This window comes from Arenimonas sp. (assembly GCF_036275555.1).
Classification (GTDB): domain Bacteria; phylum Pseudomonadota; class Gammaproteobacteria; order Xanthomonadales; family Xanthomonadaceae; genus Arenimonas.
In genome coordinates, this window is record NZ_DASUDO010000006.1 from 165,037 (window position 1) to 220,285 (window position 55,249).

At 70.2% G+C, this 55,249-nt stretch carries 53 protein-coding genes (1 of these 53 cut by a window edge); 27 read left to right on the plus strand and 26 right to left on the minus strand.

Going from position 1 to position 55,249, the window contains the following annotated elements:
- Window positions 1-763, minus strand: the 5' portion of a protein-coding gene (rsgA, locus tag VFV21_RS01735) for a ribosome small subunit-dependent GTPase A (protein ID WP_329667811.1). 314 nt of this gene lie to the left of the window's left edge; only the first 763 of its 1,077 coding nucleotides appear in the window; its start codon is at window positions 761-763; the stop codon falls past the left edge of the window.
- A 64-nt stretch (window positions 764-827) separates the two neighbouring features.
- Here rsgA and VFV21_RS01740 point away from each other — a divergent pair, with 64 nt between their 5' ends.
- The 5 genes from VFV21_RS01740 (at window position 828) to VFV21_RS01760 (ending at window position 4,926) form a co-directional block, all read left to right on the plus strand.
- On the plus strand, window positions 828-1,208 hold the full coding sequence (locus VFV21_RS01740; protein ID WP_052575011.1) for a DUF4345 family protein: 381 nt from the start codon (window positions 828-830) through the stop codon (window positions 1,206-1,208).
- 72 nt (window positions 1,209-1,280) lie between these two features.
- Window positions 1,281-2,525, plus strand: a complete 1,245-nt coding sequence (locus tag VFV21_RS01745; RefSeq protein WP_034210127.1) for an aminotransferase class I/II-fold pyridoxal phosphate-dependent enzyme — start codon at window positions 1,281-1,283, stop codon at window positions 2,523-2,525.
- Between the two features lie 6 nt (window positions 2,526-2,531).
- Window positions 2,532-3,146, plus strand: coding sequence for an SGNH/GDSL hydrolase family protein (locus VFV21_RS01750; protein ID WP_329667812.1), 615 nt, complete (start codon window positions 2,532-2,534; stop codon window positions 3,144-3,146).
- A 391-nt stretch (window positions 3,147-3,537) separates the two neighbouring features.
- Complete coding sequence (grxD, locus tag VFV21_RS01755; protein ID WP_329667813.1) at window positions 3,538-4,467, plus strand: Grx4 family monothiol glutaredoxin; 930 nt, start codon at window positions 3,538-3,540, stop codon at window positions 4,465-4,467.
- 129 nt (window positions 4,468-4,596) lie between these two features.
- The gene (locus tag VFV21_RS01760) at window positions 4,597-4,926 is read left to right on the plus strand and encodes a hypothetical protein (protein WP_156968857.1); all 330 of its coding nucleotides are present in this window, start codon (window positions 4,597-4,599) and stop codon (window positions 4,924-4,926) included.
- Between the two features lie 83 nt (window positions 4,927-5,009).
- On the opposite strand, the gene VFV21_RS01765 is transcribed toward VFV21_RS01760, so the two are convergent.
- Entirely contained in the window at window positions 5,010-5,786 is a 777-nt protein-coding gene (locus VFV21_RS01765) for an AMP nucleosidase (protein WP_034210133.1), read from the minus strand.
- 141 nt (window positions 5,787-5,927) lie between these two features.
- Between VFV21_RS01765 and VFV21_RS01770 the strand changes: the two genes are divergently transcribed.
- The 4 genes from VFV21_RS01770 to VFV21_RS01785 all read left to right on the plus strand — a co-directional run bounded on the left by VFV21_RS01770 (window position 5,928) and on the right by VFV21_RS01785 (window position 9,724).
- A complete protein-coding gene (locus tag VFV21_RS01770) occupies window positions 5,928-7,310 on the plus strand; it encodes an amidohydrolase (protein ID WP_329667845.1) in 1,383 nt (460 codons plus the stop codon).
- Complete coding sequence (locus VFV21_RS01775; RefSeq protein WP_329667814.1) at window positions 7,307-8,575, plus strand: amidohydrolase family protein; 1,269 nt, start codon at window positions 7,307-7,309, stop codon at window positions 8,573-8,575. The genes VFV21_RS01770 and VFV21_RS01775 overlap by 4 nt, the downstream gene beginning before the upstream one ends.
- 109 nt (window positions 8,576-8,684) lie before the next feature.
- Window positions 8,685-9,089, plus strand: a complete 405-nt coding sequence (locus VFV21_RS01780) for a DUF1761 domain-containing protein (protein WP_034210136.1) — start codon at window positions 8,685-8,687, stop codon at window positions 9,087-9,089.
- A gap of 11 nt (window positions 9,090-9,100) precedes the next feature.
- Window positions 9,101-9,724: a 2-hydroxychromene-2-carboxylate isomerase gene (locus tag VFV21_RS01785; RefSeq protein ID WP_414638448.1), complete on the plus strand. Its 624-nt coding sequence runs from the start codon at window positions 9,101-9,103 to the stop codon at window positions 9,722-9,724.
- Between the two features lie 53 nt (window positions 9,725-9,777).
- Here the strand turns inward: VFV21_RS01785 and VFV21_RS01790 are convergent, their stop codons facing one another.
- Window positions 9,778-10,701, minus strand: a complete 924-nt coding sequence (locus tag VFV21_RS01790; protein WP_052575013.1) for a GGDEF domain-containing protein — start codon at window positions 10,699-10,701, stop codon at window positions 9,778-9,780.
- A gap of 162 nt (window positions 10,702-10,863) precedes the next feature.
- Between VFV21_RS01790 and VFV21_RS01795 the strand changes: the two genes are divergently transcribed.
- The 3 genes from VFV21_RS01795 to VFV21_RS01805 all read left to right on the plus strand — a co-directional run bounded on the left by VFV21_RS01795 (window position 10,864) and on the right by VFV21_RS01805 (window position 15,445).
- Window positions 10,864-14,106 (plus strand): amidohydrolase family protein, encoded by a 3,243-nt coding sequence (locus VFV21_RS01795; RefSeq protein ID WP_329667816.1) that lies wholly within the window; start codon window positions 10,864-10,866, stop codon window positions 14,104-14,106.
- A gap of 144 nt (window positions 14,107-14,250) precedes the next feature.
- Entirely contained in the window at window positions 14,251-15,003 is a 753-nt protein-coding gene (locus VFV21_RS01800; RefSeq protein WP_329667817.1) for a hypothetical protein, read from the plus strand.
- 112 nt (window positions 15,004-15,115) lie between these two features.
- Window positions 15,116-15,445 (plus strand): hypothetical protein, encoded by a 330-nt coding sequence (locus VFV21_RS01805; RefSeq protein ID WP_414638450.1) that lies wholly within the window; start codon window positions 15,116-15,118, stop codon window positions 15,443-15,445.
- A gap of 3 nt (window positions 15,446-15,448) precedes the next feature.
- On the opposite strand, the gene ppc is transcribed toward VFV21_RS01805, so the two are convergent.
- From ppc to VFV21_RS01820, 3 genes are all read right to left on the minus strand, one after another.
- Window positions 15,449-18,226, minus strand: a complete 2,778-nt coding sequence (ppc, locus tag VFV21_RS01810; protein ID WP_329667818.1) for a phosphoenolpyruvate carboxylase — start codon at window positions 18,224-18,226, stop codon at window positions 15,449-15,451.
- 215 nt (window positions 18,227-18,441) lie between these two features.
- Entirely contained in the window at window positions 18,442-19,164 is a 723-nt protein-coding gene (locus VFV21_RS01815; protein ID WP_329667819.1) for a UPF0149 family protein, read from the minus strand.
- Between the two features lies 1 nt (window position 19,165).
- Window positions 19,166-20,530, minus strand: a complete 1,365-nt coding sequence (locus tag VFV21_RS01820) for a glutamate--cysteine ligase (RefSeq protein ID WP_329667820.1) — start codon at window positions 20,528-20,530, stop codon at window positions 19,166-19,168.
- Between the two features lie 81 nt (window positions 20,531-20,611).
- On the opposite strand from VFV21_RS01820, the gene VFV21_RS01825 reads away from it, so the two are divergent.
- Together VFV21_RS01825 and VFV21_RS01830 are read left to right on the plus strand one after the other, a co-directional pair.
- Complete coding sequence (locus tag VFV21_RS01825; RefSeq protein ID WP_329667821.1) at window positions 20,612-22,174, plus strand: peptide ABC transporter substrate-binding protein; 1,563 nt, start codon at window positions 20,612-20,614, stop codon at window positions 22,172-22,174.
- Entirely contained in the window at window positions 22,171-23,094 is a 924-nt protein-coding gene (locus tag VFV21_RS01830) for an ABC transporter permease subunit (protein WP_329667822.1), read from the plus strand. Before VFV21_RS01825 ends, VFV21_RS01830 begins: the two co-directional genes overlap by 4 nt.
- Here VFV21_RS01830 and VFV21_RS01835 read toward each other — a convergent pair.
- Complete coding sequence (locus VFV21_RS01835; RefSeq protein ID WP_329667823.1) at window positions 23,091-23,642, minus strand: hypothetical protein; 552 nt, start codon at window positions 23,640-23,642, stop codon at window positions 23,091-23,093. The genes VFV21_RS01830 and VFV21_RS01835 overlap by 4 nt on opposite strands.
- A gap of 41 nt (window positions 23,643-23,683) precedes the next feature.
- Window positions 23,684-24,271 carry a ribosome biogenesis GTP-binding protein YihA/YsxC gene (yihA, locus tag VFV21_RS01840; RefSeq protein WP_329667824.1) on the minus strand — a complete coding sequence of 196 codons (588 nt, stop codon included), beginning with the start codon at window positions 24,269-24,271 and terminating at the stop codon, window positions 23,684-23,686.
- A gap of 183 nt (window positions 24,272-24,454) precedes the next feature.
- Here yihA and VFV21_RS01845 point away from each other — a divergent pair, with 183 nt between their 5' ends.
- The 3 genes from VFV21_RS01845 (at window position 24,455) to VFV21_RS01855 (ending at window position 27,060) form a co-directional block, all read left to right on the plus strand.
- Window positions 24,455-25,240, plus strand: coding sequence for a c-type cytochrome (locus tag VFV21_RS01845; protein WP_034210143.1), 786 nt, complete (start codon window positions 24,455-24,457; stop codon window positions 25,238-25,240).
- Between the two features lie 88 nt (window positions 25,241-25,328).
- Window positions 25,329-26,186, plus strand: coding sequence for a thiol:disulfide interchange protein DsbA/DsbL (locus tag VFV21_RS01850; RefSeq protein ID WP_329667825.1), 858 nt, complete (start codon window positions 25,329-25,331; stop codon window positions 26,184-26,186).
- A gap of 139 nt (window positions 26,187-26,325) precedes the next feature.
- On the plus strand, window positions 26,326-27,060 hold the full coding sequence (locus VFV21_RS01855; protein WP_034210222.1) for an endonuclease/exonuclease/phosphatase family protein: 735 nt from the start codon (window positions 26,326-26,328) through the stop codon (window positions 27,058-27,060).
- Window positions 27,061-27,321: 261 nt separating this feature from the next.
- On the opposite strand, the gene VFV21_RS01860 is transcribed toward VFV21_RS01855, so the two are convergent.
- Together VFV21_RS01860 and VFV21_RS01865 are read right to left on the minus strand one after the other, a co-directional pair.
- Window positions 27,322-30,219: a TonB-dependent receptor domain-containing protein gene (locus VFV21_RS01860; RefSeq protein WP_034210146.1), complete on the minus strand. Its 2,898-nt coding sequence runs from the start codon at window positions 30,217-30,219 to the stop codon at window positions 27,322-27,324.
- Window positions 30,220-30,337: 118 nt separating this feature from the next.
- On the minus strand, window positions 30,338-31,147 hold the full coding sequence (locus VFV21_RS01865) for a sulfite exporter TauE/SafE family protein (RefSeq protein WP_329667826.1): 810 nt from the start codon (window positions 31,145-31,147) through the stop codon (window positions 30,338-30,340).
- Between the two features lie 43 nt (window positions 31,148-31,190).
- On the opposite strand from VFV21_RS01865, the gene VFV21_RS01870 reads away from it, so the two are divergent.
- Genes VFV21_RS01870 through VFV21_RS01880 form a run of 3 tightly spaced genes read left to right on the plus strand, consistent with a single transcriptional unit; the run spans window position 31,191 to window position 35,330 of the window.
- The gene (locus VFV21_RS01870) at window positions 31,191-33,164 is read left to right on the plus strand and encodes a lytic transglycosylase domain-containing protein (protein ID WP_329667827.1); all 1,974 of its coding nucleotides are present in this window, start codon (window positions 31,191-31,193) and stop codon (window positions 33,162-33,164) included.
- Window positions 33,161-34,102: a complex I NDUFA9 subunit family protein gene (locus tag VFV21_RS01875; protein ID WP_329667828.1), complete on the plus strand. Its 942-nt coding sequence runs from the start codon at window positions 33,161-33,163 to the stop codon at window positions 34,100-34,102. The genes VFV21_RS01870 and VFV21_RS01875 overlap by 4 nt, the downstream gene beginning before the upstream one ends.
- Before the next feature lies 1 nt (window position 34,103).
- The gene (locus VFV21_RS01880; RefSeq protein ID WP_329667829.1) at window positions 34,104-35,330 is read left to right on the plus strand and encodes a multifunctional CCA addition/repair protein; all 1,227 of its coding nucleotides are present in this window, start codon (window positions 34,104-34,106) and stop codon (window positions 35,328-35,330) included.
- A gap of 36 nt (window positions 35,331-35,366) precedes the next feature.
- Here the strand turns inward: VFV21_RS01880 and VFV21_RS01885 are convergent, their stop codons facing one another.
- Window positions 35,367-35,771 (minus strand): VanZ family protein, encoded by a 405-nt coding sequence (locus tag VFV21_RS01885; protein ID WP_329667830.1) that lies wholly within the window; start codon window positions 35,769-35,771, stop codon window positions 35,367-35,369.
- Window positions 35,768-36,952 carry a class I SAM-dependent methyltransferase gene (locus VFV21_RS01890; protein ID WP_034210153.1) on the minus strand — a complete coding sequence of 395 codons (1,185 nt, stop codon included), beginning with the start codon at window positions 36,950-36,952 and terminating at the stop codon, window positions 35,768-35,770. The genes VFV21_RS01885 and VFV21_RS01890 overlap by 4 nt, the downstream gene beginning before the upstream one ends.
- A gap of 55 nt (window positions 36,953-37,007) precedes the next feature.
- On the opposite strand from VFV21_RS01890, the gene VFV21_RS01895 reads away from it, so the two are divergent.
- Both VFV21_RS01895 and VFV21_RS01900 read left to right on the plus strand, forming a co-directional pair.
- Window positions 37,008-37,742 carry a pteridine reductase gene (locus tag VFV21_RS01895; RefSeq protein ID WP_329667831.1) on the plus strand — a complete coding sequence of 245 codons (735 nt, stop codon included), beginning with the start codon at window positions 37,008-37,010 and terminating at the stop codon, window positions 37,740-37,742.
- Window positions 37,739-38,503, plus strand: a complete 765-nt coding sequence (locus VFV21_RS01900) for a murein L,D-transpeptidase family protein (protein WP_329667832.1) — start codon at window positions 37,739-37,741, stop codon at window positions 38,501-38,503. The genes VFV21_RS01895 and VFV21_RS01900 overlap by 4 nt, the downstream gene beginning before the upstream one ends.
- 25 nt (window positions 38,504-38,528) lie before the next feature.
- Here the strand turns inward: VFV21_RS01900 and VFV21_RS01905 are convergent, their stop codons facing one another.
- The 4 genes from VFV21_RS01905 to tsaD all read right to left on the minus strand — a co-directional run bounded on the left by VFV21_RS01905 (window position 38,529) and on the right by tsaD (window position 41,398).
- Window positions 38,529-39,362 carry a DUF6159 family protein gene (locus tag VFV21_RS01905; RefSeq protein WP_034210156.1) on the minus strand — a complete coding sequence of 278 codons (834 nt, stop codon included), beginning with the start codon at window positions 39,360-39,362 and terminating at the stop codon, window positions 38,529-38,531.
- Window positions 39,363-39,464: 102 nt separating this feature from the next.
- Window positions 39,465-39,956: a 2-amino-4-hydroxy-6-hydroxymethyldihydropteridine diphosphokinase gene (gene folK, locus VFV21_RS01910; protein ID WP_329667833.1), complete on the minus strand. Its 492-nt coding sequence runs from the start codon at window positions 39,954-39,956 to the stop codon at window positions 39,465-39,467.
- Complete coding sequence (folB, locus tag VFV21_RS01915; RefSeq protein ID WP_034210158.1) at window positions 39,956-40,309, minus strand: dihydroneopterin aldolase; 354 nt, start codon at window positions 40,307-40,309, stop codon at window positions 39,956-39,958. Before folB ends, folK begins: the two co-directional genes overlap by 1 nt.
- A 15-nt stretch (window positions 40,310-40,324) precedes the next feature.
- Complete coding sequence (tsaD, locus tag VFV21_RS01920; protein WP_329667834.1) at window positions 40,325-41,398, minus strand: tRNA (adenosine(37)-N6)-threonylcarbamoyltransferase complex transferase subunit TsaD; 1,074 nt, start codon at window positions 41,396-41,398, stop codon at window positions 40,325-40,327.
- Between the two features lie 136 nt (window positions 41,399-41,534).
- Between tsaD and rpsU the strand changes: the two genes are divergently transcribed.
- The 4 genes from rpsU (at window position 41,535) to VFV21_RS01940 (ending at window position 46,346) form a co-directional block, all read left to right on the plus strand.
- Complete coding sequence (gene rpsU, locus VFV21_RS01925) at window positions 41,535-41,750, plus strand: 30S ribosomal protein S21 (RefSeq protein WP_002808376.1); 216 nt, start codon at window positions 41,535-41,537, stop codon at window positions 41,748-41,750.
- 75 nt (window positions 41,751-41,825) lie between these two features.
- Window positions 41,826-42,272 carry a GatB/YqeY domain-containing protein gene (locus VFV21_RS01930; protein WP_329667835.1) on the plus strand — a complete coding sequence of 149 codons (447 nt, stop codon included), beginning with the start codon at window positions 41,826-41,828 and terminating at the stop codon, window positions 42,270-42,272.
- A gap of 105 nt (window positions 42,273-42,377) precedes the next feature.
- A complete protein-coding gene (gene dnaG, locus VFV21_RS01935; protein WP_329667836.1) occupies window positions 42,378-44,114 on the plus strand; it encodes a DNA primase in 1,737 nt (578 codons plus the stop codon).
- Window positions 44,115-44,402: 288 nt separating this feature from the next.
- A complete protein-coding gene (locus tag VFV21_RS01940) occupies window positions 44,403-46,346 on the plus strand; it encodes a S9 family peptidase (protein ID WP_329667837.1) in 1,944 nt (647 codons plus the stop codon).
- A gap of 327 nt (window positions 46,347-46,673) precedes the next feature.
- Here the strand turns inward: VFV21_RS01940 and cyoE are convergent, their stop codons facing one another.
- The 4 genes from cyoE to VFV21_RS01960 are packed head-to-tail and all read right to left on the minus strand — an operon-like array spanning window position 46,674 to window position 50,059.
- Window positions 46,674-47,639 (minus strand): heme o synthase, encoded by a 966-nt coding sequence (gene cyoE / locus VFV21_RS01945; protein ID WP_329667838.1) that lies wholly within the window; start codon window positions 47,637-47,639, stop codon window positions 46,674-46,676.
- Window positions 47,636-48,787 carry a COX15/CtaA family protein gene (locus VFV21_RS01950; protein ID WP_329667839.1) on the minus strand — a complete coding sequence of 384 codons (1,152 nt, stop codon included), beginning with the start codon at window positions 48,785-48,787 and terminating at the stop codon, window positions 47,636-47,638. Before VFV21_RS01950 ends, cyoE begins: the two co-directional genes overlap by 4 nt.
- A gap of 7 nt (window positions 48,788-48,794) precedes the next feature.
- On the minus strand, window positions 48,795-49,361 hold the full coding sequence (locus tag VFV21_RS01955; protein ID WP_329667840.1) for a hypothetical protein: 567 nt from the start codon (window positions 49,359-49,361) through the stop codon (window positions 48,795-48,797).
- Complete coding sequence (locus tag VFV21_RS01960; RefSeq protein ID WP_329667841.1) at window positions 49,358-50,059, minus strand: SURF1 family protein; 702 nt, start codon at window positions 50,057-50,059, stop codon at window positions 49,358-49,360. The genes VFV21_RS01955 and VFV21_RS01960 overlap by 4 nt, the downstream gene beginning before the upstream one ends.
- A 57-nt stretch (window positions 50,060-50,116) precedes the next feature.
- On the opposite strand from VFV21_RS01960, the gene VFV21_RS01965 reads away from it, so the two are divergent.
- On the plus strand, window positions 50,117-50,323 hold the full coding sequence (locus tag VFV21_RS01965; protein ID WP_034210169.1) for a twin transmembrane helix small protein: 207 nt from the start codon (window positions 50,117-50,119) through the stop codon (window positions 50,321-50,323).
- 122 nt (window positions 50,324-50,445) lie between these two features.
- On the opposite strand, the gene VFV21_RS01970 is transcribed toward VFV21_RS01965, so the two are convergent.
- From VFV21_RS01970 to VFV21_RS01995, 6 genes are read right to left on the minus strand one after another with little or no spacing between them, the layout of a single operon-like run.
- Window positions 50,446-51,321 (minus strand): cytochrome c oxidase subunit 3, encoded by an 876-nt coding sequence (locus VFV21_RS01970; RefSeq protein ID WP_034210170.1) that lies wholly within the window; start codon window positions 51,319-51,321, stop codon window positions 50,446-50,448.
- Between the two features lie 33 nt (window positions 51,322-51,354).
- Window positions 51,355-51,960 carry a cytochrome c oxidase assembly protein gene (locus VFV21_RS01975; protein ID WP_034210172.1) on the minus strand — a complete coding sequence of 202 codons (606 nt, stop codon included), beginning with the start codon at window positions 51,958-51,960 and terminating at the stop codon, window positions 51,355-51,357.
- The gene (locus VFV21_RS01980; RefSeq protein ID WP_281174054.1) at window positions 51,957-52,085 is read right to left on the minus strand and encodes a hypothetical protein; all 129 of its coding nucleotides are present in this window, start codon (window positions 52,083-52,085) and stop codon (window positions 51,957-51,959) included. Before VFV21_RS01980 ends, VFV21_RS01975 begins: the two co-directional genes overlap by 4 nt.
- A 27-nt stretch (window positions 52,086-52,112) precedes the next feature.
- Window positions 52,113-53,741 carry a cytochrome c oxidase subunit I gene (ctaD, locus tag VFV21_RS01985; RefSeq protein ID WP_329667842.1) on the minus strand — a complete coding sequence of 543 codons (1,629 nt, stop codon included), beginning with the start codon at window positions 53,739-53,741 and terminating at the stop codon, window positions 52,113-52,115.
- 26 nt (window positions 53,742-53,767) lie between these two features.
- Window positions 53,768-54,652: a cytochrome c oxidase subunit II gene (coxB, locus tag VFV21_RS01990; RefSeq protein ID WP_034210175.1), complete on the minus strand. Its 885-nt coding sequence runs from the start codon at window positions 54,650-54,652 to the stop codon at window positions 53,768-53,770.
- An 18-nt stretch (window positions 54,653-54,670) separates the two neighbouring features.
- A complete protein-coding gene (locus VFV21_RS01995; RefSeq protein ID WP_329667843.1) occupies window positions 54,671-55,177 on the minus strand; it encodes a DUF2244 domain-containing protein in 507 nt (168 codons plus the stop codon).
- Window positions 55,178-55,249 lie beyond the last annotated feature (72 nt).

A 55,249-nucleotide genomic window follows, 5' to 3' on the forward strand; every position in this document is an offset into this window, starting at 1 on the left:
AGCCGCCCTGCGGCAGCGGCGTCAGCACGCGGAAGGTGGTGGTGTGGCGGCCACGCGAGTCGTTGCCGCGCACCGCATTGGTCTTCATCTTCTCGCGGCCCAGCAGGGTGTTGGTCAGCGTGGACTTGCCGGCACCGGAGCTGCCCACCAGCACCACGGTCTGGCCGGGGCCGAGGTAAGGCGCCAGCACCGCGACGCTGGCCGGGTCCTTGGCGTTGACCGCGTGGATCGGCACGCCGGATTCCTCCACTTCCATCAGCAGGTCGATGCAGTCCTCGACGATCTCGCACTCGTCGGCCTTGGTCAGCACCAGCACCGGGTCGGCGCCGCTGGCGCGGATCACCACCAGGTAGCGCTCGATGCGGCGCGGGTTGAAGTCCTGGTCCAGGCCGACCACCACCAGCACGTGGTCGACGTTCGCGGCGATCAGCTGCTGGCGATGGTGTTCGCCGGCGGCGCCGCGCTTGAGCAGGGCGTGGCGCGGCAGCAGCGCCAGGATGTTCTTGCCGGCCTCGTCGAGCGTGACCCAGTCGCCAACCGCGGCGCGCTGCTCGGGCGGGCAGCGCGGGCGGGTCCAGGGCAGCGGCGGCTGCACCTTGATCACTTCGTCGGCGCGGGTGGCGACGTCATAGGCGCTGCGGTGCTGGCCGACCACGCGGGCCAGGCGGGCGCCGGGGGCGGCGGCGAGGGCCTCGCGGTAGGCGTCGCCGTCGGGCCAGCCGATGGGTCGCAGGAGGTCGAGGGCTTCGGGGGTGGGCTGCATTGCCGGGGATGATAGCGCTACCGTGCACACACCCCACTCACCGTCTGCGCGGCAAGGTTGCGCCATGGAACGTTTCGGTACCGTCGTCCTCGTCCTCGCCGCGCTCGGTTTCCTCGGGTTCGGCCTCGCCATCGTGGCCGCCCCGGAGGCGGTGTTGGCGCCGGTCGGGATCAGCGGCACCGCGGCCGGGCTGGTCGAGCTGCGCGCCTTCTACGGCGGGCTCGAACTCGGCCTGGCCGCGTTCCTGTTCGCCTGCGCGGCCAAGCCCGCCTGGCGCGCCCCCGGCCTCTGGTCCGTGGCCCTGGCCAACGGTGGCATCGCCGCGGCCCGCCTGCTGGGCATTGGCCTGAGCGGGGAGTTCACCGGGTTCTTCGCGGCGGCCCTGGCCTGGGAAATCGGCTTTACCCTGGCGGCGGTGCTGGCCCTGCGCGGGCGGCCGGGCTGAGCCAAATCGGCTGAAAGCCCGTCAAGATTCCGTTAACCTCGGCCCAGCACCCCGGTCCGAGTCCCCTGCGACATGCCCCACACGCTCCTGAAGACCCGCGAAAGCCTGCGCGAGGTCCGTTACGACATCCGCGGCGAACTGTCCCGCCGCGCCCGCGAACTCGAAGGCCAGGGCCGCCAGCTGATCCGCCTGAACATCGGCAATCCCGGCGCCTTCGGCTTCCGCGCCCCCGAGCACCTGCAGGCCGCGCTGGCCGCCCACGTCGGTGAGTCCGATCCCTACACGCACCAGCAGGGCCTGCCGCTGGCGCGCGAGGCCGTGGCCGACCTGCACCGCCGGCGCGGCACCCCGAACGCCAGCGCCGAGCGCGTGTTCATCGGCAACGGCGTCAGCGAGCTGATCGACATCTCGCTGCGCGCCCTGCTCAACCCCGGCGAAGAGGTGCTGCTGCCCTCGCCCGACTACCCGCTGTGGAGCGCCGCCACCATCCTCAACCAGGGCCGGCCGGTGTACTACCGCTGCGCCCCGGAAAACGGCTTCCTGCCCGACCCGGACGAGATCGAAAAGCTGGTGACGCCGCGCACCCGCGTGCTGGTGGTGATCAACCCGAACAACCCGACCGGCGCCAGCTACCCGCGCGCGCTGCTGCAAAAGCTCGTGGCCATCGCCGCGAAGCACAAGCTGCTGCTGATGGCCGACGAGATCTACGACGGCATCCTCTACGACGAAGCCACGTTCACCCCGCTGGCGCCGCTGGCCGGCGACGTGCCCTGCCTGAGCTTCGGCGGCCTGTCGAAGGTGTGGCGCGCCTGCGGCTGGCGCGTGGGCTGGGCCGTGCTGTCGGGCGACCCGGTGACGGTGGGCGACTACCACCACGCGATGGACCTGCTCGGCGCGCTGCGCCTGTGCGCCAACGTGCCCGCGCAGTTCGCGGTGCCGGCGGCGCTGTCGGGCCCGGAAACCATCCTCGAGCTCACCCGCCCCGGCGGCCGGCTGCATGAATCGCGGCGCGCGGTGGTGGAATGCTGCGCGGCCAGCGAGCACCTGTCGCTGGTGGCGCCGGCGGGCGCGCTGTACGCCTTCCCGGAAGTGATCGGCGACGCCGCGGTGGATTTCGACGACCAGGCCTTCGCGCTCGAGCTGCTGGAAACCGAGGACGTGCTGGTGGTGCCGGGCAGCGGCTTCAACGTGCCGGGCTCGCGCCATTTCCGCGTCACGCTGCTGCCCGAGGCGGGCCTGGTGCGCGAGGTGTTCGCGCGCATCGACCGCGCGCTGGGCAAGCACGCCGCGCGGGCCCGCGCCCGCCACGTGGCCTGACCCGCGATGGCGGCGGGCCTGTCCTACCTGGCGCTGGGCGACTCCTACACCATCGGCGAGTCGGTGCCCGAGGAAGGCCGCTGGCCCCGCCAGCTGGCCGCCGCGCTGCGGGCGCAGGGCGTCGCGCTGGACGACCCGCGCATCATCGCCACCACCGGCTGGACCACCGACGAGCTGTCGGCCGCGATGGATGCCGCCGAGCCGCTGGGCCGGCACGGCTTCGTATCGCTGCTGATAGGCGTGAACAACCAGTACCGCGGCTGGAACCTCGGCGAATACCGGGTCGAGTTCGCCGACCTGCTCGACCGCGCGATCGCGCTGGCGGGCGACCGCCCCGGCCGCGTGCTGGTGCTTTCGATCCCCGACTGGGGCGTGACCCCCTTCGGCCAGGCCAGCGGCCGCGACACCGCCGAGATCGCGCGCCAGCTCGACGCCTTCAACGCCGCCGCCGCCGACGAGTGCACGGCGCGCGAGGTCGCCTTCGTCGACATCACCCCCGTCAGCCGCGAGCGCGGCGCCGAACCCGGCATGGTGGCCGACGACGGCCTGCACCCCTCGGCCGCCATGTACGCCGAATGGACCCGCCTGGCCCTGCCCGTCGCCAGGGCGCTCCTGGCCTGACCTCCGCCCGGCACAGTTACCTGCTCGCTCGCCTGCCTGGATTCTTTCGCTTTGGTGGGGCGTCTGATTTTTAACGCGGATCAGCGCGGATGGACGCGGATAAAAGCGGATTTTTTCAGTTTGAATCGGCGAGTGGCTGGGCCGTGGCTTAGGATCACGGGCGCTTCCGGGACAGCCGCCGCGTCCTCGCCGGAAGCCAGCCGAGCCCGCTCGCTTGCGCCGAATCGAATCCTGCCCGCCTGAAGCTTCCCTGACATGTTCAATCCGCTTTTATCCGCGTCCATCCGCTCTGATCCGCGTTCAAAAACTGGAACCCCACACGCGCCAACGCCGCACCCCCGGGGTTCATGCGCCGGGAGTAAAATGGCGGCCTTCCCCACCGGAGCCGGCCATGTCCCTGTCCCCTGAAACGCGCGCGCGCATCGAATCGATCCTCGCGGCGAACCACGTCGTGCTCTTCATGAAGGGCGAGCCGCGGGCGCCGCAGTGCGGTTTCTCGGCCAAGGCCGTGGGCATCCTGGGCGGCCTGCTGCCGTCCTTTGGCCATGTGGACGTGCTGTCCGACCCGGAGATCCGCGAGGGCATCAAGGTCTACGGCCAGTGGCCGACCATCCCGCAGCTCTACGTCGGCGGCGAGCTGCTCGGCGGCAGCGACATCATCGAGCAGATGCTCAACAGCGGCGAGCTGCACGAGGCCCTGGGCCTGGCCGCGCCGGACCGCACCCCGCCCCGCATCGAGATCACTCCGGCCGCCGCCGAGGCGATCCAGCGGGCGATGGACGGGGCCGACGACGGCGCGGTGCTGCACCTCTCGGTGGACCCGCGCTTCAACGCCCGCTTCGAACTCAAGCCGGCCAGCGGCCAGGAGATCGTGGCCGAGGCGGCTGGCCTGCGTCTTCACCTAGACCTGGCCAGCGTGCCGCGCGCGCAGGGCCTGCGCATCGACTGGGTCGAGGACCCGCGCGGCGCCGGCCTGGCCATCCACAACCCGAACGCCCCGCCGCCGGTGAAGCCGATGTCGGTGCAGCAGCTGCACGACCACCTCATCGCCGGCACCCTGGATGTGATCGACGTGCGCCCGGCCCACGCCCGCGCCATCGCCCCCTTCCCGCACCCGCACGAGGTGCTGGACGAGGACAGCCGCGAACGGCTCGAGGCCCTGCCCAAGGACCTGCCGATCGCCTTCCTCTGCCACCACGGCCAGAGCAGCCGGCAGGCGGCCGAATACTTCCGCGGGCTGGGCTTCCACGACCTCTACAACGTCGAGGGCGGGATCGACGCCTGGTCGGTGGAGATCGACCCGTCGGTGCCCCGCTACTGAACCGGTTAGCAACGCTTACGTACGCCCCGTGGCGTCCATAGAGCAATTACGTTAATTTACCGCCATCTGCAGGCCAGCCCGGCCAAAGGTGCGCGCATCCGGGTCCGGCCCCGACCGAGGAGAGGATGGATGCGTAACTGGATCGTGGTGCCGATGGGCCTGGCCCTGGCCGCCTGCGGCGGCGGCGACGGTGCCGCCGGCGGGTCGCCCGGCGACCTGGCGGCCGAGGCCTGCAAGCTCGCCGCCGAATCGCGGCTCGACGGCAAACTCTACGAACTCGATGCCGCCGCGCTCGCGGCGAGCATGCGCGACGCGCCGAACGGCGAAAAATTCCTGACCGCGCCGATCACGATCGAACCCGGCCTGACTTCCGAAGTGAAGCAGATCGTCGAGTGCACCGTGCGCTTCAGCGACGCCAAGCCCCAGCCCGACGTCGTCGGCTTCGGCTTCAACTGGTAACCCGCCGGATCCTGTAGGAGGGACTTCAGTCCCGAAGCTTTTCGGCGAAAAGCTTCGGGACTGAAGTCCCTCCTACATTGTTTTTATTCGTCGAAGCGGAGGTGCTTGACGGATTTGCCGTGGCGGCGGATCAGGCGCAGGGCCTCGATGCCGATCTGGATGTGGCGCTCGACGAAGTGTTCGGTGACCACGCGGTCCGAGGCTTCGGTCTTCACGCCTTCCGGGATCATCGGCTGGTCCGACACCAGCAGCAGCGCGCCCGACGGGATCGAGTTGGCGAAGCCGGCCGAGAAGATCGTCGCGGTTTCCATGTCGATGGCCATGCAGCGCAGCTTGCGCAGGTATTCCTTGAACGCGGCGTCGTGTTCCCAGACGCGGCGGTTGGTGGTGAACACCGTGCCGGTCCAGTAGTCGTGCTCGAGGTCGCGGATCATGGTGGACACCGCGCGCTGCAGCGCGAAGGCCGGCAGCGCCGGCACTTCCGGCGGCAGGTAGTCGTTGCTGGTGCCCTCGCCGCGGATGGCGGCGATCGGAAGGATCAGGTCACCCAGCTGGTTCTTGCGCTTGAGCCCGCCGCACTTGCCCAGGAACAGCACGGCCTTGGGGTCGATGGCCGACAGCAGGTCCATCACCGTGGCGGCGTTGGCGCTGCCCATGCCGAAGTTGATCATCGTGATGCCGTCGGCGGTGGCGCTGGGCATCGGCCGGTCGGTGCCCACGATCGGGGCGCCGGTGAGGCGGGAGAAGGTGTTGAGGTAGCCGCCGAAGTTGGTGAGCAGCACGTGCTCGCCGAAGTCGGCCAGGGGCACGCCGGTGTAGCGGGGAAGCCAGTTGCTGACGATCTCGTTCTTGTCTTTCACGTGTCTTTTTCCTTGTTGTTGTTTTTCTACGCCTTGCCCGGCCATTCTGCCACGCGGTCCTTGAACCGTGACCGGTTGGGCTTGGCAAGCGCCCGGCCCTGCGGCTAGGGTGCGTCGATCACTGGGGAGACCACGATGTCCATGCGAACCAAGGCCAGCCTGCTGGCCACAGCCCTGCTCGCGCTGCCGTTGCTGGCGGGCGCGGCGCAGACGCCTTATCCGAGCACCTACCAGCCCGTCGCCTCGGGCCCGGTGCTGATCCGCAACGCCACCGTCCTGACCGGCGACGGCCAGCGCCTCGAGGGCGCCGACGTGCTGATGCGCGACGGCCGCATCGCCGCGGTCGGCCCCGGCCTGGACGCCGCCGGCGCCACCGTGGTGGACGCCAGCGGCAAGTGGGTCACGCCCGGCATCATCGACGTGCATTCGCATTTGGGCGTGTATCCCAGCCCGGGCGCCGCCGCGCATTCCGACGGCAACGAGATGACCACGCCCGTCACCTCGCAGGTCTGGGCCGAACACGCGGTGTGGCCGCAGGACCCGGGCTTCCCGACCGCGCTCGCCGGCGGCGTGACCTCGCTGATGGTGCTGCCCGGCTCGGGGAACCTGATCGGCGGCCGCGGCGTGGTGCTCAAGAACGTGCCCGCCACCACGATGCAGCAAATGAAGTTCCCCGGCGCCCCGCACAGCGTGAAGATGGCCTGCGGCGAGAATCCCAAGCGCTATTACGGCGGCCGCGGCCAGTCGCCGATGACGCGCATGGGCAACATGGCCGGCTACCGCGCCGCCTTCATCGAAGCGCAGAAGTACCGCGCCGCCTGGGACAAGTACGAGGCCGCGAACGGTGAGTCCGGCCGCGGCCGCGGCAAGGGCAACGGCGACGCCGAGAAGCCGGCCCAGGACCTGCGCCTGGAAACGCTGGCCGGCGTGATGCGCGGCGACATCACCGTGCAGATCCACTGCTACCGCGCCGATGAAATGGCGCTGATGATGGACCTGGCCAAGGAGTTCGACTTCAAGATCGCCGCCTTCCACCACGGCGTCGAGGCCTACAAGCTGGCCGACGAACTCGCCGAGGAAGGCATCTGCGGCGCGCTGTGGGCCGACTGGTGGGGCTTCAAGATGGAGGCCTACGACGGCATCCAGGAAAACATCGCCCTGGTGGACCGCCCGAAGAACAGCTGCGCGGTCGTGCACTCCGATTCCGCCGAAGGCATCCAGCGCCTGAACCAGGAAGCGGCGAAGGTGATGGTGCGCGGCGAGCGCGTCGGCCTGAAGCTGCCGCCCGAGCACGCCATCCGCTGGATCACCACCAATGCCGCCCGCGCCATTGGCGTCGCCGACCAGACCGGCCTGCTGGCCGAGGGCAAGATGGCCGACGTGGTGGTGTGGAACGGCAATCCCTTCAGCGTCTATGCCAAGGCCGAGCGCGTCTATGTCGACGGCGCCCTGCTCTACGATCGCGCCGACCCGTCGAGGCAGCCGGTCACCGACTTCATGCTGGGCCAGGAGGTGTCGCCGTGAAGCGCCTGCTCGTTTGCCTCGTCCTCGCCGCCGCGCTGCCCGCGGCCGCCCAGGACCTGCTGATCCGCGACGCCACCGTGCACACCGCCGGCGCCCGCGGCACGCTCAAGAACCACGACGTGCTGGTGCAGGGCGGCGTGGTCCGCCAGGTCGGCACCGGCCTGGCCGCACCGGCCGGCGTCACCGTGGTCGAAGCCAAGGGCCGGCCGCTGACGCCAGGCCTGTTCGGCGGCCTCACCGGCCTCGGCATCGAGGAAGTGTCGGGTGAATCGGCCACCGTCGACCACACCCTGGCCCTCGGCGTGCCGCCGAATGCGCACGAGCCCACCTGGCGCCCCGAGTTCGACGTGGATGTCGCGTTCAACCCGCACTCCGCCGCGATCGGCGTGAACCGCGTCGAGGGCATCACCTTCACCGTGCTCTCGCCCAGCAGCACCGTGGGCGGCAGCTTCGTCGCCGGCCAGGGCAGCGCGGTCGTGCTCGACGGCCGCTACGACGCCGCGCTGGGCAACAGCCGCAGCCTGTTCGTGAACCTGGGCGGCGGCGCCTCCCCGCTCTCGGGCGGCAGCCGCGCCGGCCAGTGGATGCTGCTCGAGCAGGCGGTGGCCGAGGCCCGCAGCGGCGCCGACGACGGCCTGCTCACCCGCGCCGGCCGCGCCGCGCTGCAGCGCTACCTCGCCGGTGGCCGGGTCGTGTTCCAGGTCGATCGCGCGGCGGACATCCGCCAGGCGCTGGCCTTCAGCAAGAAGCACGGCCTCAAGCCGGTGATCGCCGGCGGCGCCGAGGCCTGGAAGGTGGCGGCCGAGCTCAAGGCCGCGAACGTGCCGGTGCTGCTGGACGCGCTGGTGAACCTGCCCTCGAGCTTCGACGCGCTGGGCTCGAGCCTGGAGAACGCCGCCCGCCTGCATCGCGCCGGCGTCAGCGTCGGTTTCTCGCAGTCGGGCGACGCCACCCACAACGCGCGCAAGGTGCGCCAGCTGGCCGGCGTCGCCGTTGCCAACGGCCTGCCCTGGGAAGCCGGCCTGGCCGGCCTGACCGCGGTGCCCGCGCAGGTGTTCGGCGTGTCGGCGCAGCGCGGCCGGATCGAGCCGGGCCAGGTCGCCGACCTGGTGCTGTGGTCGGGCGATCCGCTGGAAGTGAACACGGTCGCCGAGCAGGTCTGGTTCGATGGCCGCGCCGCCGACATGCGTTCGCGCCAGACCGAGCTGCGCGACCGCTACCTGGCACCCAAGGGCAGCCTGCCCCGCGCCTACTCCGGCCGCTGAGCGACGCGCCCTGCCTGCGCCCTCCCCGGGAGACCGGGGAGGGCGTAGTCTTTTGGGGCCAGCGCAGCGGGGAGCCGCGCCGGCATCCATCCACACGGGGAGACGTGCGATGCCTGAGGTCAATGTCTGGGCGGTGCTGGTCGCCGCGCTTTCGGGGTTCGTGCTCGGCGGGCTGTGGTATTCGCCGGTGCTGTTCGGCAAGGCCTGGCAGCGCGAGACCGGCCTGAGCGACGACGTGCTGGCCAAGGGCAACATGGCGCTGATCTTCGGCACCACCTTCGTGCTGTGCCTGGTCGCCAGCGCGGTGTTCGCGATGTTCCTGGGGCCGCGGCCCAGCCTGGAACTGGGCGTGGGCGCCGGGTTCGCGGCGGGGCTGTGCTGGGTCACGGCCAGCTTCGGCATCAACTACCTGTTCGAGCGCAAGTCGCTCAAGCTCTTCCTGATCAACGGCGGCTACCACACGCTGCAGTTCACCCTGATCGGGCTGGTGCTGGCGCTGTGGCCGGCGGCCTGAGCGCGAAGTCGATGGCCACGCACTGGTACTTCGACTTCATCTCGCCGTTTGCCTACCTGGCATGGCCGCGGGTGCGGGCATTGGCCGCGCGGCACGCGATCGAACTGCGGCCGATCATGTTCGCCGGGTTGCTCGGCCATCATGGCCACAAGGGGCCGGCCGAGATCCCGTCCAAGCGCACCTTCACCTATCGCCACGTGCTGTGGCAGGCGAAGCAGCGGGGCGTGCCGCTGGCCTTCCCGCCCGCGCATCCGTTCAACCCGCTGCTGGCGCTGCGCCTGTGCGTGGCCGCAGGCGCGACACCGGAAGCCATCACGGCGATCTTCGACTGGATCTGGGCCCAGGGCCGCGCCGTCGACAGCCCCGAGGCGATCGCGCCGCTGGCCGCGGCGCTGGGCGTGACCGACCCGGCCGCGCTGTCGTCGCCGGCGGTGAAGGAGACGCTGCGCGCGAACTACGACGCCGCGCTGGCCGCGGGCGTGTTCGGCGTGCCCTCGCTGGTGGTCGACGGCGAGATCTTCTGGGGCGAGGACTCGATGGATTTCGCGGAAGCCTTCCTTGCCGACCGCACGCTGCTGTCGACGAAGGAAATGCAGGACGCGGCCACCTGGCCGGTCGGCGCGAGTCGAACCTAAGGGAAGATCGCGCGCCGCGCCGGCACGGCCGGCGCCGTGGACCGGCGTGCCGCTCAGTTCGGCCCGAAACTGCCCTCGGCCGCCACCACCATGTTGCGGCCGGAATCCTTGGCCACGTACATGGCGCGGTCGGCGCGGTCGACCAGGGCATCCAGCGGCTCGGCCTCGCCCAGGTATTCGGCGGCGCCGATGCTGACGGTGAGCTCGACCACTTCCTCGCCGACCACCTGGCAGTGCTGCTGCACCGCCATGCGGATGCGCTCGCCGACGGCGATGGCGTTCACGCGGCGCGCGCCGGGCAGCGCCACCGCGAACTCTTCGCCGCCCATGCGGCCCAGGATGTCGCCGCCGCGCAGCTCGGCCGCCACCGTCGCGGCCACGGCCTTGAGGCAATCGTCGCCGACGTTGTGGCCGAGGCTGTCGTTGATCAGCTTGAACAGGTCGATGTCGAAGAACAGCACCGACAGCGGCCGCTGCGGCTGCGCCTCGCGGGCGTCGGCGGCGAGCTGCTCGAGCCGGCCGCGCCAGGCGCCACGGTTGAGCACGCCGGTGAGCGGGTCGCGCTCGGAGCTCTGCTTGACGCGCTTGGCCTCCGCGCGGGCGTGGTCGCGCTCCTCCAGCAGGCGGCGCATGCGGCCCAGCAGCTCGCGCACCAGCAGCAGGCCCCAGGCCACGACGGCCAGCGCCAGCGCCAGGCCCACCAGCGGCCAGCGGCCGGCCAGCCAGCTGCCCAGCACCAGCACCACGAGGCTGGTGCCGGCGAACGGCAGCCAGGACGCGCGCGGCACCATGCGCTCGCTCAGGATCCGGCAGGCCAGGGCCAGCGCCGCCACCAGGGCCAGCGAGAACCCGAGGGCGAACCACAGCGCCGTGACCTGGCTCGCTGGCGGCGCCGCCCACGCGGGCGAAGCCGCCATCGCCGGGAACAGCGACAGGACCACGAGCCGGACGGAGCGGGGGCGGGGAGCGGCGAACATGCCCCTACTGTCCAGTACCCGGGGCCGCGAAACAAGCGACTGTTTCTCAATGGGTTTGCTTATCGCTTACGGGCTCACGGTTTCACCGGCCCATGACCTTCGGCCTACGGTGGCCGGGGGCGCTTCGCCTAGCATCGGCGGGTCCCTTTTCCGGAGTGTCCCATGCCGTCCCGTCCGCTCGCGCTTGCCGTACTGATCAGCCTTGGCCTTGGCACCGCCGCCCACGCCGCCGACTCCAAATGGGACGTCAACGCCGCCCACGCCAAGGGCAAGGTGGTCAGCTTCAGCACCGACGAGGGCACCTGGCTCGACCTCGACGTCAGCCCGGACGGACGCCGCATCGTGTTCTCGATGCTCGGCGACATCTACTCGCTGCCGGTCACCGGCGGCCAGGCGCAGCGCATCACCCGCGGCGCGGCCTGGGACATCCAGCCGCGCTTCTCGCCCGATGGCAGCGAGATCGCCTTCACCTCCGACCGCGGCGGCGGCAACAACCTCTGGCGCATGAAGGCCGACGGCAGCGGCGCCACCGCGGTGAGCAAGGAAGACTTCCGCCTGCTCAACAACCCGGCCTGGACGCCGGACGGCCAGTTCATCGTCGGCCGCAAGCACTTCACTTCGCAGCGCTCGCTGGGCGCGGGCGAGCTGTGGATGTACCACCGCGACGGCGGCGCCGGCCTCCAGCTCACCAAGCGCAAGAACGACCAGCAGGACCAGGGCGAACCGGCCTTCTCGCCGGACGGCCGCTACCTGTATTTCTCCGAGGACATGAGCCCGGGCGGCGCCTTCGACTACAACCGCAACGTGCACGGCATGATCTACGCGATCCGCCGCCTCGACCGCGAGACCGGCGAGATCGAGAACGTGGTCGCCAGCGCCGGCGGCGCGGTGCGGCCGCAGCCGTCGCCCGACGGCAAGTCGCTGGCGTTCGTGAAGCGGGTGCGCGACAAGTCCGTGCTGCACCTGCTCGACCTGGAATCCGGTGAGGTCCGGGCGGTGTGGGATGGCCTGTCGCACGACCAGCAGGAAGCCTGGGCGATCTTCGGGCCCTACCCCAACTTCGACTGGCTGCCGGATTCCAAGTCGGTGGTGGTGTGGGGCCAGGGCAAGTTCTGGCAGGTGGACGTGGCCAGCGGCCAGGCCAAGAACGTGCCGTTCACCGCCGAGGTGTCGCAGACCGTGCTGCCAGCGCTGCGCGCCGACCAGTCCGCGGCCTTCGAGGGCGACAGCTTCTCGCCGCGCATGATCCGCGACGTGGCCACCAGCCCGGACGGCCGCACGCTGGTCTTCCACGCGGTCGGCCAGCTGTGGACCAAGGCGCTGCCGGGCGGCGAACCGAAGCGCCTCACCCAGGACGCCGCCAACTTCGAGTACCAGCCAGCCTTCAGCCCGGACGGGCGCAAGCTGCTGTACACGACCTGGTCGGATGACGCGATGGGCGCGATCCGCGAGCTCGACCTGGCCACCGGCCAGTCGCGCGCGCTGACCACGCAGCCGGGCTTCTACTACGGCCCGCGCTATTCGCGCGACGGCGCCCGCATCGTTTACTCGCGCCAGGGCGGCAGCGGCCTCACCGGCAGCCTGTGGAGCGGCACCCGCGGCGTGTTCGTGATGCCGGCCGCCGGCGGCGACGCGGTGCAGGTGGCGAAGAACGGCGCCGACCCGCAGTTCTCGGCCGACGGCCAGCGCGTGTTCTTCCTCACCGGCGGCGGCCTCGAGAAGAAGTTGATGAGCGCCGGCCTCAACGGCGAGCAGCCGCGCGAGGTGTTCAACCTCAAGTACGTCGACCACGTGGCGATCAGCCCGGACGGCCGGTCGGTCGCGTTCACCGAGCTGTTCAACGGCTACGTGGCGCCGCTGCCGCTCACCGGCGGTTCGATCGAACTCAGCAAGGACACCAAGGCGATCCCGGTGACCGCGCTGGGCACCGACATGGGCAGCTACCTGCACTGGGGCGCCGATTCGAAGTCGCTGCACTGGATGGTGGGCGACCGCTACCACTCGCGCACGCTGGGCGCCGCCAAGGCCGACGCCGGCGTGGCGGTGGGCCTGCGCCTGCCGACCGACCGCCCGGCCGACACCTTCGCCCTGGTCGGTGGCCGCGTGGTGACGATGCGCGACGCCAACAACGCCGAGGAAGTGATCGAGGACGGCGTGGTGGTGGTGCGCGGCGAGCGCATCGTGGCGGTGGGCAAGCGCGGCGACGTGGCCATCCCGGCCGGCGCGCGCGAAGTGGACGTATCCGGCAAGACCGTGTTCCCGGGCATCGTGGACGCGCACGCGCACGCGGCGCACTTCGGCCAGGGCGTCGTGCCGCAGCAGAACTGGGCCTACCACGCCAACCTCGCCTTCGGCATCACCACGATGCACGACCCGTCGGCGACCACCGAGTTCGTGTTCTCGCAGTCCGAGCTGGTGAAGGCCGGGCGCATGGTTGGCCCGCGCGTGTTCTCCACCGGCACCATCCTTTACGGCGCCGACGGCGACTTCAAGGCGGTGGTGAACTCGATCGACGACGCCCGCGGCCACCTGCGCCGCATGCAGGCGAACGGCGCGTTCTCCGTGAAGTCCTACAACCAGCCGCGCCGCGACCAGCGCCAGCAGATCAACCAGGCCGCGCGCGAGCTGGGCATGCTGGTGGTGGAAGAAGGCGGTTCGACCTTCCACCACAACATGACCATGATCGTGGACGGCGTCACCGGCGTGGAGCACAACATCCCGATCGCGCCGCTGTACAAGGACGTGACCGAGCTGTGGCGCAACACGCAGGTCGGCAACACGCCGACGCTGGTGGTGAACTACGGCGGCCTGAACGCCGAGCGCTATTGGTACGCCCGCGACAACGTGTGGGAGAACGAGCGGCTGCTGCGCTTCTTCCCGAAGAACTCGCTCAACGGCCAGACCATCCGCCGCGACACCGCGCCGGAGTGGGACTACTACCACGTGGAAGTGGCCAAGGCCGCCAAGCAGCTGCGCGACAACGGCACCCTGATCCTGGTCGGCGGCCACGGCCAGCTGCAGGGCATGGCGCCGCACTGGGAGATCTGGTCGCTGGCGCAGGGCGGCTTCTCGCCGTGGGAAGCGCTGCGCGCGGCCACCATCGACGGCGCCACGTACCTGGGCCTGTCGAAGGAAATCGGCTCGCTGGAGGCCGGCAAGCGCGCCGACCTGGTGGTGGTGGACGGCAACCCGCTGGCCGACATCCGCCAGAGCGACGACACCGCGATGGTGATGGTCAACGGCCGCCTGTTCAACGCCGCCGACATGTCCGAGATCGGCGGCCTGCAGCGCCCGGCCCCGACCTTCTTCTGGCAGCGCCAGGGCAACGGCGTCCAGATGGGCGTCGAATACGGCCCCACCGCCCCCTGCCACTGCCCCAAGTCCGGCACCCAACACACCCACTAACCCCAAATGAACCAGGTTCATTTGCCATGCCTCGGGGTCAGGTCCGGAACCTGACCCCGTTTTTTTGCGTCCGGCGGGTGGCCCGCTGTCGGGGCGGGCTGCGTTAATCCCCGGGAATCCTCGCCCGAACCGACAGGCCCCGGTATGTCCATCCCCCTCGACGCAGACGCCACCACCGCCCGGTCGCGCCCCGGCGCCCGCTTTTTCGTGGGCATGGCGCTGGCCTTCCTGGCGGCAGCGGCCCTGGGCTTCGGCCCCAGCTTCTACCTGCGGCCGCTCTCGGATGCGGCTGCGCTGCGTCCGCACGTGGTGGTGCACGGCCTGGTCATGACGGCCTGGTACCTGCTGCTGCTCGCGCAGGCGTTGCTCGTGGCCCGGCAGCGCGTGGACCTGCACCGGCAGCTGGGCATCTTCGGCGTGCTGCTGGCCGTGGCGGTGTTCGCCACCGGCCTGCAGGTCAACCTGCACATCGTGGGCCGCGCCACCGCGGAACAGTTCGAGGCGTTCCTGGGCTTTGCGACGATGGGCATCGTCGGCCTGCTGCCCTTCCCGGTGCTGGTGGCCCTGGCGGTGGCCTGGCGTCGGAAGCCCGCGCTGCACAAGCGCCTGGTCTACTGGGCCTTCGTGCTGACCATCGGCCCGGCCTTCGCGCCCTCGCGGCCGATGGGCGCATGGCTGGACGGGCTGGTGGCGCCCGCCCTCCCGTTCTTCCCCTCCGACCTGATCTGGGTGGCGGCGCTGGTGGCCTATGACCTGCGAACGCTGCGCCGGGTGCATCCCGCCACCTGGATCGGCTTCCTCGTCCTCGCGGCTTACCTGACGGTCGGACTGGGCTGGCTCAGCGGGAACGCCACGGTGCGCAGCCTCATCACCACCTTGGCCGGCGTCTCCGCTTGAGCAGCGCGCGCGGGGGTGCCCGCAAATGAACCTGGTTCATTTGTCATCCGGGGTGGGTGGGGTTAAATGAAGCTGGTTCATTGGTGGGGAGCGTGGCGTGGCCAGTCGATTCATTGTGCGGTTGAACGAGCCGGCGCTCGCGCGCGGGGATGAGCCGGGGCTTTCCTTCCAGTCCTCGGGGGCAGAGGGGTTTGCGGCGGAGCTCGAGGCGGCGCTGCGGACGCCGGTGCTGTTCGAGCGCTGGCGGGCGATGCAGGACGAGCCCGACGAGGTCGACAAGTCGCTGGGCGCCGTGGACCCCGAGGCCCGCGTCACCGGTGTGCAGCGGGACCTCAAGATCGAGCTCGACGCGCGCACGTCGCTGTCGCACGGCGTGTTCCGGCACCGCATGCGGCTGCTCGCGGGCAGCCACTGGGAACTGGCGGACGTGCGCTTCGGCTGAGGCTCAGCCGGTGTTCTGCACGCCGGCGGCGATGCCGTTCACCGTGGTCACCAGGGCGTGGAACAGCGCGTCTTCGGGGCGGCCCGCCTCGCGCCAGCGGGCCAGCAGGTCCACCTGCAGCAGGCTGATCGGGTCCACGTAGGGATTGCGCAGGCGGATCGACTGGCGCAGGCGGAAGTCGTTCGCCAGCAGTTCGTCCGCGCCCTTGAGCGCGAGGATGGTGTCGCGGGTGCGCGCGAACTCGGCGGCGATGCCCGGGAAGAACGCGTCGTGGGCATCGCCGGCCAGGCGCGAGTAGCGCTCGAAGATGCCGAGGTCGGACTTGGCCAGCACCATCTCGACGTCGTCCACGAGGGTGGCGAAGAACGGCCAGTCGCGCGCCATCTCGGCCACGGCCTCGCGGCCATGCCCCTGCACCGCATGCGCGAGACCCGTGCCGACGCCCAGCCACGCCGTCAGGCCACAGCGATTCTGCGACCACGCGAACACCCACGGGATCGCCCGCAGCGAGGACACGCCGCCGGCCTGCCCGCGCTTGCTGGGCCGCGAGCCGATGCGCAGGCGCTCGATGACGTCGATCGGCGTGGCGGCGCGGAAATAGTCCACGAAACCCGGCGTTTCGTAGACGAGCCCGCGGTAGTGCGCGCGGGCGGTCGCGGCGATCTCCGCCGCCATCGCCCGCCACGCCGCCTCGCGCGGCTCCGGCGCGCGCGGCCGCAGGCTGGCGCGCAGCACGGCGCCGGTCATCTGCTCGAGGTTGCGCAGCGCGATGGCGCGGATGCCGTACTTGCGGTGGATCACCTCGCCCTGCTCGGTCAGGCGCAGGTTGCCGTCGACCGAACCGCGCGGCGCGGCGATCACCGCCCGCTCGGTCTTGCCGCCGCCGCGCGACAGCGAGCCGCCGCGGCCGTGGAAGAAGGCGATGCGCACGCCGGCCTCGGCCGCCAGCGCGGTCAGCTGCACTTGGGTCTGCTGCAGCGCCCAGCGCGAGGCCACGAGGCCGCCGTCCTTGGCGCTGTCGGAATAGCCCAGCATCACGATCTGGCGGTCGCCCCGCATGCGCAGGTGCTCGCGATACACCGGGTCGGCGAACAGCGAGCGCAGCGTATCGACCGCGGCCTGCAGGTCGTCCACGGTTTCGAACAGCGGCGCCACGTCGAGCGGCACCGCGTCGCCCTCGCCGGTGCAGCCGGCGATGCGCGCCAGGGCCAGCACCGCCAGCGCATCGGCGGCGCTGCGGCTCATGCTGATGATGTAGGGACCGAAGGCGCGCGGGCCGTAGCGCGGGAGGGATTCGGCGACGGTGCGGAAGACGGCGAGCACGGACCGTGAATTTCCGGCGGGCTGGGGGGAGATCGGGACTGAAGTCCCTCCCACAGGATCGTGTGGGAGGGACTTCAGTCCCGATGGCCCGGAGCCGATCCACTCGCGCAGTCGTGCCGCCCGCTCCTGCCAGCCGCGCTCCGGCCACTCGCTGTCGCCCAGCAGCTCCGCCAGCGCCGCATCGTGCTGCGACGACTCCTGCCGCAGATCGAGCGTGGCCAGATGGAAGCCGAAGGCCTCCGCGCGCCGCCGCAGCCGCCGCACCGCGAAGCCGCCGGCATGCTCGCCGCGGTGCGCGGCCAGGCTGGCTTCCATCAGCCGCAGGTCGTCGAGGAAGCCGGTGGCGTCGTCGTAGCCTTCGCGCTTGTCCTGCGCCGTCGCGGCCAGGCGCGCCGACACCAGGGCCGCGAAGCGGCGGTAGGGCATGTCGGCGTGCCGCGCCTTGAGCTTCCCGGCGGATTTCGGGAAGCGCCGCGCGTACTCATCGCTGCGCAGCACCAGCGCCGGCGCCACGCCGACGCGCCCCACGGACTGGCTCAGCAGCTCGCCCAGGCGCGCCAGGTCACGTCTATAGTTCGCCAGCACGAGCGCGCGCTGGCCCGACAGCGTGGCCTCGATGGTGGCGGCGCCCACGTTCGGGTTGCCATCCATGTCGCCGCCGACCCAGGAACCGAAGCCCAGCAGCGGCGGCAGCGGCGGCGCGTCGTCGCCGTAGACCGTGTGCAGCGCGTCCTCGAACACTTCATGGAAGACCGGCAGCACGCGGTACAGCACGTCGGAGAGGTAGAACGCCACGTGCTCGAACTCGTCGGCGACGCTGGGCTTCTCGGGCGGCGTCTCGTCGGTCTGCCAGCTGGCGGTGAGCGCCAGCCGCATGCGTTCGACGTCGGCGCGGCGCTCCTGCGGCGTCAGGCCGCGGTCGATGTCCTCGACCAGGCAGCGCACCACCTCGCTTTCCTTTTCCAGCAACGCACGCCGCACGGCCTCGGTCGGGTGCGCGGTGAACACGGGCTCCACGCGCATCCGCGCGACCAGCGCCGACAGCGTGGCGGCGTCCACGCCTTCGGCCTTGAGCTGGCGCAGCGAGGCCTCGAGGCCACCGGGCTGCGGCGCCGCGCCCTGCCGCTGGTAATCGCGGCGGCGACGGATGCGGTGCACGCGCTCGGCGAGGTTCACGGCCTGGAAATAGGCGGCGAAGGCCCGCACCAGCAGCTCGGCGCGATCCAGCGGCAGGCCGTGCAGGCGATCGGACAAGGTCTCGATCGGCGCCCCGGCTTCGCGGCGGCGGATCGCGGCAACGCGCAGGGCTTCGACGTCGGCCAGGAACGCCGGCGACACCTGCTCGGCCAGGATCTCGCCCACCAGTACGCCCAGGCGCTTGACGTCCTCGCGCAGCAGGGCGTCGGTAGGCGGCAGGTCGATGTCGCGAAGGGTTTCGTTATCGGCGGGTGTATTCATCCGGAAAGCCTACCAGCCGGAGGCTTCAAGGGCATTTTCGACGCGGATTGACGCGGATGAACGCGGATAGGGCAAGTGCAAAAGAGCAGGAGGGGGTCTCGGCAGGTCACGCCAATCGCGAAGATCCAACTTCGGCTTATGCTCTATCCGCGTTCATCCGCGTTGATCCGCGTCTGAAGAGCTTCGGGACTGAAGTCCCTCCTACAGGGCGCGGATCAAGCGCCGCAGCACTTCTTGTATTTCTTGCCGCTGCCGCAGGGGCAGGGGTCGTTGCGCTCGGGGGTGGCGGCGCGGCGCACCGGTTCGCGTGGGGTCAGCGATTCGATGCGGTGCACGTGCAGGTCGTGCAGCATGTCGGGCAGGCCGGCGTGGATCTCCAGCCGCTCGCTGTAGGGCAGCGGCGTCGGTGCCCCGCCCTCCTGCTCGGCCGGATAGCTGCCGACGGCCAGGGCCTCGACGTAGCCCTCGACCTCGCCGATCCACTCGTCCTTGGCGATCCAGGCGTCCCAGGCCTCGGAACGCAGGTCCATGCCGTCCAGGAAGCCCGCGCCCCAGGCCGCGCCGATGTCCACGTCGTCGCCGTGGTCGCCCTCGACGTCGTCGGGCAGCCACCAGAACAGCGCGCCGTCCACGGTCATCTCGTCGGAGTTGAAGCGCACGCGGCGCGCGGCGGTGTTCCAGGCCAGCATCAGCAGCGCGCGGGCGGCGGCCTCGTCGGCTTCGTTCTCCCAGCGCGGCGGCGCCTTGCCCCAGACGCGCGGCAGCCATTCCTCGACCGGAATCACTTCGCCGGGACTCACGACCAATGCACTCAGGAAACCATCGAGCTGCTCGAGCCCGTAGCCACCGAAAGGCACGGCGCGCTGCTCGAGCAGGCGGTCGAGTTCGTCGATGCGCGGGTCGTTGGCGCGGAACCAGTCGGCTTTCACGGTGGCCATGTCAGTACGCGAATTCCTTGAACACCGGATCGACGCTGCCCTTCCACGCGCCGTGGAACAGGGCCAGCTTGCGCTCGGCGGGGGTTTCGTTGGCCAGCGCGAACTCCAGCAGCGGTTCCAGGAACACGGCTTCGCTGGCGCCGGTGGCATTGAGGCGGTTGCGGCGCTTGAGGCCATTGCCGGCGATCTTCAGCGCCTCGAGCGCGAGTTCGCGCACGGTGGCGCCGCGGAAGGGCAGCTTCAGCGCATGCTTGGGCACGCCGTCGCGCAGCGCGTGGCGCTCCTGCATCGTGAAATCCTTCACCAGGTCCCAGGCCGCGTCCAGCGACTCCTGGTCGTACAGCAGGCCGACCCAGAACGCCGGCAGCGCGCACAGGCGGTTCCAAGGGCCACCGTCGGCGCCGCGCATCTCGAGGTATTTCTTCAGCCGCACTTCCGGGAAGGCGGTGGTCATGTGGTCGGCCCAGTCCTTCATCGTGGGCAGCACGCCCGGCAGCGAAGGCAGCTCGCCGCGCAGGAACTTGCGGAAGTCCTGTCCGCTGAGGTCGAGGTATTCGCCGTCGCGGTAGCTGAAGTACATCGGCACCTGCAGCAGGTAGTCCACGTAGCGCTCGAAGCCGAAGCCGTCCTCGAACACGAAGTCGAGCATGCCGGTGCGGTCCGGATCGGTGTCGGTCCAGATGTGCGAGCGGTAGGAAAGATACCCGTTCGGCTTGCCTTCGGTGAACGGCGAGTCGGCGAACAGCGCGGTCGCGATCGGCTGCAGCGCCAGCGACACGCGGAACTTCTTCACCATGTCGGCTTCGCTGGAGAAGTCCAGGTTCACCTGCACGGTGCAGGTGCGCGTCATCATGTCCAGGCCCAGGTTGCCGCGCTTGGGCATGTACTCGCGCATGATCTTGTAGCGGCCCTTGGGCATCCAAGGCATTTCGTCGCGGCGCCACTTGGGCTGGAAGCCCATGCCGAGGAAGCCCAGCCCCAGCTCTTCGCTGACGGTCTTGACCTCGCGCAGGTGCAGGTTGGTTTCGCAGCAGGTCTGGTGGATGTCCTGCAGCATCGCGCCCGAGAGCTCGAGCTGGCCGGCCGGCTCCAGCGTCACCGAGGCGCCCGCCTTCGACAGCGCGATCAGCTTGCCCTTCTCCTTGTAGGTCTCCCAGCCGAAGCGGGTGAGGCCGCGCAGCATCGCCTCGATGCCGTCGGGGCCTTCCCAGGTGGGCGGGCGCAGGTCGTCGAGCCGGAAGCCGAACTTCTCGTGCTCGGTGCCGATGGTCCACTCGGACGCGGGGCGGGCGCCCGTGGCCAGGTACTCGACCAGCTGGTCGCGACCGGTGATGGGGCTTTCCTTGACGTTGCTGGGTCCGGACACGGGGCGCGCCTTGCTGGGGGTGGAAGCGATGTGCGGCCGCTGGCCTACAATCGCAAGGATGGCGAGTTTATCCCGCAACCCATGAAGGCTGGCGTCCTGCCCCTGCTGCTGCTGTGTTGCGGGCCGGCCCTGGGCCAGGTGCTCGAGCGCGGCAACGGCCCGGAGCCGTCCACGCTGGATGCGCACCGCTGCCCGGAGGTGGCCTGCGCCAACGTGCTGCGCGACCTGTACGAAGGCCTGGTGGCCGAGGACGGCGGCGGGCGGCTGGTGCCCGGCCTGGCCGAGCGCTGGGACGTATCCGCCGATGGGCGCGCCTGGACCTTCCACCTGCGGCCTGGCCTGCGCTGGTCGAACGGCGAGGCGCTGGACGCCGGGCAGGTGGTGGCCAGCTTCCGGCGTGCGTTCACGCCGGCGACGGCGGCGCCCTTTGCCGGCCATTTCGAGGCAATCACGAACGCGGCCGCGGTGCAGCGCGGCGAACTGCCGCCGGAGCGGCTCGGCATCACGGCGCCGGACCCGCGCACGGTGGTGTTCACGCTCTCGCGCAGCGCCGACCTGCCGCGGCTGCTCACGCTGCCCACCGCGTTTCCGGTTTACCTGCCGGCGCTGGCCGAGCACGGCACCCAGCACACGCGCCCCGGCCGCCTCGTCAGCAACGGCGCCTACCGCCTGGCCGGCTGGCTGCCGCAGGCGATGATCACGCTCGAGCGCAATCCGGAATTCCGCGAGCCGGCGCCGATCCCGCGCGTGCGCTTCCACGTCACCGAAGATGCCAGCAGCGAACTCAAGCGCTTCGAGGCCGGCGGCCTGCACCTCACCGAAACCGTGCCACCCCAGCCACTGCCCGCGCTGCGCGCGCGCTTCGGCGACCAGCTGCGCATCAGCCCTTACCTCGGCAGCTTCTGGCTGGGCTACAACCTCGACCAGCCGCCGTTCAAGGACGCGCCGACGCTGCGCGAGGCGCTGTCGCTGGCGATCGACCGCGACATCCTCACCCGCCACGTCACCGGACTCGGTGAGGTCCCGGCCTACGGCCTGGTGCCGCCGGGCGTGGCGGGCTACGCGCCGGCCAGCCTGGGCTGGGGCCGCGCGACCCAGGCGCAGCGCGAAGCGCTGGCGCGCCGCCGCTACGCCGAGGCCGGCTACGGGCCGGACAATCCGCTCGAAGTGGAGCTGCGCTACAACACGTCCACGCCGCATCGCCGCCTAGCGCTTGCCGTCGCCGCGATGTGGCGCGAAGTGCTGGGCGCGCGCGTCCGGCTGCGCAACGAAGAGTGGAAGGTGTTCGTCGGCAACCGCCGGCAGCGGGTGATCACGCAGGTGTTCCGCGGCGGCTGGATCGCCGACGTGGACGACCCGCGCAACTTCCTCGACAACTTCCGCGGCGACAGCAACGCCAACTGGACCGGCTACGACGACCCGGCCTTCACCGCCCTGCTCGACGCCGCCGACGCCGCGCCGACGCTCGCGGCCCGCGCCGCGCGCCTGCGCGAGGCCGAGGCGCACCTGCTGCGCGCGCACGCGATCGTGCCGATCTACTTCTACACCTCGAAGCACCTGGTGCGCCCCGAGGTGGGCGGCTTCGAAGCCAACCTGCTCGACCGCCACCCGAGCCGCTTCCTCACGCTGGCGCCGGGCGAATGAAACGATTCGCCGTGCGCACGCTCGAGGCGGTGCTGACGCTGTGGCTGCTGGCCACGCTCTGCTTCGTGCTGCTGCGCGCGGCGCCCGGCGGTCCCTTCGACGCCGAGAAAGCCGCGCCGCCGGAGGTCGAGGCCGCGCTCGCCGCGCAGTACCGCCTCGACCAGCCGCTGCTGTCGCAATACGGCCACTGGCTCGGCGACGTGCTGCGCGGCGACCTCGGGCCCTCGTTCCAGTACCCCGACTACACCGTGAACCAGCTCATCGCCGCCGGCCTGCCGATCTCGCTCGTGAACGGGGGCCTGGCGCTGCTGCTGGCGCTGGCGATCGGGCTGCCGCTGGGGGTGTGGTCGGCGCTGCGGGCCGGGCGCTGGGCGGACCGCGTGCTGATGTTCGGCGCCGGCCTGGGCCTGGCGGTGCCGAAGTTCGTGGCGGCGCCGCTGCTGATCCTGCTGTTCGCGGTGACGCTGCAGTGGCTGCCCGCCGGCGGCTGGGACGGCGGCTGGCGCAGCGCGGTGCTACCGGTGATCGCGATGGCGCTGCCCAACCTCGCCTACTGCGCGCGGCTCACGCGCGCGGCGATGCTGGAGGTGCTGGGCGCCGACTACCTGCGCGCCGCCCGCGCCCGCGGCCTGTCCGAAACGCGGCTGCTGTTCGCGCACGCCCTGCGCCCCGGCCTGCTGCCGGTGGTGGCGTGGCTGAGCCCCGCCTTGATCAATGTCGTCAGCGGGTCGGCGGTGGTCGAACAGGTGTTCGGCATCCCGGGCATCGGCCGCTATTTCGTGCAGGGCGCGCTCAACCGCGACTACACCCTGGTGCTGGGCGTGGTGCTGGTGGTGGGCGCGGCGATCGTGCTGATCAACGCCGCGGTGGATGCGGCGCGGGCGGGCATGGACCCGCGCCTGCGCGACGCGGACCCTTAGGATTCCGGCGCAGGCTCCGGCGGATACTGCGGCTCCGGCGGCGGCCGCTGCAGCAGCGGGTTTTCGCGGACTTCGCGGCCGACGATCCGCCCCTTTTCCACCGTCAGGATCAGGTCGCGCTCGTACTGCGACTCGAAGCCCATGTGCACGTATTCGATCTCCGCGCCCTGCGGCACCCGCAGCTGGCCGGAATACCAGTCGGCCAGCAGGCGATCGGCACCGCGCGCCGCGCCCAGCTTGCGCAGCGGCACGTCCTTCGGATCCGCGCAGGGATTGGCCTCGAGCTTGACCAGGTAGAGCTGGTCGTCCCGGATCTCCCAGCTCGCGCGCAGCCCGGACCACGAGGCGCTGCAGCCGCCCTTGATGTAGCGGTCGACCTTCTTCTTCAGGTCGGGCCGGGCCGACAGCAGCGGCTGGATGGGCTGGGCGTAGAGGGCGGCGGTCTGCCCGTCGAAGCTGATCTGGTCGGGGATCTGGGCGGTGGCGGCCGCGCGGCCGGCCGCGAGGCCGAGCATCAGCGCCAGCAGTACCCAACGGAAAGTGATCATGCGGCGGGGCTCCGGGTCGATGGCGACAGGGGGATGTTGGCTCAAAGCTCCAGCCAGCGCGACACGACGGCACGCGCCTCGTCGACGCCGATCTTGGATTCGCCGGAGAACACCTGCACGGACGCGCGCTCGCCCAGCTCCTTCCGGACCTTGAGCAGCGTGTTGCCCTGCTCGCCGCGGCCGAGCTTGTCGGCCTTGGTGAGCAGGCAGTGCGCCGGCAGCCCGCGGCCGAAGGCGTAGTCGAGCATCTGCAGGTCGTACTCGCGCAGCGGGTGGCGGATGTCCATCACCACCACCAGGCCGGCCAGCGACTGGCGGGTGTGGAAGTAGACGTTGATGAACTCCTTCCAGCGCTCGCGCATCTCCTCGGGCACCTTGGCGTAGCCGTAGCCCGGCAGGTCGACCAGGTGCTTGTTGGGCGCGACTTCGAAGTAGTTCAGGGCCTGGGTGCGGCCGGGGGTCTTGGAAACGCGGGCCAGGCCGTGCTGGTTGGTGAGCGCGTTGAGCGAAGTCGACTTGCCCGCGTTGGAGCGCCCGGCAAAGGCCACTTCCCGGCCATCGTCGGGCGGCAGCTGCTTCAGGGCGTGGGCGGAAAAGGTGTACTTGGCGCGGGCCAGGGGGTTTGCCATCGGGTCGGCCGGTGCAGGAAAGGCCACTAGCTTGGCCTGCCCGGGCCGCCCTGACCAGCATCGGGCCGGTTCCGGGCCGGCTTGATTGACCCCTCACGGCGCGGGCTGGGATAATCCGCGCCTTCCCGCGCGTCCTCCGCGCCGAGCCCCATCCACCCGAATTCCAGCGTTCCGGAGCAGTCCATGAAGTTCTCGCGCATCCTCGGTGTCGCCGCCCTCCTGGCCGCCGGTTCCACCCTGGCCCAGGAAGCCGCCACCGTGACGCCGGCCCCGGAGGCCGAAGCCGCCCCGGTCGCCACCCTGGAAGCCGACAACACCCCGGCCACCTGGGGCGACGCCCAGGCCGGCGCCGGCAAGGCCGCCGCCTGCGCCGCCTGCCACGGCCTCGACGGCAATTCGGCCGACCCGCAGTACCCGAAGCTGGCCGGCCAGCACGAACGCTACATCGCCCGCCAGCTCGCCCTGTACAAGAGCGGCGAGCGCAACAACGCCATCATGCTCGGCTTCGCCTCGACCCTGAGCGCGCAGGACATGCGCGACATCGGCGCCTACTTCGCCAGCCAGAAGGTCGTGCCGGGCGTCGCCGACGACACCGTGATCGCCTCGGGCCCGAACGCCGACCGCAAGTTCTTCGAAGTCGGCCAGCGCCTGTACCGCTACGGCAACCCCGACCAGGGCGTGCCGGCCTGCCAGGCCTGCCACGGCCCCGACGGCCGCGGCAACCCGGGCTCGGCCTGGCCGCAGCTGGGCGGCCAGCACGCGGGCTACACCGCCAACGCCCTCACCGCCTTCCGCGACGGCATGGTCTGGGGCAAGGACGCCAACGCCAACGCCCTGATGGCGGGTGTGGCCGGCAACCTGACCGACGAAGAGATCCAGGCGCTGGCCACCTACATCGAAGGCCTGCACAACGTCGCCGACGCGCCCGCTGCCGAGGCCGTGGCCGACGCGGCCCCGCCGCAGGGCTGAGCCCCGCGGCCGGCGGCTTGCGCCGCCCCGGTGAACCTTGCCGGCCAGGCGTGGTCTGGTTGGCTGTCCCCTCAAGGAGCACGACCCGATGAAGCGCCTGCTGTCCCTCCTGCTCGTCCTCGCCCTCGCCGCCTGCAGCCAGGCGCCGTCCGAGCCGGCTGCCCCGGCCACCCCGGCTGAGCCGGCCGCCCCGACGGCTGAACCCGCGGCCGCGCCCGCCGCCGAGGCCGCCGCCCCGACCGACGCAGCGCCCGCCGCCCCCGCCGAGGGCGAGAACGCCGAAGCCCCGGCTGCCGATGCGGCCGCCGCCGCGGAAGCCGGCACCGACGCCCCGGTCGCCGAGCTGCCGGCCATGCCGGACCCGGCCAAGGCGCCGCGCGAGGGCACCGACTACGTCGTGCTCGCCGAGCCTCAGCCGACCTACACCACCGGCCCCGGCATCGAAGTGGCCGAGGTCTTCGCCTACACCTGCATCCACTGCGCCAACCTGCAGCCGACCCTCGACGCGTGGAAGCCGAACCTGGCCTCGGACGTGCGCTTCGTCTACGTGCCGGCGGCCTTCGGCGGCCCCGGCGACAACTTCGCCCGCGGCTTCTTCGCCGCCGAAGCGATGGGCATCCTGGAAAAGACCCACAACGCGACCTTCGACGCCTTCTTCGTGCAGCGGAAGTTCCAGACCGCGTCGCCGGAGGAAGTGGCCGACCACTACGCCAGCCTCGGCGCCGACCGCGACACCTTCCTCTCCACCATGCAGAGCTTCGCGGTCACCGCGAAGCTCAACCGCGCCCGCCAGTTCGCGCTGCGCACCGGCGTGCAGGCCACGCCCACCGTCATCATCGCCGGCAAGTACAGCGCCTCGATGACCGGCGACCGCGGCCCGGCCGGCCTGGTCGAGACCATCGACTGGCTGGTGCAGAAGGAACGCGCCGAAGCCGCACGTCGCTGATCGTTCGCGACACGCGTCACATGCCCGGGGCCGCACTGCGGCCCCGTTCATTTTTGGCCTTGTGATGGGGCGCGCACGGCCGCACCATGCCGACATGGCCGCCAAGCCCAAACCTCCCGCGTCCACCCGCCCGCTGCGCCTGCTGAGCGCCAACATCCAGGCCGGCTCGAGCACGCGCGCCTACCGCGAGTACGTCACCCGCAGCTGGTCGCACGTGCTGCCCAACGGCAAGCGCCTCAACCTCGACAGCCTCGCCGCGCTCGCCGAGCCCTTCGACCTCGTGGGCCTGCAGGAAAGCGATCCGGGCAGCCTGCGCTCGGGCTTCACCAACCAGGCCGACTACCTGGCCGAACGCGGCGGCTTCCCCTACTGGAGCCACCAGCCCAACCGCCGCATCTCGCGCATCGCCGGCAGTGGCAACGCGCTGCTGAGCCGGCTGGAACCGAAGGAGCTGCTCGACTACGCCCTGCCCGGCCGCATCGCCGGCCGCGGGGTGCTGCTGGCGCGCTTCGGCGAGGGCGACACGGCCTGGGACCTGGCGGTCACGCATCTCTCGCTCGGGGCGAAGTCGCGCCAGCTGCAGTTGGGCTTCCTCGCCGACCTGCTCTCGGAATCACCACGGCTTGTGCTGATGGGCGACTTCAACTGCGATTTCGACGCTCCCGAGATGCGCGCGCTCTACCGGGAAACCAAACTCGAGCCACCCGCCGAGCGCATCGCGACCTTCCCCAGCTGGGCGCCGCAGCGCTGCCTCGACCACGTGCTGGTCGGCGGCCTCAAGATCAACCACTACCAGGCCATCCCCGCCGCCGGCTCCGACCACATGGCCGTCGCCGTCGAACTCCAGGTCCCCACCGCCAAGCCCGTGACCTAGAAAAGCGTTTGACACGGATTAAAGCGGATGAACACGGATGAACACGGATAAAGCGGAAGCTTGATTGGCTTCTCGCCGGATGCGGCGGCGTGCCTTGGCCAATATCCGATTGCCTTTGCTTTATCTGTGTTCATCCGTGTTCATCCGCTTTTATCCGTGTCCAAATTTTTCTTTCTACGGACACGCCATAGCCCCCAAAAACTCGACATGAAGAAAGGCCGCCCGAAGGCGGCCTTTCAAGGGTGACGCGGGGGAGGTGGATCAGAAGCTGACTTCGCCGCGCAGGTAGAAGAAGCGGCCACCCGGGATGTCGTAGGTGGAGGCGTCGTAGCCGTTGAGCGAGCAGGACACGCAGATCGGCGGGTCCTTGTCGAACACGTTGTTGGCGCCGAAGGTCAGCTTCAGGTTGGCCAGGTCCTCGAACTGGTAGCCCACCTGCAGGTCGCTGTAGGTGATCGCCTTGAGCACGTTGGTGTCGCGCGCCGGGTCCGAGCAGACCGAGAACGAGATCACGCGACCGCAGGACTCACGCAGCTCCGAGATGTGGCGGAAGGTCCAGGACGCCGACCACGGACCGTTGGCCCACTCGGTGGTGAGGTTGGAGGTCCAGTCCGGGATCGCACTGTCCACGACCTCGCGGCCCGGTGCCTGCGGCTGCAGCTGGCCGGCGGCGCCGACCGCCTCGTAGCGGCCGACGAAGGTGTTGCGCCAGGCCATCTTCACCTGGCCCCAGTCCTGCATCGGGAACACCCACGACAGGTCCACGTCCCAACCGTCGGTCTTGATCGAGCCGAGGTTGCTCAGGCGGTTGGCGAAGGCGTTGATGCCGCCGGTGGAGGCGCGGCTGATGCCCGAGCAGTACAGCGGGTCGAGCGTCTGCACGCACAGGTCGAGCTGGGTCTGGGCATCGATGGCCTGGATCGCGCCTTCGATCTCGTGCTTGTAGAAGGTGAACTCGAGGTCGACGCGATCGGCGATCGACGAATCCTCGAGGAAGGACGGGCTCCAGACGAAGCCGGCGGTGAAGCTGTCGGCGAACTCCGGCTCGAGCTGCTCGTTGCCGCCGGTGGTGACCGAGATCTGCGGGTTCGGCTGCACGTAGTTGCTGGGCACGCCGAGCGCCGCGCAGTTGGCGGCCAGCGACGGGTCGAGCAGCGGCGTGGTGCAGGGATCGTCGAGCTGGGCGTCGAAGCGGCTGGCGGAGCCGAACAGTTCGCCGATCGACGGGGCGCGGAAGCCCTCGGCGAAGCTGGCGCGCAGCACCAGTTCCTCGGCCACCTGCCAGCGCAGGCCGTACTTCGGCGTCACTTCGGAGATGCCGGTGCTGTAGTCGGAGTAGCGGCCGGCCAGCGTGAAGTCGAGGCGGCTGCCCTTCTCGGCGTTCGCGTACAGCGGCACGTTGAACTCGGCATAGACCTCGCTCACGTCGTACTTGCCCGCGGTCGGCAGCGACGGCACGCCGTTGTAGAAGCCGGCCACCGTCAGCGGATCGGGCTGGTAGGAGCCCTCGAGGCGGCGGTGCTCGACGCCCGCGGCGAAGTCGACCGAACCCGCGGGCAGCTCGAACAGGCTGCCGGACAGGTTGGCGGTGACCAGCGCCAGCTCGTTCCGGCTCTGGTCGCGCACCACCGGCGAGATGAAGGCCAGCATCTCCGGCGTGATCGTGCCCGGGCCGCCGAAGATGTTCAGCGGGGTGCAGCCGGCGACCGCGGCGCAGGCGGCGGGGTCGCCCAGCGCCAGCGCGATGTTGCGGATGTCGTAGCTGCCGAAGTTGGTCTGCTCGGCCTCGTTCTCGCTGAAGGCGACGTTGGCGTCCCAGTAGAAGCTGCGGCTGCCGGCGTCGAACACGCCCTCCAGGCCGGCGCCGACATACCAGGTGTCGACGTCCTGTTCGAAGATGCGCGGACCCCCCTCGACCGGGCGGCGGCCGATCAGGATCAGGTTGCGGTCGGCTTCGGGCGTCGTCAGGCGGCCGTCGAGGTCGAAGCCGAACGGGTTGAACGGGTTCAGGCCGGAAATGAAGATGTTGTCGGCCAGCGGGTTGCCGGTGCCGGCCTCGGGGCCGAGGAAGATCGGCTCGGGCGCCGCCTGGTTGGTCGACTGGCGGCGGTTGAACAGCACCTTGGCGTAGCCGCTGACCGCATCGGTGAACTGGAACCGGCCCTGGCCGAACACGCCGGTGCGCTCGGACGGCGTCAGCAGCAGGTTGAACTGCGAGAAGTTGAAGCGGTCGGCGGTGGTGAAGCAGTGGTAGTCATCGGTGCGCACGCAGCCGACCTGGGTCGGGTCGTACACCGGGTCGCTGACGCCGGTGTTGGGCGTGACGTCGATGGTCCGGCCGGTGTTCGGGTCGGTGATGATGAAGCGGCCGGTGGGCGTGCCCGAGCTGCCAAAGGCGACGCCGGTGCCCGGCACCGGGAAGGAGGACTGCTCGCGGTCGCGCGAGAAGATCACGTCCTGGTCGGTGTGGCTGATGCCCACGAACACGCTGGCGCGGTCGCTGCTCTTGCCCCAGGCGAAGTCGATGCTGGAGGTGGCGCCGTCGCCCTCGCCGTATTCGCCGTACTGCGCGCTCAGCGAGATGCCGTCGAAATCCTTGCGGGTGATGATGTTCACCACGCCGGCGATGGCATCCGAGCCGTACAGCGAGGACGCGCCGTCCTCGAGCACTTCGATGCGCTCGATGATGGCCAGCGGGATGGTGTTGAGGTCGGTGGCGGCACCGACGCCGGAGGCCGAGGCCTCGTTGACCCAGCGGATGCCGTCCACCAGCACGAGGACGCGCTTGGCGCCGAGGTGGCGCAGGTCGGCCTGCGCGGAACCCGCGCCGACGCCGCTGCCGTCCGGCGGGAAGCCGAAGTTGCCGCTGGAGTTGAACTTGGTGTTGAGCGCCGAGCCCGAGCCAGTGAGGGACTGGACCAGGTCGCCGACCGAGGTGAGGCCGCTGCGGTCGATGTCGGCGCGCGTGATGCGCTGCACGGGCACCAGGCCCTCGGCTTCGGCGGTGCGGATGCGGGTGCCGGTGACTTCGATGCGGTCGAGGGTCTGGACGCCTTCTTCTTCGCTGCTGTCCTGCGCGGTCGCGGCGAGCGGCAGCGCCGCCAGCAGCAACGCGCCGCGAACCGCCAGGCTCAGGCGGGAGGTACGGGTGCTCTTCATGGTGGTCCCCAAGGGTTGGTGGGACCGGCGCCTTGCCCCCAATGCGCCGGCTCGGGACCAGATGTAAAGAGTTTGTGACAGCCCAACAAGCCACGAAATCACTAACGTTGGTAGTGAATTAAACTCCCCCGCCGCCCGCGGCCAGGCTGGCCCCGACCACCGCCAGGAAGGCCGCGAACAGGCGCTTGAGGGCCTGCCCGCTGATGCGGTGCGCCAGCCGGGTGCCCAGCGGCGCCGTCAGCACCGAGGCCAGGGCCAGCGCGACGGCGGCGGGCAGGTACACGTAGCCCCAGCTGCCGGCCGGCAGCGCGCCGGGCGCCGGGCCATGCAGGGCGTAGCCGGCGGCGCTGGCGAGGGCAATGGCCACGCCGCAGGCGCTGGAGGTGCCGACCGCCCGGACCGGCCGCACGCCGCGCCAGACCAGCAGGGGCACGGTCATGCTGCCGCCGCCGATACCGACGAGGGCGGATATCGCACCGATCACGCCGCCAGCGGCTGAATAGCCCGGCCCGCGCGGCGCGTCCGGTCGCTCGGCCCGCGAGCGCGGCCAGTCCAGCACCAGCTGCGCCGCGGCCAGGAAGCAGTAGGCGGCGATGCCGGCCCGCAGCAGGCCCCCGTCGAGGCGCGTGGCCAGCAAGCTGCCCAGCCAGCCGCCCACCAGCACGCCGGGCACCAGCCAGGCCACGGTGGGCCACAGCACGCTGCCGCGGCGGTGGTGCGCCCGCGCCGAGGACAGGCCGGTCAGCACGATGCTCGCCAGCGCGGTGGCCAGGGCCACGTGCACCGCCAGCGCGGGCGGCACGCCCTGCGCCGGCAACAGCCACACCAGCGCCGCCACCAGCACCAGCCCGCCGCCGATGCCGAGCAGGCCCGCCAGCACGCCCGCGACCGCGCCCAGCGCGAGGTAGAGACCCCAGTCCAGGCTCATGCCGCCGCCGGGTAATCAGGCGCCATGGGCTAGACTCATCGGCATGTCGCTGCGATTTTTCATGATCTTCCTGCTGCTGGGCCTGCCCGCGACCGCACGGCCGCAGGCGGCGCCGGCCGACCTCTCGGCGCAGCGCCCGCTCATCGTCGGTGGTTTCCAGCTCGCCGAGCAAGGGCGCCTGAACGCCAGCGACGCCGCGCGCCTGGCCAGCCACCCGCTGCACGGCTGGGTCGAGGCCACGCTGTGGCGCAAGCGCATCGCCACCGCGGGCGCCGGCGACATCCGCACGGTGCTGGCGCGCCACGACGGCCAGCCCGCCGCCGACTGGCTGCGCGAAGCCTGGCTGGTCGAGCTGGCGCGGCGCAAGGAATGGACCACGTTCCGCGCCGACTACCGCCCGATGGCGACGGCCGAGCTGCGCTGCGCCGACCTGGCGGCGCGCCTGGCCACCGGTGCCTCGGATGCGGCCTGGGAAACCGAAGTCCAGGCGATGTGGCTCACCGGCAGCGGCCTGCCCGCCTACTGCGACGCCCCGTTCGCGGCCCTGCAGGCGCGCGGCAAGCTGGGCGAAGACTTGCGCTGGCAGCGCATCGAGCTGGCGCTGGCCGAGGGCCAGTCGGCGCTGGCGCGCTTCCTGGCGCGCAGCCTGTCGGCCAGCGCGGCGGCGCTCGCCAACAGCTATGCCGATTTCGTCGACGCGCCGCACGCCCGCACCGCGGCCTGGCCGCGCGATGCGCGCAGCCGCCGCATCGCCGCCGAGGGCCTGGCCCGGCTCGCACGCCGCGATCCCGAAGCTGCGCGCCAGCAGCTGGCCACGCTCGCGCCGGCGCTGGACCTGGATGAAGCGCAGCGCGGCAAGGTGCTCTACCAGGTCGCGCTGTGGACGGTGGCGTCCTACCTGCCCGGCTCGGCCGACCGCCTGGCCGAAGTGCCCGACAGCGCCTACGACGAACGCCTGCACGAATGGCGCGTGCGCGAGGCGATGAGCCGGCATGACACGGCCGCCGCGCTCGCCGCGCTTGAGCGCATGCCGGCGGTGCAGCGCGCCGATCCGCGCTGGCAATACTTCGAAGCGCGCCTGCGCGAGCGCAACAAGGAACGCGACCGCGCCCGCACGCTGTACGCGCAGGCCGCCAACACCGCCACCTTCCACGGCTTCCTCGCCGCCGACCGGCTGAAGCAGCCTTACGCACTGTGCCCGCTGGAGCCGTCGACCGACGCCGCATTGCGGCAGCGGGTGGCGGCGAACCCGGGCCTGGTGCGCGCGCTCGAGCTCTATCGCCTGGACCGCCTGGGCCTGGCGATCCGCGAGTGGGCCGCGCTGCTGCGCGGCCTCGGCGAGGCCGAGCGCTACGTCGCCATCGATTTCGCGGTCGATGCCGGCTGGCACGACCGCGGCGTGTTCACCATCGGCGAGGCGCCCGATGCGCTGCGCTACTACGGCCTGCGCTTCCCGCTGCCGCACGAGCGCACGATCCGCCGCGAGGCACGCAAGCACGCACTGGACCCGGCCTGGGTGGCGGCGCAGACGCGGGCCGAGAGTGCGTTCATGGCGCGGGCGCGTTCGCCGGCCAATGCGCGCGGGCTGATGCAGCTGCTGCCCACCACCGCCGACATGACCGCGAAACGCCAGGGCATTGCCTACCGCGGCGTGGACAGCCTGTACGACCCGGACATCAACATCATCCTGGGCACGGCCCACCTGCGTTTCGAGCTCGACCAGCAGCGGGGCCTGCCCTACCAGGCCATCGCCGCCTACAATGCCGGGCCCACGCCCGTGGCCCGCTGGAACCGCGACCGTCCCGGCTTCGAGCCCGATTTCTGGATCGAGACCGTGACCTACAAGGAAACCCGCGACTACGTGGCCCGGGTGCTGGCCTTCAGCGTCATCTACGATTGGCGCCTGGACGGCGACTCGGTGCCGGTGACCGAGCGCATGCTCGGCCGCACCGTCAACGCGGCATCCCGGCGCAAGTTCCATTGCCCCACCCCTTCGAGCGCACCGAGCACGCCATGATCCGTCAAAACATCGTCATCCTCGGGGGCACCGGCTTCGTCGGCCGGCACCTGGTGGCCCGCCTGGCCGCCGACGGCCACTCCGTCACGCTGCTGAGCCGCAACCTGGCCAGCCATCATGACCGGCTGCTTCCGCCCGGCGTGGTGCTGCGCGAGGTGGACGTCTACGACCCGACGGTGCTGCGCCAGGCCTTCACCGGCGCCGATGCGGTCATCAACCTGGTCGGCATCCTCAACGAGGCCGGCGACAGCGGCCGCGGCTTCCGCCGTGCGCACGTCGAGCTGACCAAGCTGGTGGTCGCGGCGATGCAGCTGGCCGGCACCCGCCGCCTGCTGCAGATGAGCTCGCTCAACGCCGGCCGTGGCCAGAGCCATTACCTGAAGTCGCGCGGCGAGGCCGAGGCGGCGGTGAAGGCCTCGGGCCTGGACTGGACGATCTTCGAGCCCTCGGTGATCTTCGGCCACGGCGACGGGCTGTTCTGCCGCTTCGCGCAGCTGCTCAAGCTGGCGCCGGTGCTGCCGCTGGCGCGCGCGGGCTGCAAGTTCGCGCCGGTGTACGTGGGCGACGTGGTCGAGGCCTTCGTGCGCGCGCTGGGCAACCGCCGCAGCATCGGCGAGGTCTACGAGCTGTACGGGCCGGAAGTGTTCACCATGGCCGAGATCGTGAAGATGACCGCGAAGGCGCGCGAGCTGACGCGCCTCGTGGTGCCGCTGCCCGACCTGCTGGGCCGGCTGCAGGGCTTCGTGTTCGATTTCGTGCCGGGCAAGCCGTTCTCGTCCGACAACTTCCGCTCGCTGGCCACCGATTCCGTCGGCGGCATCGATGGCCTGCACCGCCTGGGCATCGTGCCCACGCGCGTGGGCGCCAAGCTGCCCGAGATCCTGGGCCACTTCGACGACCGCCAGACGCGCTACGCGCGCTACCGCGCCGCGCGCTGACATGAAGGCCTACCGGGTCGGCGGCGCCGTGCGTGACCGGCTGCTGGGCCTGCCGGGCGGCGACCGCGACTGGGTGGTGGTGGGCTCGACGCCCGAGGAGATGGTACGCGCCGGCTTCCTGCCCGTGGGCAAGGACTTTCCGGTCTTCCTGCACCCGGCCACCAAGGAAGAACACGCGCTCGCCCGCACCGAGCGCAAGACCGCGCCGGGCTACCGTGGCTTCACTTTCCACGCCGATGCCTCGGTGACGCTCGAGGACGACCTGGCGCGGCGCGACTTCACCATCAACGCCATCGCCGAGGACGACGAGGGCGTGCTCACCGATCCGTTCGGCGGCCGCGCGGACATCGAGGCGCGCGTGCTGCGGCACGTTTCGCCCGCCTTTGCCGAGGATCCCGTGCGGATCCTGCGCGCCGCCCGCTTCCTGGCGCGCTTCGCGCCGCTGGGCTTCACGGTGGCGCCGGAAACGCTGGCGCTGATGCGCGGCATGGTGGCCGCGGGCGAAGTGGACCACCTCGTTCCCGAACGTGTCTGGCAGGAGCTGAAGAAGGCGCTGGAGATGCCGCGCCCCTCGGCCGCGATCGCGCTGCTGCGCGAATGCGGCGCGCTGGCGAAGCTGCTGCCGGAAGTGGACGCACTGTACGGCGTGCCGCAGCGCCCGGAGTACCACCCGGAAGTGGACACCGGCGTGCACGTGCAGATGGTGCTGGACATGGCGGCGCGGCTGGCGCCGGGCGACGCGCTGCTCGGTTTCTGCGCGCTCACCCACGACCTCGGCAAGGCGCTGACGCCGAAGGCCGAGCTGCCGAAACACATCGGCCATGAACACAGCGGCGTGCGGCCGCTGCGCGCGGTGTGCGCGCGCTACAAGGTGCCGACTGAATTCGCTGCCATGGCCGAGATCGTGTGCCGCGAGCACCTCAACGTGCACCGGCTGGCCGAACTGCGGCCCGAGACCGTGCACGACCTGATCGCACGCTGCGACGGCTTCCGCAAACCCGAGCGCATCCCGCTGCTGGCGCTGGCCTGCGAGGCCGACAAGCGCGGGCGGCTGGGGCGCGAGGAGGAGCCGTATCCGCCGGGCGCGCTGCTGCTACGGCTGCACGTGGCGGCACAGGCGATTTCGGCCGGGCACGCGGTGGCGAACGGGCTGCAGGGGCCGGCGGTGGGGGAGTGGTTGCGGAAGGCGCGCATTGCGGCGATCGAGAGCGAGAAGCATCGGGACTGAAGTCCCTCCCACACGCGGCTTCCTGTGGGAGGGACTTCAGTCCCGATGCCCTTCGCCCCGCAGCCTGACGTCCACCCAAGCCAAAAGATGCCGCCCCGGCGTCAACGCAAGCCCCAACCCCGCCAGCACCCCAAGCGCATTGGCCAGCATGTCGCGTCCATCCCCCTGCCGCGTCGTCGTCAGCGTCGCCTGCGCGAGTTCCAATCCCAGGCCCAGCAAAACCAGACCGCCGGCCGCGAGCAGGCACGCCCGCCAGCGCGGGAACAGCATCACCGCCCAGGCCATCAGCGTGAAGTAGGCGAGGAAATGGCCGAGCTTGTCCGAATCCGGCGGGCCGCCCAGTTCGATCGGCGGCAGCAGCGACAGCGCGATGCACAGCGTCCACCCGCCAAGCCAAACGCCCAGCCACAGGCGCGGCCGGTGCAGGTCGCGGCGGATCACAGCCGCCGGCTCAGGTCACCGCGGGCGAACAGCGGGCGGATCTCGGCGCCGCGCTGGAAGCCCATCACCTGGAAGCGCTCGCCCATTTCGCCCGGCAGCGTCAGTCGCTTCACTTCGTTGTGGCGGTGGTGGCGCTCGACCGCATCGCCGATGGCTTCGATGTCCGAGAGCCGCTCGGCCAGGCCGCAGTTGATCAGGAAGCTGGCCTGCGCGCAGTAGCCGGCGAAATCAAACCCGGCACCCACGCCCGCCTCGGCCAGCGCGGTGAAATCGACGAAGGCGGTGATGTCCTGCAGCCCCGGCAGGTGGAAGGGATCGCCGTGCGCGGTGTGGCGGTGGTGGCAGACCAGGGTGCCGTCGCTGCGTTCGGGCAGGTAGTACTCGTGGCGCGGGTAGCCGTAGTCCACGTACAGCATCACGCCGTCCTTGAGCAGGCCGCCAACGGCCTGGATCCAGTACGGCAGCTGCGGCAGCACTTCCGAGCGGTAGCCGTCGGCGAAGGGCTTGCCGATGTCGCGTTCGATGTGGCGCACGGCGGCGTGCAGCAGCGCATCGGCCGGCTGGTCGACGCGGATCAGCGCGCCTTCGGGCGACAGCGCCACGTGCTCCTCGAACACCTCGCCGCCGCGCACCACGAAACGCGGCGTCGGCAGCGCGTCCAGCACTTCGTTGGCGAACAGCACGCCGCGCCATTCCGCTTCCGGCGGGCCGTTGAGCCACTGCACGCGCGCGAAGACGTCGGCCGGCAAGGCCGCGCGCAACCGGTCGGCCTGCCGCTCGCGCAGGTCGGCGCTCGGCTCGAGGATGAGGTAGCGCGCCGGCAGCGCCCCGATGGCCTGCCAGCGCCGCAGCGCCGCCTCGGCAAAGGCACCGCTGCCGCCGCCGATCTCGAAGAAGTCCGCCTCGCCGCCGAGCTGCGCGAACACCTGCGCCGCCGCCTGCGCGATGCACTCGGCGAAGGTCGGACCCAGCTCGGGCGAGGTGACGAAATCGCCCTCGGCGCCGAACTTGCGGCTGCCGGCGCTGTAGTAGCCCAGGCCCGGCGCGTACAGCGCCAGCTCCATGTAGCGGGCGAACGAAATGACGCCGCCGCTGGCCTGGATCTGGCCGCGGATCAGGGAGAGCAGCTGCTCGCTGTGGGCGAGGGCGGCCGCGTCGGGGGCGGGGGCTTGCCGGGTCATGATGGAATCTTCAGGTGCCTGCGCGCAGGATACCGGCAAATCCACGGAGCCCCGCATGACCGCCCCCGTTGCCCTGATCACCGGCGCCGCCAAACGCGTGGGCGCCTGCATCGCCCGCCGCCTGCATGCCGCCGGCTACGACCTCGCCCTGCACCACCGCGCCTCCGCGGCGGACATGCACGCGCTGGTCGCCGCACTCGAGGCCGCGCGCCCCGGCAGCACGCTCGTGCTGTCCTGCGAACTGGCTGACGACGATGCCCTGCCCGGCCTGGTCGCCGACACCGTGGCGCGCTTCGGCCGGCTCGACGCGCTGGTCAACAACGCCAGCGCTTTCTACCCGACGCCGGTGGGCCGCGCGACGGGCGCGCAGTGGGACGAGTTGTTCGCGTCCAACGCGCGCGGACCGTTCTTCCTGGCCCAGGCCGCGGCGCCGCACCTGCGCGCGACCGGCGGCGCGATCGTGAACCTCGGCGACATCTACGGCGAGCGCCCGCTCAAGAACCACACGATTTACTGCATGGCCAAGGCCGCCAACCTGATGCTGACGCAATCCCTGGCGAAAGAGCTCGGCCCCGAAGTGCGCGTCAACGCCGTCGCCCCCGGTGCCGTGATGTGGCCGGCCGAGGGCAAGCCCGAACACGAGAAGGCGGCGATGCTCGCCAGCACCGCCTTGAAACGCGCCGGCGACGCCGATGACGTCGCCGAAGCCGTCCGCTGGCTGCTGCAGGACGCCCGCTACACCACGGGCCAGGTGATCCGCGTGGACGGCGGCCGGAGCCTTAACCTTTGAAGCATCCGTGGCTCGCGCTGGCCGGCCTGGGCCTGCTGGGGGCCTTTGCCCTGCTCTGGCCGGTGACCGGGCGCACGGTGCTGGGCACGGTCGAGGCCAGAGTCGGCGGCGGCGGCGATCGCGCGGCCGGTGCCGCCGCGCGCGTGCGTCCCGGCCTCGAACGCGACCTCGCCGCCTCGTCACTGCGGTTTGGCGCGCCGGTATTCATCCGGATCTTCAAGGCCGAGAGCGAACTGGAAGTCTGGGTCGCGGACGGCGCGCGCTACCGGTTGTTCCGGCGCTATCCGGTTTGCGCGTGGTCGGGCGCACTGGGACCCAAGCTGCGGCAGGGCGACGGCCAGTCGCCGGAAGGCTTCTACCGGGTCACGCGCGGCCAGCTCAATCCGCGCAGCCAGTACCACCTGTCGTTCAACCTGGGCTACCCCAACGCCCACGACCGGTCGCACGGCCGCACCGGGGATTTCCTGATGGTGCACGGCAGCTGTGTCTCGATCGGCTGCTATGCCATGGGCGACGACGGCATCGAGGAGATCTACACGCTGGTCTCGGCCGCGCTGGATGGCGGCGAGCCCGCCGTGCCGGTCCACATCTTCCCGTTCCGGTTCGCCGACCGCGCCGAAGCGGGTTGGCGCGACGAACCCTGGGCGGATTTCTGGCGCAACCTGCGCGAGGGCCACGATGCTTTCGAACGCAGCGGCCGGCCACCGCGGATCGGCGTTGCCGCGCGACGCTACGTGGTTACCGAGGCGACCGCCCCCTAGGCCGGCGCGTCGGGGGCGTCGTGGCTTACTTGGGCCGGAAGGCGGCCTGCAGCTGGTCGCCGGCGAAGCCTTGCGGGGCCTGGCCGTCGACGGCGTAGCGGTAAACGGCGGCGGAATAGACGCCGGACAGCGCCGCCTGGATGACGGCGACGCTGGCGACGGCGATCACGGCCAGCACGACGGCGACCAGGGCCAGCTTGCCGCCGCCGAGGGCCGCGGCGCCGATCACCATCGCGATGGACACGATCACCACCGCCGTGGTCAGCAGGCCGAACGCGAGGCCGATGCCGACGTTGCCGGCCACGTTCTCGCCCCAGGTGCGCTTGAGCAGGGTCATCGACTCTTTCACCGCGTCGATCGGGCCGACGTCGCGGGTGACCAGGATCGGCACCACCAGGAAGGTGCCGACGGTCCAGGCCATGCCCAGCAGGCCGATCAGGATCTTGCCGAAGGCGCCGGCGCGTTCGCTGGCGGCCTTGAGCAGCAGGCCCACGGTGGCGGCGATGGCGGCGTAGCCCAGGATCACGCCCAGTTTGCTGCGCGCGATGCGCAGGCCGTCGGCCACCGTCGGGTCGCCGCCTTCGAGGCGGATCATCGCGGCGCCGACCAGGGCCGTGTTGAAGAAGAAGATCACGAAGTACTGGCAGAGGTAGAACAGGAAGCCCACCACCGCGCCCAGCGGACCGATCTCGCCGCCTTCGAACAGGCGCAGCCCGATCACCGGCACCGCGAACGAGGCCGCGACCAGCAGGGTGGCGATGCCCGAGATCACCGGGAACAGCAGCAGCTCCTTGTCGGAGCGCAGCACGGCGGCGCTGGCCTTGACCAGGGTCCAGCTGCGGGCGAGTCGGTCGAACATGGCGGTGGCCTCCGTGGGGACGCCAGCAAATGAACCTGGTTCATTTGCTGGCTGGGATGGCGGTGATTATGGACCGGCGACGCCTTCACGCAAGGCCGGAAGTCACCCCAGGGCGAGCGCGTCCACCGCCGGCGGCGCGGCCGCGTCGGGATGCGCGGCCCACAGCGCGGCCAGCGTCGCCTCGCCGCCCGGCACCACGTAGCCCGGCGACAGGTCGGCCAGCGGCTTGAGGACGAAGGCGTGCTTCAACTCGGGCCGCGGCAGCTCGAGGTTGCCAGGGCCCTTCAGCACGAGGTCGTCGTAGAACACGATGTCGATGTCGAGCGTGCGGCTGGAGAACCGCGGCACGTCGCGGCGCCGGCCCTGCCGGTCCTCCAGCGCATGCAGCCAGTCGTTGAGCGCGAACGGGTCGAGGTCGCTCTCGATCACGGCGGCGGCGTTGAGGAAATCCGGGCCGTCGAAGCCTACCGCCGGCGTGCGGTACACCGGCGAGAAGCGCACCGCGCCGAAGCGTTCGCGCAGGGCGTCGGCCGCGGCCAGCAGGTTCGCCTCGGCGTCCTGGTTGCTGCCCAGGCTCAGCCAGGCGGTGCCCATCAGGCCTGGCCGCGCTCGATGATCACGCCCACGGCCTTGGAGCCGCGCACGGCGCCGGGCTTGCTCAGCTTCAGGCGCACGTGCCTGACGCCGAACTCGCCGGTGATGATCGCGGCGCAGCGCTCGGCCAGGGTTTCCACCAGCCCGAAATCAGACTCGGACACGAACTGGATCAGGCGCTTGCTGACGGCCTTGTAGTCCAGCGTGTGCTCGATGTTGTCGGTGGCGGCGGGCACGGTGTTGTCGAACGCCATCTCGATGTCGAGCACCACCGGCTGGCGGATCTTGCGCTCCCAGTCGTAGATGCCGATCACGCACTCGATCTCGAGCGCTTCGATGAAGACCTTGTCCATGCCTCGCAACCTCTCCTAAAGGGGCGGCAAGCTTGCCATGTCCCAGCGTGGCGTCACGGTGACGGCCGGGGCCTCGTGCTGGCCGGCCTGCAGCCGCAGCGCGCCGGCGAAGGCGATCATGGCGCCGTTGTCGGTGCAGAAGGCCGGCCGCGGGAAGCAAACGCGCCCTGTAGGAGGGCCTTCAGGCCCGAAGCCCTTCGCGAAAAGCTTCGGGCCTGAAGGCCCTCCTACAGGCCCAGCCATAAGGGCTTGCAGGCGGGCGCGCAGGCGCACGTTGGCACCGACGCCGCCGGCCACCACCAGGGTGCGGGCGCCGGTCTGCTTCAGGGCGCGCTCGCACTTGACGGCCAGGGTCTCGACCACCGCATCCTCGAAGCCGCGGGCGATGTCGGCGCGGGTCTGCGGGGACTGGTCCGAGGCCTGCCAGGCCAGCAGCACCTGGGTCTTGAGGCCGGAGAAGCTGAAGTCGAGGCCGGGCCGGTCGGTCATCGGCCGGGAGAACTTGAACAGGCCGGGGCGGCCCGATTCGGCCAGCCGGGCCAGCTCCGGGCCGCCCGGGTACGGCAGGCCCATGAGCTTGGCGGTCTTGTCGAAGGCCTCGCCGGCGGCGTCGTCCAGGGTCTCGCCCAGCAGCCGGTAGGCGCCGATGGCGGCCACTTCGACCAGCTGGGTGTGGCCGCCCGAGACCAGCAGGGCCACGAAGGGCGGCTTCAGCCCGGGGTCCTCGAGCATCGGGGCCAGCAGGTGGCCTTCCATGTGGTGCACGCCCACGGCGGGCAGGTCGAGCGCCCAGGCCAGGGCCCGGCCGGCGGCGGCGCCCACCATCAATGCGCCCACCAGGCCCGGGCCGGCCGTGTAGGCCACCCCGTCCAGGTCTTCGACGCCCAGCCCGGCCTCGGCCAGGGTCTGGCGGACCAGGGGCAGCAGCTTGCGGACGTGGTCGCGGCTGGCCAGCTCGGGCACCACCCCGCCGTACTCGGCGTGCAGTTCGACCTGGCTGTAGAGGGCGTGCGCGAGCAGGCCGCGCTCGGTGTCGTACACCGCCACGCCGGTTTCATCGCAGCTGGTTTCGATGCCCAGGACGCGCATGTGCCTGTTTCTTGGGGGTAAACCGCGGGATTCAAGGATTTCCCGGGATTCAGGCTTGCCTGCGGCCCCGGGGCCCGCGTATCATACGCGGCTCGCCGGCCGTGCCGGGCGAAATCCACGTATCCAGGAATTCCACATGCCGTCTGTCAAAGTCCGCGAAAACGAGCCGTTTGAGTTTGCGCTGCGTCGCTTCAAGCGCACCTGCGAGAAGGCCGGCGTCCTCGCCGAGACCCGCAAGCGCGAGTTCTACGAGAAGCCGACCCAGGAGCGCAAGCGCAAGGCCGCCGCCGCGGTGAAGCGCCAGCTGCGCCGCAGCTCGCGCGACGTCACCAAGCGCCAGCGCCTGTACTGAGCCGCTGTGCCCTCCAAGAAGCCGGCGCGCGCAAGCGTTGCCGGCTTTTTGTGTTTCTGATCCCCGGAGAAAACCATGAGCATGAAAGCCCAGCTGGTTGAAGACATGAAGGCCGCGATGAAGTCGGGCGAGAAGGATCGCTTGGGCGTCATCCGCCTGATCAACGCCGCGATCAAGCAGAAGGAAGTGGACGAGCGGGTCGAGATGACCGACGCGCTGGTGCTGGCCGTGCTGGAAAAGATGGTCAAGCAGCGCAAGGACTCGATCAGCCAGTACGACGCCGCCGGCCGCGACGACCTCGCCGCGATCGAGCGCTACGAGCTCGGCGTGCTCGAGGCCTACCTGCCCGCCAAGATGGACGAAGCCGCCATCCAGGCCGCCATCGACGCCGCGAAGGCCGAGACCGGCGCCACCGGCCCGGCCGACATGGGCAAGCTGATGGGCGTGCTCAAGCCCAAGCTCGCGGGCCAGGCCGACATGGGCCTGGTGTCGCAGCTGGTCAAGAAAGCCCTCGCGGGCTGACCGGCCCTCTGTGGGAGGGACTTCAGTCCCGATGCTGTTCGCCGAGAAGCATCGGGACTGAAGTCCCTCCCACAGGGTGGCTGCCCGCATGGCATCCTGACGGCCATGGCCCGACTGCCCGACGCGTTCATCGACGACCTGCTGGCGCGCACCGATATCGTCGAGGTGATCGGCACGCGCGTGCCGCTCAAGCGCCAGGGCCGCGAATACTCCGCGCGCTGCCCGTTCCACGACGAGCGCTCGCCGTCGTTCACGGTGTCGCCGACCAAGCAGTTCTACCACTGCTTCGGCTGCGGCGCGCACGGCACCGCGATCAGCTTCCTGATGAACTACGACCGCCTCGAGTTCCTCGACGCGGTGGAAGAACTCGCCAAGCGCGCCGGCATCGAGGTGCCGCGCGACACGCGCCAGGCGCACCAGGGCAACGAGTCGCGCGAGCTGTACGCGGCGCTCGAGGCCGCGGCGAAATTCTTCGTGCAGCAGCTGGCCGGAAGCACGAAGGCACGCGATTACCTGGCCCGGCGCGGCGTCGACGCCGAGAACCAGGCGCGCTTCGGCATCGGCTACGCGCCGGACGGCTTCAACGGCCTGAAGGATGCGCTGGGCACCGACGAGCGCCGGCTGAACCTGCTCGACAAGACCGGCATGCTCTCGCGCAGCGACAGCGGCCGCGTGTACGACAAGTTCCGCGACCGCGTGATGTTCCCGATCCACGACCGCCGCGGCCGCGTGATCGCCTTCGGTGGCCGCGTGCTGGACAAGGACGACGGCCCGAAGTACCTCAACTCGCCCGAGACCGCCCTCTTCCACAAGGGCCGCGAACTCTACGGCCTGTGGCAGGTGCGGCAGGCGCATTCGAAGATCCCGAAGCTCGTCGTCGTCGAGGGCTACATGGACGTGGTGGCGCTGTTCCAGTTCGGCGTGAACACCGCCGTGGCCACGCTGGGCACCGCGACAACGCCCGACCACGCCGAGCTGCTGTTCCGCAACGCCGCCGACGTCTACTTCTGCTTCGACGGCGACCGCGCCGGCCGCGGCGCCGCGTGGAAGGCGCTCGAATCGGTGCTGCCGCGCATGCGCGACGGGCGCCAGGCCTTCTTCCTGTTCCTGCCCGACGGCGAGGACCCGGACACCATCGTGCGCAAGGAAGGCGCGGCCGGCTTCGACGCGCGCCTGGCGCAGGCCACGCCGCTGTCCGAGTTCTTCTACGCCGAACTGTCGAAGGACGTGAACCTGGCCGGCATGGAGGGCAAGGCGCGGCTGGCCGAGCGCGCCAAGCCGCTGCTGGCCGGCATTCCCGACGGCGCGTTCCGCGATCTGATGCAGCAGCGCCTGACCGAGCTCACCGGCGTGGGCCAGCGCACCGCTGCCGCGCCCGCACCGCAGCCGACGCCTTCGATGCGCGGCCGCGGCGGCGCGCCCGCGCCGAAGCGCAGCCTGGTGCGCCTCGCGATCTCGCTGTTGCTCCAGAAGCCATCCTTGGCGTCAGCACTTGAGCCTCCGTACTTGTTTGGCGTCCTGCGGCAGCCCGGCATTCCACTTCTGATGGAAGTGCTTGAGCTAGCTCGCGAACGTCCAGGCATTAGCACCGGCGCGCTGCTCGAGCATTTCAATGGCCGGGAGGAAGCTGCGCCGCTGCAGAAGTTGGCACTGGCCAGCGAACCTGGAACCGACAGCGAGCTTCTGGAGGTTTTCGTCGGCGCAATCCGACAGCTCAACGACCAGACAAAGCTCCAGCGGCGCGATGAACTCAACGAAAAGGAGAGTCGCGAGGGCTTGAGCGCGGAAGAGCAGCGCGAGCGTTGGAGCCTCGTCATGGAGATCAAGTCAATCAAGGGCTGAGCCATGGGGCCAGCCGGTCCGGCCTTTGATCTCGCTCCGGTGTGCGACTGGCGTTGGGGGCGACGTCGCACGCACACAGGGGTCTTCCGAAGTGGAGGCAGGAGCCGGAACGGCCGACATCGGTGGTCAGGACGACGCTTCCGAGTCGGGCGGAAGACCCCTGTGTGTGGGCGGCGGCGCTGCCGTGATGACGCGGTGTGGCGCGCTTCGGGACTGAAGTCCCTCCTACAGGGAGCGGGGTTGGCGGTATGCTCGGGCTTCTTTCCAAAGCCCGGGGGGGCCGTACACATGCGCTTCACACCTTTGATTTTGTCGCTGGCGCTGGTCGCGCCCGTCTTCGCCGCCACGCCGCCGGCGGTGGTGCGCGAGGACGTCGGCAACCGCGTCAGCGAGAACGTGCCGGCCGTGCCGGCCGAACTCGTCGAGCGCCTGAGCCGCTACCAGAACACGCGCGGCGCCAGCTTCAACGGCTGGCTGCCCGACGGCAGCCTCGTCATCAGCACGCGCTTCGGCGAGACCAACCAGGCGCACCGCGTGCGCATGCCGATGGGCGCGCGCGAACAGCTGACCTTCTACCCGGAGCCGCTCAGCGCGATCAGCCCGGCGCCCGGCAAGAACGGCTTCGTGTTCGGCAAGGACGTGGGCGGCTCCGAGTTCTGGCAGCTGCACTGGTTCGACCTCGACACCCGCGCGGTGACGATGCTCACCGACGGCAAGCGCAGCCAGAACTCCGCCCCGCTGTGGTCGGACGACGGCAAGCAGCTGGCCTGGTCCAGCACCGCCCGCAACGGCACCGACTACGACCTGTGGATCCGCGACATGGCCACCGGCGAGTCGCGCATGGTGCTGAGCGAAGGCGGCCTGTGGAACGCCACCGGCTTCTCGCCCGACGGCGGCAAGCTGCTGGTGTCGCGCTACGTCTCGATCAACGAGGCCTACCCGGGCGAACTCGACCTGGCCACCGGCAAGCTCGAGATGTTCCCGGTGGACGGCGGCCGCGCGGCGTTCGGCGGCTTCCAGTACGCCCCGGACGGCAAGGGCGTGTACTTCATCTCCGACGAAGAGCGCCAGTTCCGCACCCTGCGCTTCCACGACCCCGAGAGTGGCCGCACCGAGCTGCTCAGCGGCAACATCCCGTGGGACGTCGAGGGCTTCGACATCAGCGCCGACGGCAAGCACCTCGCCTTCTCCACCAACGAGGACGGCATCGGCAAGCTGCACGTCATCACCCTGCCCGGCCACCAGCCGGTGGCGCTGCCGGAACTGCCGGTCGGCGTGATCGGCAGCTTCGGCTTCTCGCCCGACGGCCAGCGCCTGGCGGTGACGCTCAACAGCGCCACCTCGCCCAGCGACGTGCACGTGGTCGAGCTCGGCAGCCAGCGCCTGGTGCAGTGGACCGCCAGCGAAGTCGGTGGCCTGGACGTGGCCAAGTTCCGCGCGCCGACGCTGGTGCGCTACGAGACCTTCGACCAGGTGGACGGCAAGCCGCGCACCATCCCGGCCTTCTACTACCGCCCGGCGGGCGACGGCCCGTTCCCGGTGGTGATCAGCATCCACGGCGGCCCGGAGGCGCAGTCGCTGCCGAGCTTCAACCCGACCGTGCAGTTCATGCTCGAGGAGCTGAAGGTGGCGGTGCTGGTGCCGAACGTGCGCGGCTCGGCCGGCTACGGCAAGGACTACCTGCAGCTCGACAACGGCATGCTGCGCGAGGACTCGGTCAAGGACATCGGCGCGCTGCTGGACTGGATCGCGAAGCAGCCCGAGCTTGACGCCAACCGCGTCGGCGTCTCCGGCGGCAGCTACGGCGGCTACATGGTGCTGGCCAGCATGACCCACTACAACGAGCGCATCCGCGCCGGCATCGACGTGGTGGGCATCTCCGACTTCGGCACCTTCCTCGCCAACACCGAGAGCTACCGCCGCGACCTGCGCCGGGCCGAATACGGCGACGAGCGCATCCCGGAGATGAAGGCCTTCCACGACCGCATCGCGCCGCTCAACAACGCGCACAAGATCACCCGCCCGCTGTTCGTGGCCCAGGGCCTGAACGACCCGCGGGTGCCGTGGACGGAAGCCGAGCAGATCGTGAAGGCGGTCCGCGGCAACGGCGGCGACGTCTGGTACCTGCTCTACAAGGACGAGGGCCACGGTTTCCGCAAGAAGACGAACTCGGACTACTTCGGCGCCGCCAGCGTCCTCTTCTGGCAACAACACCTCATCAACGCCAAGTAACCTTGCGTAGGCGGGGTTCGTTTTTTGCCACGGATGAACACAGATAAACACAGATAGGAACGGGCAAGAACGGATGGCGCTTAGTTGATCGGGGTCTCCGCCTGCCCGGCCCGATCAATGGTCTCCTGAGAAAAGGCTCCGAAGGGAGCCAACAAAAAAGGGGTCAGAGTGATTATTCGTCGAGACGAATAATCACTCTGACCCCTTTTTCATGCTTGTCGCCAGAACGACGGGCTCGCCGCAACCCATCCATACCGCTTTTTCCCTACCCGCATTTATGCGCTTCTATCTGTGTTCATCTGTGTTCATCCGTGGCAAAAAAACCACTCACACACGGGCGGGAATGAACTCCAAGGCCGGGAGGTCAACCGCGGTAGCCGGCGGCAGGAGCCAGTGGTCGGCGAGGAGGAAGGCGAAGAGGGCCATCAGGTAGACGATGGAGTAGTTGAAGACCTTCATCGCGTAGAGCTCGCCGGGCGGGTTGAGCAGGCGGATGGCGTAGTAGAGGAAGACGCCGCCGAGCACCAGCGCGCCGCCGAGGTAGAAGACGCCGGTCATCTTCGTTGCCCAGGGCAACACCGTCACCGCCAGCAGCAGCACCGTGTAGAACAGGATCTGCCAGCGCGTGTAGGTGACGCCATAGACCACCGGCAGCATCGGGATCAGCGCCTTGGCGTAGTCGTCGCGGCGGAAGATCGCCAGCGCCCAGAAATGCGGCGGGGTCCAGACGTAGATGACCAGGACCAGCAGCAGCGCGTGGTCGTAGTGCAGCGGCGCGCCGGCCAGGCCGAGGAAGGCCGTGCCCGCGGGCCAGCCCTTTACCGCGGCCCAGCCCAGCAGCGGCGGCGCCGCGCCGGCGAGGCCGCCGATGACGATGTTCTGCGGCGTGGCGCGCTTCAGGTAGCCCGTATAGACGATGGCGTAGCCGATCAGCGAGGCGAAGGTCAGCGCCGCGGTGAATGCATTCACGCGCCAGGCCAGCAGCACCATCGACAGCACGCCCAGCGCGACCGCGAAGGCCAGCACCTGCATCGGCCGCAGCGAGCCGGTGGCCAGCGGGCGGTGCTGGGTGCGGGCCATCAGCACGTCGATGCGCTGGTCGAGCAGGTGGTTGATCGCCGCCGCGGACGATGCCGCCAGCCAGATGCCGACCGCGCCGAGCACGATCCGCTCCCAGGGCCAGGCCTCGCCCGGCTCGATCGCGAGGAACATGCCGATGATCGCGGTGAACACGATCAGCGCGACCACGCGCGGCTTGGTCAGCTCCCAGTAGGCGGCGAAGGGCGTGCTCACTCCGGTGCCCGCAGCCGGGCCAGCAGGCCTACGACGGTGAACAGCAGCAGCGCCGCACCGGCGTTGTGCGCGGTGGCGACCCACAGCGGCAGGCCCAGCACCACGTTGCTGATGCCCAGCGCGACCTGCGCCGACAGCAGTACCAGCAGCACCGCGCCCCAGAACACCAGGCCCGGCGTGCGCAGCATGCGGAGGCCGACCACCAGCAGGTGGCCCACCACCAACAGCGCCATGATGCGGTGGCTCATCTGGATGGCCACGCGCGCGGCGCCGTCGAGCACGCCGCCTTCGTAATCGACGCCGATGCCGCGCCAGAGCACGAAGCCCTCGCGGTAATCCTGCTCCGGCCACCACTGGCCCAGGCAGGTCGGGAAATCGGTGCCGCAGGCCAGCGCGGCGTAGTTGGCGCTGGTCCAGCCGCCGAGCGCGATCTGCACCACCAGCAGGACCAGGCCGATCCACAGCAGGCGGCGCAGGCGCGGCGCCTCGGCCAGCACCAGCGCGCTGCCGGGCGTGGTCTTGAACGCCAGCCAGGTCAGCATCGACAGCGTGAGCAGGCCGCCGAGCAGATGGGCCATCACGATCACCGGCTTCACCAGCCAGATCACCGTCCACATGCCGAGCACGGCCTGGAAGATGATCACGCCGAGCAGCAGGCTGGAGAAGCGCGCGGCGTCGGCGTTCGAGCCGCGCCACGCGTGCGCGACCAGGATCAGTTCGGCCACGATGAACAAGGCCACCGAAAGCATGTGGTTGCCTTCGAACTGGCCCTCGACGCCCATGTAGACCGGGATCGACAGCGCCACCAGCGCGGCCGCGGCCAGTACGCTGGCGACGCCGTGGCGATAGCGGCGCGCACCCAGCAGGGCCAGCACCAGCACGAACACGCCCAGCAGCGCGGCGATGTGGCGGTGGAACTGCTCGCGCCAGGCCTTGCTGACTTCGACGGCGCGCTCGTAGCTTTCATTCGCGCTGGCGATCTCGTGGTCGAGCGTGGGCCAGGTGGCCTTGCCGTAGCAGGTGGGCCAGTCCGGGCAGCTCAGGCCGGCGTTGGAGAGGCGGACGAAGCCGCCGAACACGATCACGCACAGGGCCAGCAGCACGGCGGCCCAGGCGAGGCGGTGGTAGTGGCGATGGGGGCTGTTCATGGGTTTCCTACTTCAACACACGTCCGAGGTCCTTGCGCAGGCCCGACGGGTTGAAGCCCGGGGCGTAGCGCAGGACCAGGTAACCATTGGGATCGGCGAGGTAGACCGGCAGCGCGTCGGCGCGGGCCTGGTCGGGCAGCTTGGCCTGCAGGGCGGCGCTGGGCTGCATCGGCACCAGGCCGCTGAACTCGGGCGCGCCGGGCGGCAGCGCGCCGAACCAGAGCACTTCGAGCTTCTCGGCGTGGCGGCCTTCCGAGTACCAGACGCGGTGCAGGGCGTTGAGCAGCTGCGTGCAGGGCTCGCCGCAGTCGGCCGGCGGCGCCACCACGATGTGCCAGTGGCGCTCGGCCGGCTGCCACTGCCACGGCCGGCCGTCGGCGCGCACCAGCGCGACATCGCGCAGGTCCGGGTACGGCGACAGCATCTCGCCGATGTTGCGGGTGCTGGTCGGCTTCCAGCCGCCGAAGAACAGCGCGGCCGCGACGCCGAAGCTGCCCAGGAACATCGCGGCGACCAGCAGCAGGGAGAGGCGCGAGCGGGTCTGGTTCGGCGTGCGTTGGTTTTCGGCGGTCATCGGCGTCGGCGCAGGTTGAGTACGATCAGGATCACGAGGGTGGCCAGCGCCAGTCCGAACCACTGGACGGCGTAGCCGCGGTGTTTTTCCGGCGGCAGGGTGTTGCCCAGCAGTTCCAGGTCGCGCGCGTGGCCCAGCGGAACCGCAGGATCCAGCCGCAGCACGCGCGCCGCCAGTGCCGGCGTGTCCGTCCACGCGGCGCTGACTTCGGCCGGGTCGAGCCGCGTCGCCAGCCAGGCGCCGTCCTGTTCGACCAGGCCCGGGCCAAGGCGCAGCCCGACCGAAGGCGGCGGCACCAGCAGGCCCGCCAGCGCGTGCTCGCCTTCGGGGCAGGCCACCGACGGAAGACGCCGATCCGGCGCCACCGGCAGCCAACCCAGGTCCACCAGCAGCGGCGTGCCGCCCTCCACCGGCGCGGCCGCGCAGTACAGGCGCATGCCCACCTGCTGGCCACGGCGCTGATTGTCCAGCCACAGGCGCGGCGTCGCCGTGAAGCGCGCGCGGCCCGCGACCTTGTCGATGCCCGCCGGCGCGGCCAGGGCCTCGGCCAGCCCGCGCGGCGGCCCCGCCAGGGCGGCCTCGGCGGCGGCCAGCTGCCCGCGCTTGATGCCTTCGCGCGAGAGCTGCCAGCGGCCCAGCTGGGCGAAGCCGAGCGCAAGGCACAGGCCGAGAACGCTGAGGACCAGGCGGCGGTTCACGCGGTTCGCGCTCCGCGGGCGGATAATGCGGGCTTCCCCAGACACCGGGCGGTCGTCGTGCAGAAACTCCTCATCATCGCTGTCCTGATCGTGATCCTCTGGAACCTTGGCGCGGGCCTGTATTACATGATGGTCGACAAGGGCAAGACCGACCGCACCGTGAAGTCGCTGACCTGGCGCATCGGCCTGTCGGTGGGGCTGATCCTGCTGGTCATCGCCGGCATCTTCACCGGCGTGATCAAGCCGCACGGCGTCGGCGGCTGAGCTTCGCTGGTGGCTAAAGAACCTGTGGGAGGGACTTCAGTCCCGATGCCTTTCGCCGAAAAGCATCGGGACTGAAGTCCCTCCCACAGGGAGTACGGGGGACCGCAGTCCCCCGCGGTGCGTCAGAGCACGTAGACGAACAGGAACAGGCCGAGCCAGACCACGTCCACGAAGTGCCAGTACCAGGCCACGGCCTCGAAGGCGAAGTGGTGGTCCTTGCTGAAGTGGCCCTTCAGGCAGCGCAGCCAGATGATGGCCAGCATCAGCGTGCCCAGGAACACGTGCATGCCGTGGAAGCCGGTGAGCATGAAGAAGGTGGAACCGTAGATGCCCGAACCCAGGGTGAGGTTCAGGTCACGGTAGGCGTGGATGTACTCCTCCGCCTGGTAGAACAGGAAGATCGAGCCCAGCAGCACGGTGGCGCCCAGCCAGACCAGCAGCGAGGTGCGCTTGCCGGCCTTGAGCGCGTGGTGCGCGATGGTGATGGTGACGCCGGACGCCAGCAGGATCAGGGTGTTGATCAGCGGCAGGCCCCAGGCCGGGATGGTCTGGAAGGCGCCGCCCAGCTGCTCCGGGCCGGCGGTCGGCCAGCCGGCGACGTAGCCTTCCCAGAGGAACTGGTTGGTCAGGGCGCCGTCGCCCTCGCCCGAGAGCCACGGCAGCGCGAACTGGCGGGCGTAGAACAGGGCGCCGAAGAAGGCCGCGAAGAACATGATCTCCGAGAAGATGAACCACATCATGCCCATGCGGAACGACGCGTCGACCTTGTCGTTGTACTTGCCCGCCAGCGATTCGCTGATCACGTTGCCGAACCAGCCGAACAGCACCGCCATCGTCGCCACCAGGCCGACGAAGAACACCGGCTGGCCCCAGGCCTGGCCGTTGAGCCAGTTGGCGACGCCGATCATGGTGATGAACAGCGTGATCGAGCCAACGAAGGGCCACGGGCTGTGGTGCGGGACGTAGTAGATGTTCGGATCGTCGTGGGTCTGTGCCATGGGATTCCCCGGTATTCCTGTAAGGCGGTTGGATCAGGGCGCGCTGCGGGCGGCGGCCGGCGCGGTGCCGGCCTCGCCCACGAGGCGCGCCGTGGCCGGCTCGTTGCTGAAGAAAGTGTAGGACAAGGTGATGGTGCTGATGTGCTCCGGCAGGTCGGGATCGACCACGAAGCGCACCGGCATCAGGCGTTCCTCGCCGGCGTGCAGCAGCTGCTCGGTGAAGCAGAAGCACTCGGTCTTGTTGAAAAAGGTGGACGCCGTGGACGGCGCCACCGACGGCGCGGCGTTGCCGACAATGGCGTGGTCGGCCGTGTTGCGGGCGATGTAGTTCGCCTCGTAGGTGCGGCCCGGGTGCACCTGCATGCTCAGCACCTGCGGCTTGAAGGCCCAGGGCAGCTTGGAGTTCACGGTGCCGTCGAACTCGACCGTGATGGTGCGGGTTTCATCCACCACCAGGCCGGCCACGTGCTGTTCGCCGGCCGGGCCCTGTTCGAGCTTGATGCCGAACACCTTCTCGCAGGCGATGCGGTACAGCGGCACCAGCGAGAAGGCGCCGACGAAGGACAGCGCCGACACCATCGCGATGGTGCGCAGGCTGGACTTGACCGACGGGCGGGACGCGCGGCCTTCGGCGCTCATGGCAGCATCACCGAGAGCAGGAAGGCCGCGTAGATGCCGACCGCGACCAGGCCGATCGCCCACGCGGTGAGGCGCGTGCCGCGGCGGCGCTTCTCCAGGTCGGACTTGTCGGTGGGCTGGGTCATGGCGGTCTCGGGCTCAGGCGGGCGACGTCAGTGGGTGACGTCGCCGTGGGCCAGGTCGCCGTCCTTGATGACCGGCGGCACGGTGAAGGTGTGGTGCGGCGCCGGCGAGGCGACGGTCCACTCCAGGCCCTTGGCGCCTTCCCACGAACGCGCCTCGGCCTTGACGCCGCCACGCGCGGCCTTCCAGACGATGTAGGCGAACAGCAGCTGGCTGATGCCGAAACCGAAGCCACCGATGGTGGACCACTGGTTGAAGTCGGCGAAGGCCACGTTGTAGTCCGGGACGCGGCGCTGCATGCCGGCCAGGCCCAGGAAGTGCTGCGGGAAGAACAACAGGTTCACGAAGAACGTGGACAGCCAGAAGTGCCACTTGCCCAGGGTCTCGTTGTACATGTGGCCGGTCCACTTCGGCAGCCAGTAGTACACGCCGGCCATGATGCCGAACACGGCGCCGGTCACCAGCACGTAGTGGAAGTGCGCCACCACGAAGTAGGTGTCGTGGTACTGGAAGTCGGCCGGGACGATGGCCAGCATCAGGCCCGAGAAGCCGCCGATGGTGAACATGATCACGAAGCCGAGCGCGAACAGCATCGGCGTCTCGAAGGTCATCGAGCCGCGCCACATGGTGGTGGCCCAGTTGAACACCTTCACGCCGGTCGGGATGGCGATCAGCATCGTGGCGTACATGAAGTACAGCTCGCCGCCGAGCGGCATGCCCACGGTGAACATGTGGTGGGCCCAGACGATGAACGACAGGAAGGCGATCGACGCGGTGGCGTACACCATGGCCTGGTAGCCGAACAGCGGCTTGCGGGCGAAGGTCGGGATGATCTCCGAAACGATGCCGAAGGCCGGCAGGATCATGATGTAGACCTCGGGGTGCCCGAAGAACCAGAAGATGTGCTGGTACATCACCGGGTCACCGCCGCCGGCGGCGTTGAAGAAGCTGGTGTCGAAGAACTTGTCGGTCAGCAGCATGGTGACCGCGCCCGCCAGCACCGGCATCACGGCGATCAGCAGGAAGGCGGTGATCAGCCAGGTCCAGACGAACACCGGCATCTTCAGCAGGTCCACGCCCGGGGCGCGCATGTTGAGGATGGTGGCGATGATGTTGATCGCACCCATGATCGAGCTGATGCCCATCAGGTGGATGGCGAAGATGGTGAACGCGGTGCTGGAGCCGCCCTGCAGCGACAGCGGCGGGTACAGGGTCCAGCCGCCGGCCGGGGCGCCGCCGCCGATGCCGAAGAAGTACAGGAACAGCGGCATCAGCAGCAGGGTGAAGGCGAACGGCATGATCCAGAAGGACCAGTTGTTCATGCGCGGCAGCGCCATGTCGGGCGCGCCGATCATCAGCGGGATCATCCAGTTGGCCAGGCCCACGAAGGCGGGCATGACGGCGCCGAAGATCATCACCAGCGCATGCATGGTGGTCATCTGGTTGAAGAACTCCGGCTCGACCAGCTGCAGGCCGGGCTGGAAGAGTTCGGCGCGGATGACGAGCGCCATCGAACCGCCGATGAAGAACATCACCAGCGAGAACACCAGGTACAGGGTACCGATGTCCTTGTGGTTGGTGGAGTAGAACCAGCGCTGGAAGAAGCTCTGCTTGTGCTCGCCGTGGTGGTCGGCGTGGGCGACGTCGTGGTTAGCCATGATTCTGTGCCTCTCTCGGGTTCTGCTCAGCCCTCGCCGCCCGCGTCAGCGGGGGCGGTGGCAGCGATGCGGGCGGCTTCGGCGAGGTCGCCGGACTTCTGGGCGGACAGCCAGGCCTCGTACTCGGCGCGCGGGACGGCCTTGACCACGATCGGCATGAAGCCGTGGTCCTTGCCGCACAGCTCGGCGCAGACGCCGCGGTAGGTGCCGGGCTCGCGGATTTCCGTCCAGGCCTCGTTGATGATTCCCGGGATCGCGTCCTGCTTCCAGCCCAGGGCCGGCACCCACCAGGCGTGGATGACGTCGTCGGCGGTGATCACGAAGCGGATCTTGGTTTCGGTCGGCAGCACCAGCACGCGGTCGACTTCGCGCAGGTAGTGCGGCGCGGTCTCGGCGGTCGGGCGCTCGCCGCTCTGGCGGATGCGGTCGGACTCGCGGTCGAGGCGGGAGATGAAGTTCACGTCCTCGCCGACGATCTCGTAGCGCCACATCCACTGGTAGCCGGTGACCTTGACGGTCATCTCGTGGCCCTTGGTCTCGTACTGCTCCATCACCTTGACGGTGGCCGGCCAGGCCATGACCACCAGGATCAGCACCGGCACCACGGTCCAGATGACCTCGAGCTTGGTCGAGTGGGTGAAGCCGGTGTCGGGCACCGCACCCTTGGACTTGCGGAACTTGAACATCGCATAGCCCATCGCGCCGAACACGATCAGGCCGATGCCAATGCAGATGTACAGCATCAGCATGTGCATCTCGTAGGCGTTTTCCGCGGTGCGGGTGACGCCCTCGGGCATGTTGAGCTGCCAGCGGACCGGCTCGCTGGCCCAGGCCAGGGTGCTGGCCAGGCCGGCGGCGAGGCCGACGGTGATCCGGGTGACCCCGGACCGGGTGGCGCGCGCTGCTTTCATCGCTGCATTCATCCGAACTTACCCCAACGTATGATTTTCGTTCCGGCCACGGCCCGAGGCCGACGCCAGTAATCCTTCCAACTGCACGGCGAGGTCGCGGCGCTCCTCGTTGGAGAGGAATGCCCCGACCTCCACCTGCCGGCCCTGCGAGCCCAGCAAAACCCGTTCCCGACCCTCGCCACCGTCGACCGACAGCCGCACCCAGTAGGGATGCGCCCGGAAGGCCGGCTCGGCCTGCGCGGAGCGCCGGACTTCGAGCTGGCGCTCGTCGAGCGCGATCTCTTCGTACCGGTCGCCCTGCCGCCACACCCATCGCAACACCGCTGCGATGAAGGCCGCGTCCAGCAGCGCGAACACCGGGGCGAACACGTTGCCCTGCGCGAAGGCGTAGCCCGCCACCCCGAAGGTGGCCAGCGACAAGGACGCGAACAGCCCGGCGAACTGGCCCGCACTCAGCGCGCGCCTCGGGCGGAGCACCAAACGGGCTCCGGGACCTGACGGCAGCGCTGCGACGAGCTCGATCACGCGGGAGGCCTGCGACCAGCTTCGGAAAACCCGCGAATTTTACCGGCCCACGCGCAGGCCCGGCAAGCCAAA

What these genes read in the sequence shown, in the direction of transcription:
- VFV21_RS01740 (WP_052575011.1), top strand. Translation starts at nt 828, where the DNA reads ATGGAACGTTTCGGTACCGTCGTCCTCGTCCTCGCCGCGCTCGGTTTC.
- VFV21_RS01745 (WP_034210127.1), top strand. Translation starts at nt 1,281, where the DNA reads ATGCCCCACACGCTCCTGAAGACCCGCGAAAGCCTGCGCGAGGTCCGT.
- VFV21_RS01750 (WP_329667812.1), top strand. Translation starts at nt 2,532, where the DNA reads ATGGCGGCGGGCCTGTCCTACCTGGCGCTGGGCGACTCCTACACCATC.
- grxD (WP_329667813.1), top strand. Translation starts at nt 3,538, where the DNA reads ATGTCCCTGTCCCCTGAAACGCGCGCGCGCATCGAATCGATCCTCGCG.
- VFV21_RS01760 (WP_156968857.1), top strand. Translation starts at nt 4,597, where the DNA reads ATGCGTAACTGGATCGTGGTGCCGATGGGCCTGGCCCTGGCCGCCTGC.
- VFV21_RS01770 (WP_329667845.1), top strand. Translation starts at nt 5,928, where the DNA reads ATGCGAACCAAGGCCAGCCTGCTGGCCACAGCCCTGCTCGCGCTGCCG.
- VFV21_RS01780 (WP_034210136.1), top strand. Translation starts at nt 8,685, where the DNA reads ATGCCTGAGGTCAATGTCTGGGCGGTGCTGGTCGCCGCGCTTTCGGGG.
- VFV21_RS01785 (WP_414638448.1), top strand. Translation starts at nt 9,101, where the DNA reads ATGGCCACGCACTGGTACTTCGACTTCATCTCGCCGTTTGCCTACCTG.
- VFV21_RS01790 (WP_052575013.1), bottom strand. Translation starts at nt 10,701, where the DNA reads ATGTTCGCCGCTCCCCGCCCCCGCTCCGTCCGGCTCGTGGTCCTGTCG.
- VFV21_RS01795 (WP_329667816.1), top strand. Translation starts at nt 10,864, where the DNA reads ATGCCGTCCCGTCCGCTCGCGCTTGCCGTACTGATCAGCCTTGGCCTT.
- VFV21_RS01800 (WP_329667817.1), top strand. Translation starts at nt 14,251, where the DNA reads ATGTCCATCCCCCTCGACGCAGACGCCACCACCGCCCGGTCGCGCCCC.
- ppc (WP_329667818.1), bottom strand. Translation starts at nt 18,226, where the DNA reads ATGAATACACCCGCCGATAACGAAACCCTTCGCGACATCGACCTGCCG.
- VFV21_RS01815 (WP_329667819.1), bottom strand. Translation starts at nt 19,164, where the DNA reads ATGGCCACCGTGAAAGCCGACTGGTTCCGCGCCAACGACCCGCGCATC.
- VFV21_RS01825 (WP_329667821.1), top strand. Translation starts at nt 20,612, where the DNA reads ATGAAGGCTGGCGTCCTGCCCCTGCTGCTGCTGTGTTGCGGGCCGGCC.
- VFV21_RS01830 (WP_329667822.1), top strand. Translation starts at nt 22,171, where the DNA reads ATGAAACGATTCGCCGTGCGCACGCTCGAGGCGGTGCTGACGCTGTGG.
- VFV21_RS01835 (WP_329667823.1), bottom strand. Translation starts at nt 23,642, where the DNA reads ATGATCACTTTCCGTTGGGTACTGCTGGCGCTGATGCTCGGCCTCGCG.
- yihA (WP_329667824.1), bottom strand. Translation starts at nt 24,271, where the DNA reads ATGGCAAACCCCCTGGCCCGCGCCAAGTACACCTTTTCCGCCCACGCC.
- VFV21_RS01845 (WP_034210143.1), top strand. Translation starts at nt 24,455, where the DNA reads ATGAAGTTCTCGCGCATCCTCGGTGTCGCCGCCCTCCTGGCCGCCGGT.
- VFV21_RS01850 (WP_329667825.1), top strand. Translation starts at nt 25,329, where the DNA reads ATGAAGCGCCTGCTGTCCCTCCTGCTCGTCCTCGCCCTCGCCGCCTGC.
- VFV21_RS01860 (WP_034210146.1), bottom strand. Translation starts at nt 30,219, where the DNA reads ATGAAGAGCACCCGTACCTCCCGCCTGAGCCTGGCGGTTCGCGGCGCG.
- VFV21_RS01865 (WP_329667826.1), bottom strand. Translation starts at nt 31,147, where the DNA reads ATGAGCCTGGACTGGGGTCTCTACCTCGCGCTGGGCGCGGTCGCGGGC.
- VFV21_RS01870 (WP_329667827.1), top strand. Translation starts at nt 31,191, where the DNA reads ATGTCGCTGCGATTTTTCATGATCTTCCTGCTGCTGGGCCTGCCCGCG.
- VFV21_RS01875 (WP_329667828.1), top strand. Translation starts at nt 33,161, where the DNA reads ATGATCCGTCAAAACATCGTCATCCTCGGGGGCACCGGCTTCGTCGGC.
- VFV21_RS01880 (WP_329667829.1), top strand. Translation starts at nt 34,104, where the DNA reads ATGAAGGCCTACCGGGTCGGCGGCGCCGTGCGTGACCGGCTGCTGGGC.
- VFV21_RS01890 (WP_034210153.1), bottom strand. Translation starts at nt 36,952, where the DNA reads ATGACCCGGCAAGCCCCCGCCCCCGACGCGGCCGCCCTCGCCCACAGC.
- VFV21_RS01895 (WP_329667831.1), top strand. Translation starts at nt 37,008, where the DNA reads ATGACCGCCCCCGTTGCCCTGATCACCGGCGCCGCCAAACGCGTGGGC.
- VFV21_RS01905 (WP_034210156.1), bottom strand. Translation starts at nt 39,362, where the DNA reads ATGTTCGACCGACTCGCCCGCAGCTGGACCCTGGTCAAGGCCAGCGCC.
- folK (WP_329667833.1), bottom strand. Translation starts at nt 39,956, where the DNA reads ATGGGCACCGCCTGGCTGAGCCTGGGCAGCAACCAGGACGCCGAGGCG.
- folB (WP_034210158.1), bottom strand. Translation starts at nt 40,309, where the DNA reads ATGGACAAGGTCTTCATCGAAGCGCTCGAGATCGAGTGCGTGATCGGC.
- tsaD (WP_329667834.1), bottom strand. Translation starts at nt 41,398, where the DNA reads ATGCGCGTCCTGGGCATCGAAACCAGCTGCGATGAAACCGGCGTGGCG.
- rpsU (WP_002808376.1), top strand. Translation starts at nt 41,535, where the DNA reads ATGCCGTCTGTCAAAGTCCGCGAAAACGAGCCGTTTGAGTTTGCGCTG.
- VFV21_RS01930 (WP_329667835.1), top strand. Translation starts at nt 41,826, where the DNA reads ATGAGCATGAAAGCCCAGCTGGTTGAAGACATGAAGGCCGCGATGAAG.
- dnaG (WP_329667836.1), top strand. Translation starts at nt 42,378, where the DNA reads ATGGCCCGACTGCCCGACGCGTTCATCGACGACCTGCTGGCGCGCACC.
- VFV21_RS01940 (WP_329667837.1), top strand. Translation starts at nt 44,403, where the DNA reads ATGCGCTTCACACCTTTGATTTTGTCGCTGGCGCTGGTCGCGCCCGTC.
- VFV21_RS01950 (WP_329667839.1), bottom strand. Translation starts at nt 48,787, where the DNA reads ATGAACAGCCCCCATCGCCACTACCACCGCCTCGCCTGGGCCGCCGTG.
- VFV21_RS01955 (WP_329667840.1), bottom strand. Translation starts at nt 49,361, where the DNA reads ATGACCGCCGAAAACCAACGCACGCCGAACCAGACCCGCTCGCGCCTC.
- VFV21_RS01970 (WP_034210170.1), bottom strand. Translation starts at nt 51,321, where the DNA reads ATGGCACAGACCCACGACGATCCGAACATCTACTACGTCCCGCACCAC.
- VFV21_RS01975 (WP_034210172.1), bottom strand. Translation starts at nt 51,960, where the DNA reads ATGAGCGCCGAAGGCCGCGCGTCCCGCCCGTCGGTCAAGTCCAGCCTG.
- VFV21_RS01980 (WP_281174054.1), bottom strand. Translation starts at nt 52,085, where the DNA reads ATGACCCAGCCCACCGACAAGTCCGACCTGGAGAAGCGCCGCCGCGGC.
- ctaD (WP_329667842.1), bottom strand. Translation starts at nt 53,741, where the DNA reads ATGGCTAACCACGACGTCGCCCACGCCGACCACCACGGCGAGCACAAG.
- coxB (WP_034210175.1), bottom strand. Translation starts at nt 54,652, where the DNA reads ATGAAAGCAGCGCGCGCCACCCGGTCCGGGGTCACCCGGATCACCGTC.